The organism is Streptomyces sp. NPDC018019 (assembly GCF_044327805.1).
Lineage (GTDB): Bacteria > Actinomycetota > Actinomycetes > Streptomycetales > Streptomycetaceae > Streptomyces.
Genome location: NZ_JBIRGD010000029.1, coordinates 57,672 through 115,342 on the forward strand (window position 1 = coordinate 57,672; position 57,671 = coordinate 115,342).

The following is a 57,671-nucleotide window of genomic DNA, read 5'->3' on the forward strand; positions in this document are numbered from 1 at the left end:
CTGCGGGTACGGGTCGGCAAGGACGCCTCCGAGTCGGCGATCGCCCGGATCGTGGCGATGGTCGAGGAGGCGGGCCGGACCAAGGCGCGCACCCAGGTCCTCATCGAGAAGGTGGAGCAGCGGTACTCCACCGCGGTGGTGCTGGTGACCCTGGCGCTCGTCATCCTGCCGCCGGTCTTCGGCGCGGACTTCACCACGTCCCTGCTGCGGGCGATGACCTTCATGATCGTGGCGTCGCCGTGCGCGGTCGTCCTGGCCACCATGCCGCCGCTGCTGTCCGCGATCGCCACCGCCGGGCGGCACGGCGTCCTGGTCAAGTCGGCCGTGGCGATGGAACGGCTGGGGGCCGTGACGCGGGTCGCGATGGACAAGACGGGCACCCTCACCGAGGGCGCGCCGCGGGTCGCCGGAGTGCGCGCGCTGGGCGGCGCGGACGAGCGGCAGGCGCTCGCGCTCGCCGCCGCGGCGGAGCTGCCCAGCGAGCATCCCCTCGCCCGCGCCGTGGTCGCCGCCGCGCGGGAGCGTGGTCTGCGGGTGTCCGGCGCGGACGGATTCACGTCTGTGCCGGGCCGGGGCGTACGCGCCGTGGTGGAGGGGAGCGTCGTACAGGTCGGCAGCCCGGTGGCGCTCCTGAGCGCGGAGGCGCCGGGAAGCACCGACGGGCTCGCGGAAGAACTGTGGCGCGAGGCGCGCGCGGGCGCGGAGGAGGTGGCCGCCGCCGGTCACACGGCGGTGGCCGTGCTGGCGGACGCCCGGCCCGTCGCCGTACTGGCCGTGACCGACCGGCTGCGCCCCGGCGCTCCCGCGGCCGTGTCCCGCCTGCACCGCCTGACCGGCACCGGAGTGACCCTGCTGACCGGTGACAACGCGCGCGCCGCCGCCCGTACCGCCGAGGAGTGCGCCATCACGGACGTGCGGGCAGGCCTGCTGCCGCAGGACAAGGTGACCGCGGTACGCGCCTGGCAGGACGGCGGGGAAAAGGTGCTGGTGGTGGGCGACGGTGTGAACGACGCGCCCGCGCTGGCAGCCGCGCACAGCGGCGTCGCCATGGGCCGGGTGGGCTCCGACCTGGCGCTGGAGACGGCCGACGCGGTGGTGGTGCGCGACGAGACCGGGGCAGTGCCCACCGTCGTCGCCCTCTCGCGCCGGGCCCGCCGGCTGGTGGTGCAGAACCTGGTCATCGCCTCCGTGTGCATCGGCGCGCTGGTCACCTGGGACCTGGCCGGGCACCTGCCGCTGCCGCTGGGCGTGCTCGGGCACGAGGGCTCGACCGTCCTGGTCGGACTCAACGGGCTGCGACTGCTGCGCGCCGCGGCCTGGCGCCGGGCCGCGGACGCCTGACGAGTGCTCACGCCCGGCGTACGCCGATTCGTACGCCGGTCCGAAGATCGGTCTGTACGCCGGTCCGTACGCCGGGCGCGCACACCACCGGGCGCGCTGCCGGCCGCCGCGCCATCGGGCACCATGCCGTCGGGGCACCACGCCACCCGGCCACACCGCCCCGCCCGGCCACACCGCCCGCCCCAACCAGCCGCACTGTCCCCGGCGTCCCGGCCCCTCCCGGCCCGCCCGGCGCGCCGGCACGGGAATCAGTTGACCTCAACATTGGTTGAGGTCATAGCTTCTGGCATGTCGCCGGGCACCACGGCCCGCGAACGTTTCCCGTGCCGACCACGCTGCCCCGGAGGACCGCGATGGACATGGAAGTCACCGCCTGGCACTCGCTGCACAGCACCATGAACGCGCAGCAGGACCGGCGCCCGTTCTCCCGTACGACGCTGCGGCGCATCGCCGCCTTCGCACGGCCGCACCGCCGCCCGCTGGCCTGGTTCCTGGTGCTGAGCACGGTGACCGCGGTGCTCGCGGTGGTCACCCCGCTGCTCGCCGGCCGGGTGGTGAACAGCATCGTGGGCGGCGCGGCGGCCGACACCGTCCTCGGGCTCTCCGGGCTGATCGCCGTCATCGCGGTGGCGGAGGCGGGCCTGGGCCTGCTGACCCGCTGGCTGTCCGCGAGCCTCGGCGAGGGGCTGATCCTCGACCTGCGGACCACCGTCTACGACCACGTGCAGCGGATGCCGGTCGCCTTCTTCACCCGTACCCGTACGGGCGCCTTGGTCAGCCGGCTGAACAACGATGTGATCGGCGCCCAGCGGGCGTTCAGCGACACGCTGTCCAGTGTGGTCGGCAACATCGTGACGCTGCTGCTGACGCTCGCGGTGATGATGAGCCTGTCCTGGCAGATCACGCTGGCCGCGCTGGTGCTGCTGCCGGTGTTCGTGCTGCCCGCGCGCCGGGTCGGCCGGCAGCTGGCCGGGCTGCGGCGGGAGGCGGCCGACCACAACGCCGCGATGGGCACGCAGATGACCGAACGGTTCTCCGCCCCGGGCGCCACCCTCATCAAGCTGTTCGGCCGCCCGGCCCACGAGTCGGCGGAGTTCGCCGCGCGGGCCCGGCGGGTGCGAGACATCGGGGTCCGCACCGCCATGGTCCAGACGTACTTCGTCACCGCGCTCACCCTCGTCTCCGCCCTCGCACTGGCCGTCGTCTACGGCCTCGGCGGCTTCCTGGCGCTGCGTGGCCACCTCGAAGCGGGCTCCATCGTCTCGCTGGCCCTGCTGCTGACCCGGCTGTACGCACCGCTGACAGCGCTGTCGGGGGCGCACACCGAGGTGATGAGCGCGCTGGTCAGCTTCGAGCGGGTCTTCGAGGTGCTGGACCTCAAGCCGCTGATCGAGCAGAAGCCGGACGCCCGCGCGGTGCCGGACGGCCCGGTCTCGGTGGAGTTCGACTCCGTGCGCTTCGGCTACCCGTCCGCCGACAAGGTCTCCCTGGCCTCCCTCGAAGAGGTGGCGACCCTGGACACCCGAGGCGGCGCCGAGGTGCTGCACGACGTCTCCTTCCGGGCCGAACCGGGCCAGATGGTCGCCCTGGTCGGCTCCTCGGGCGCCGGCAAGTCGACGATCGCGCAGCTGCTGCCGCGGCTGTACGACGCGGACACCGGCGCGGTACGGATCGGCGGCGTGGACGTACGCGACCTGACGGCCGACTCGATCCGCGACACCCTCGGCATGGTGACCCAGGACGGTCACCTCTTCCACGACACCATCCGCGAGAACCTGCGGCTGGCCCGGCCTGATGCGGGCGAGGACGAACTGTGGGACGCGCTGCGCCGCGCCCGGCTGGACGGCCTGATCGCCGCGCTGCCGGACGGCCTGGACACGGTGGTCGGCGAGCGCGGCTACCGGCTCTCCGGCGGCGAACGGCAGCGGCTGACCATCGCCCGCCTCCTGCTGGCCCGGCCGCGCGTGGTGATCTTGGACGAGGCCACCGCCCACCTGGACAACACCTCCGAGGCGGCGGTGCAGGAGGCCCTGGCCGAGGCCCTGGAGGGCCGTACGTCCGTGGTCATCGCCCACCGGCTGACCACCGTACGGGCCGCCGACCTGATCCTGGTGGTCGAGGACGGCCGGATCGTGGAGCGTGGCACGCACGACGCGCTGCTCGCGGCGGGCGGGCGGTACGAAGAGCTGTACCGCACGCAGTTCGCAGACGCGGAGACCTCCCGAGACCGGGCCCTACACGAGGCGGCGGAGCCGACCTCCGTACGCTGACCCGCCCGCCACGGCCCCGCGCCGCCGCCCCGCGCCCGAAGGTCCCCACCGCCCGGTGGGGGGCCTTCGGGTGTCGCGAGGCCCCCGACCGCCTCCCCCGTTCGGCCCGGCCCGCCCGTACCGCCGACACGCCCCGGCCCTTGGCGCGGGTCCCGGCATGCCGAACACTGAGGCGATGACCCAGCGCGTGGAGCACACCACTGTCATGGACCGCCTCGCCATCGACGATCTGGTCACCGGCTACGCGATCGCCGTGGACGACGGCGACTGGGCCGCCTACCGGGCCCTGTTCGCCCCCGAGGGGCGCGCCGACTACCGCTCGGCGGGCGGCATCGCGGGCGACATCGACGCCGTCGCGGACTGGCTGGCCGAGATGCTGCGGCGGTTCCCCGTACGCCAGCACCTGATCGTCAACCGGCGCATCGGCATCGAGCTGCGCGACGGCGGCGCGCCCGGCGACACGGCCACCGTGCAGGCCGACTACCTCAATCCGATGCACCTCGCGGGCCCGCACGACGCGCCGCCCGGGCAGGCCGCGGGCGCCTCGGCCGCCCCCAACCACACGTGCGCCGGCCGCTACGTCTTCGCCGCCCGCCGCGCCGCCGACGGATGGCGGCTGACCGAGGTCGTCGTCCACGAAAAGTGGCGCCAGCTGGTTCCGGCACAAGCCTGAGGGGGCACCAGCTGACCATGATCGGCCGACGCGCGCACACTGGATGCAGCGATCCCCAGGAGAAGCCCGAGGGAGGAGGCGGCATGCGGGTGCCGGCCGGCCGGTGGGAGGGGTGGCTCGCGTCGCCCTGGACGCGCGGCGCCACCGCGGTCGCGGCCGGCGCGCTGCCCGCGCTCGCGTTCCCGGCGCCCGCCCTGTGGTGGCTGGCCTACGTCGCCCTCGTCCCGTGGATCCTGCTGGCGCGCTCGGCCCGTACGAACCGCAGGGCGGTGCTGGACGGCTGGCTGGGCGGCGCCGGCTTCATGCTGGCGGTGCACCACTGGCTGCTGCCGAGCCTGCACGTGTTCATCCTCGTGCTGGCCGCGCTGCTCGGCCTGTTGTGGGCGCCCTGGGGCCTGCTCGTACGGGCGCTGCTGCACGGCACGCCGCGCGCGGCCCGGTGCGCGGCGTCCCTCGTCCTCGTGCCGTCCGGGTGGCTGATGGTCGAACTGGTCAGGTCCTGGGAGTACTTGGGCGGGCCCTGGGGCCTGCTGGGCGCCAGCCAGTGGCAGGTACCGCCCGCCCTGCGGCTCGCCTCGATCGGCGGAGTGTGGCTGCTGAGCCTGCTCATCGTGGCGGTGAACACCGCGCTCGCCGTGCTCGTGGCGGTGCCGCGGGCCCGTGTCCCGGCCGTGGCGGGCCTCCTCGTGTGCGCGGTCGGCGGCGGCGCGGCGTGGCTGTGGGCGCCGGTGCCGCGAGCGGCGGGCTCGGTACGGATCGGCGTCGTCCAGCCGGGCGAGGTCGCGGGCGCCGACGCGCGGATAGCGCGCGGTGAGACGCTGACCCGTTCGCTGGCCGGGCGCGGCGTCCAGCTCGTGGTCTGGGGCGAGAGCAGCGTCAACCGCGACCTGACCCAAAACCCGGCCATGGCGGCCCGGCTCGCCGCGCTCTCCCGGGACGTGGGCGCCGCTCTCCTGGTGAACGTCGACGGTCGGCACGCCGGACAGCCCGGCATCTACAAGAGCTCCGTCCTGGTCGGCGCGCACGGCGCGACCGGCGACCGCTACGACAAGATGCGCCTGGTCCCGTTCGGCGAGTACATCCCGCTGCGCTCCGTACTGGGCTGGGCGACGCACGTCGGCAAGGCCGCCGACCAGAACCGGATGCGCGGCACCCGGCAGGTGCTGATGCCGGTCGGCTCGGCGGGCGGACTCCGCGTGGGGCCGCTGGTCTGCTTCGAGTCGGCGTTCCCCGACATGAGCCGCCAACTGGTACGCGACGGCGCACAGCTGCTGGTCGCGCAGTCCTCCACCTCGACCTTCCAGGACAGCTGGGCGCCCGCACAGCACGCCTCGCTGGCCGCGCTGCGGGCCGCCGAGACCTGGCGGCCGATGGCACACGCCACGCTGACCGGGGTCAGCGCGGTGTACGGGCCGCGGGGCGAGCCGGTGGGCGGCCGGCTCGGCACCGAGCGGGGGGCCGCGGCCGTGTACGACGTGCCGCTGGCCGAGGGCATGAGCCCATACGTGCGCCTGGGCGACTGGGCCCTGTACGGGGCGATGCTGGCGCTCGGGGCGTACGTGGTGGTGGCGGGGGCGCGGGCGCTGCGGTCCCGGCGGGGGACGCACGGGCCGGGACGGAACCGGCGGAAGTCCTGTGCGTCCTCAGGCGCGTGACGCCACCTGCGCCCCCTCAGGTACGCGACCTCACCCCACCTGCGCCAGCGCCTCGTCGACCACCCGCTCGCACAGCTCATGCGTACGCAGCGCGTCCTCGGCCGAGACGTGGCGGCCCGCCCGCACGTCGTCCAGGAAGGCCAGCACGATCTGCTCGATGCCGCGCTGCCGGGCCACCGGCACCCAGTCGCCGCGCCGCCGCACGCTCGGCTGCCCCTTGTGGTCGATGACCTCGGCGAGGTTGACGACCTGGCGCTTGGTGTCCTGACCGGACACGTCGAGGATCTCTTCCGCGGAACCGCTGAGCCGGTTCATGCTGCCGATGGCGCTGAAACCGTCGCCGGACAGGTGCAGCACCACATGGTGCATCAGTCCGTCCCGGATCTTCGCCCGTACGTCGACGTGCTCGACGGTGCCGGGCGCCAGGAACCGCAGCGTGTCGACCACGTGGATGAAGTCGTCCAGGACCAGCGTCCGGGGGTCCTCCGGCAGGCCGATCCGGTTCTTCTGCATCAGGATCAGGTCGCGGGGGTGCTCCAGGCACTGCGCGTACCCCGGCGCGTACCGGCGGTTGAATCCGACCGCCAGGCTGACGCCGCGCTCCTCGGCGAGCCGTACGACGCGCTCGGTGTCCGCCAGTTCGTACGCGATCGGCTTGTCCACGTAGACCGGCACCCCGGCCTCGACGAGACGGGTGACGATCTCCGGATGCGCGGTGGTGGGCGCGTGCACGAACGCCGCGTCCAGCCCGGCGGCGAGCAGCCCGTCGAGGTCGGTGTGGCACCGGTCGGCGGGCAGGCGGTACACGCCGGCGACCCGCTCCAGGGTGGCCGGCGTACGGGTCTGGAGGTGCAGCTCGACACCGGGCTGCGCGCCGAGCACCGGCAGGTACGCCTTCTGTGCGATGTCGCCGAGTCCGATGCAGCCGACCTTCACGAGTAACTCCCTGGGTTGTGGCGCCGCACCGGACGATCTGCCCGGCCGGCCCGGTGCGCCGACCGTGCCGATGGGGCCGCCGGCTCCGGCGCGTGCCGTCGGCCCTGTGACGCGCCGGTCAGCGCGCCGAGTGCGCCGGTGGTGCGCCGGGCGCCCCGGAAGCATACGCGCCGCCCGGGGGCCGCCAGTCGGCGATGCCGTCGAGCGGGCGCAGCGCGAGGTCCGGCGCGAACCGCGCGGTGCAGGCGACGGCGGCCCCGCGCAGCAGGACGGCGGGCACGGACCGCCAGGTGCTGAGGCGGCCGACGCGCTCCGACCGGCGCACGACGTCCGTCGTCCGCGGCAGCCGCTCCCGCGAGTACGCGTCGAGCGCCGCCGCCAGGCCGTCCCGGTCCGACGCGACGCGATGCGCCAGCACGATCGCGTCCTCGATCGCCTGGCAGCCGCCCTGGCCCAGGTTGGGCGTCATCGGGTGCACGGCGTCACCGAGCAGGGCGACCCGGCCACGGCGGCAGGCGGGCAGCGGCCGGGCCTGCGTGCGGACGTCGTGGCGCAGGATGGCAGCCGGGTCGGCGGCGGCCAGGATCTCGGGCACGGGATGGTGCCAGTCGCCGAACCGGCGCAGCAGCTCGCACCGTTCGTCGTCGGGCGCGCGGCCCCCGGGCGGTACGACCGCGGTGGCGTAGGCGTACACCCGGCCGTCGTGCAGCGGCACACTCCCCCACACTCCGCCGCGCCCCCACGTCTCGTGCGCCGCGAACGGGCGGCGGAGCGCCGGGACGACGAGGCGCCAGCTGGTGAACCCGGCGTAACGGGGCTCGGGGTGACCGGAAAAGAGCACGCGGCGGGTGGCGGAGTGGATGCCGTCGGCGGCCACGACGAGGTCGGCGGTGAGGTGGCGGGGGGTGGGGGTGGGCTCGGTGGCGGCGGATGCGGTATGCGCGGTTCCCGCGGAGCCCGCGGAGGCGGACTCGGCGGGCGCGGATCCGGCGGATGGGGTTTCGGCGGGTGGAAATCCGACGGATGGGGTTTCGGCGGGTGGAAATCCGACGGATGGGGTTTCGGCGGGTGGAAATCCGACGGATGGGGTTTCGGCGGGTGGGGCTTCGGCGGGTGGGGCTTCGGCGGGCGCGAAGTCGGCGGGTGGCAGCAGGCGTACCCGGGCCGGGCGGTCCGGCCGCATGGGGTCGCCCGGGTCGGCCACCTCGGCGGGCGCGCCGGTCCGTACGGCCCCCTCGGGCAGCCGCCCGGCGAGCAGGGCGACCAGCTCCGCACGGTGGGCGATCACGACGGGTCCGCCGAAGCGCCGTACGGCCGCGGCGTTGTCCGTACGGGCCAGCCGACGGCCGCGCGGGTGCGGACCTCGCCCTCGGTCTGCCGGCCGGCCATGGCCCGTACGGCGTCCCCCACGCCGATCGTGTCCAGCGCGCGCTGGGCGTTGGGGGCCAGGGCGATACCGGCCCCGACCGGTTCGAGCGAGGCGGCCCGTTCCAGGACGGTGACCTCCCACCCCTGCCGGTGCAGGGCGACGGCGGCGGTGAGTCCACCGATTCCGCCGCCGATGACGATCGCTGTGCGCTGCTGCATGAGCCCTCCCGTGGCACCGGGCGGTCCAGGGGTACGGCGGCACACCGGACCAGCCGCCCACCACCCTGACTACGCCTGTAGTTCCACGCTACTACACGTCCACTACAGCAGTAGTCGGGGCGGTAGGCTCACCTGCCATGACCAGCCATTCCGCGCCCCGCCACGAACGCGTCGCCGACGCCGCCCTGTCCCTGCTCGCCGAGCGCGGACTGCGCGGACTCACCCACCGGGCCGTCGACGAGGCCGCCGGACTGCCGCAGGGCTCCACCTCGAACCTCGCGCGCACCCGCGCGGCCCTGCTGGAAACGGCGGTACGGCGGCTGGCCGAACGGGAGGCGGCCGTCCTCACGCCCCACGAGTTGCCGGACGCGGCGGACGGCGGACCGGCAGCGCTCGCCGAGACCCTGGCCCTCGCCCTGCACCGTTCACTGACCCGCCACCGGGACCTGGTCGTCGCCCGGTACGAACTGGCCCTGGAGGCCACCCGGCGCCCCGAGCTGCGCGCGTACTACGACCGGGCCGGGCAGCGGTTCCGCGAACCGCTGGTGGCGATGCTGGCGGCAGCCGGGTCCGCCACCCCCGAACGGCACGCCCTGAACGTCATCGCCTGGTGTGACGGCATCCTCTTCTCCTGCATCGCCGGACAGTTCCACGCGACGACGCCGACCCTCACGGAACTCCGCACCGGTTTCGGGGAGTTGCTCGCCGGTCTGCTCGGCCACGACCGATCCGGGTCAACGCCGATCTGATCGTTCACTCCTACGGGGCATTCACAAACGGCGCGGTGATCGGCAGAGTTGGCCAGTGTTCCGTATTTCCGCAGCGGCGGCTCTCGCGGTGACGACGGCCGCGGTCGCCACCGGATGTGTCACCGTCGCCCATCGCCCGGCCCCCGAGAGCCTTCTGCCGCGCCCCGCGCTGCCCGCCCCGTCCGTCGAGCCCAACGGCCCGGAGATCACCCAGTCCCCGCGCCGCGAGGAGCCTAGGACGCTGCCGTCCGGGCCGGGTGCGCGGCGTTCCGCACCGGCCGGGTCCACCTCCCCCGGCGGTCGGCGTGCGGAGCAGCCGCGACCGGAACCGGCCGGGAAGAACCGGGCGAAGAAACCGGGGGCGGGCCCGGAATCCCGGGGCAAGCCGAAGCCCGGAGCGGGGACCGGGTCCGGGTCCCGCCGGTTCGGACCGCCCTGGCAGCGCACCAAGGACCGCCGCCCGGCCGCCCCGGCCCCCGGCCTGTGCGCACTGGCCCGGGAATACGGACGCTGGCAGGGCGACGACCACACCGAAGCCCTCTGCCGCCACGTCTACGGAGACTGACCCCCCACACCATCGACACAGCTGCCGCTACCGCCATCACCGTTGCCCTCGGCACCCTTGCCGACACCGACACCGCCGTTGCCCTCAGCACTGCCACTGCCGACACCGACAACGCCGTTGCCCTCAGCACTGCCACTGCCGACACCGACAACGCCGCCATCAGCACTGCCACTGCCCTAGATACCGCGGTCGCCCTCGATACAGCCGTTGCCCTCGGCCCGCCCTCCACCGACGCCCCGGCCTCCATCGACAGCGTCCCCCGTCACACCAGCACCGTACGCATCACTGGCATCGTCCGTATCCCCGTTGCCCTCGGCGCCATCGTGGCCATCAGCCCGCCCTCCACCGATGGCCCTCCCTCGACCGGCGGCCCGGCCACCACCGTCGGCCCGCGCTAACCGTCGGCTCGCGCTCCACCGTCAGTACCGCCTGTGTCATCAGCCTCGTCTGTGTCATCAACATCGCCTGTGCCGACAGCACTACCCGTGGCGACAGCATCCCCCACCGCACCGGCGCCGCACGGCCCATCGCCGTCCCCCGCGCCGCCGACCCCCCTCGCCCCGTTCGCCTCCTTAGCCTCACTCACCTCCTCGCCCCCACCTACCTTCCCACCCCCGCTCGCCTCCCTCACCCCACCCGTACGGTCCGCCCCGGCGTCTCCCCCGCCTCCGTCGGCCACCCGTCCCCTCAGCCGCTCGATCGCCTGTCGTACGTCCCGGCCGTATGCGTCGTCGCCCAGCACGGTCGCCGTCTCGTGGGCCCGGGCGAGCTGGGCGCGGGCCTCGGCCGGCCGGCCGAGGGCGGCGTAGTCGGCGGCGAGGCTCAGGTGCAGCGACGGCAGCAGCGCCGCCACCGCCGGTACCGAACGGCGCGGCAGGTGCCGCTGCGCCGTTTCGAGCGCCCGGAGGTCCCAGCGCAGTTCGTCGGCCGGGTCGTCCTGCGTATCGGCGAGGTAGTGGGCCAGCGTGCAGCGGTGGAACGGATCGCCGTCCGGCCCGACCTCGGCCCACAGCTGCGCCAGGCGGTTGCGGGCCTCCTCCCGGTCGCCGGCCCGGTGCAGCATGACCGCCTGCCCGATGCGGGTCGGGATGCCGCCGCCGACCGCCTCCTCCGCACGCTGCTCGTCCACGCCGCACACTCCCGCGCTCGCCCGCCGCCCCGCACGGCCTGCCTTCCCCCGACGCTAACCGGCGACGGGCGGTGCCGCGCGGCGTGCGCGGCGCTCCGCGGCCTCCCGGATCAGCCCAGGTCGGGAATGCGCCAGTCGATCGGGGTGTGGCCCTGCGCGGCGACCGCCTCGTTTATCCGGGTGAAGGGCCGCGACCCGAAGAACTTCTTCGCCGACAGCGGTGACGGGTGCGCGCCCTCCACCACCGCGTGCCGCTCCGTGTCGATCAGCGGCAGCTTCTTCTTCGCGTAGTTGCCCCAGAGCACGAACACCGCCGGGTCCGGCCGGGAGGCCACGGCCTTTATCACCGCGTCGGTGAACTTCTCCCAGCCCTTGCCCTTGTGGGAGTTGGCCTCGCCCGCCCGCACCGTCAGCACCGCGTTCAGCAGCAGCACGCCCTGCCGGGCCCAGGGCATCAAGTAGCCGTTGTCCGGGACCGGGTGACCCAGTTCCTCCTTCATCTCCTTGTAGATGTTGCGCAGCGACGGCGGCGTCCGGACGCCGGGCCGCACGGAGAAGCACAGCCCGTGCCCCTGGCCCTCGCCGTGGTACGGGTCCTGCCCCAGGATCAGCACCTTCACCTGGTCGTACGGGGTGGCGTCGAGGGCCGCGAAGACCTCCTCGCGGGGCGGGTAGACCGGCCCCTTGGCCCGCTCCTGCTCGACGAACTCGGTGAGCTCCTTGAAGTAGGGCTTCTCCAGCTCCTCTCCGAGGACGCCGCGCCAGGACTCGGGCAGCATGTCGGTCATCACTGAACAACCTCCGGTGTGCGATCCGTTCTCGACAACGAACTTACCGGCGACCACTGACAACGCCCGCACGCCCGCCCACCGCCCGCCCCGCACCCGCTCACACCGTGTCGAGCCGCGCCCGCTGCACCGCGTCCAGTTGCAGGTCCAGCGCCGCCAGGCACTCGTCCAGCTGTGTCACCGAACTCACACCGAGGACGGGGACGACCGGCACCCGGCCTCCCATCAGCCAGGTCAGCACCACCTGGTTCACGGTGGCCCTGGCCTCCGCCGCGACCTCCCGGACGACGCGCAGCCGTGGCACCGACCCGGGGTGGTCGTACCGGTCCGGCAGCGGCTGCTCCGGCCGCGCGTACGCGCCGTGCATCAGCGTCGAGTACCCGAGCAGCGTCAGGTCCTCGTGCGCCTCGGCGTAATCGAGCAGTTCCTCGTCGGTCTCCCGCTGGAGCCCGGAGTCGGCGCCGTACCTCGGCCGCAGGTAGGTGTGCCGCTGCTGGACGGCGCGGTAACCGGGCAGGCCCTGCGCCTCAGCGATGCGGCGGGCCTCGGCGAGCCGCCACGTGGCATGGTTGCTGGCTCCGAGCAGGCCCACCGAGCCGTCCTGCACCAGGCCCGCCAGCGCCCCGACGGTCTCCTCCAGCGGTACGCCCCGGTCCTCGACGTGCGCGTAGTACAGGTCCACCCGGTCCGTGCCGAGCCGGCGCAGACTGCCGTCGATCCCGGCGCGTACGGCCTTCTCCCCCAGGCCCTCCAGGTTGGCGGGCCACTCGGGTCCGCGGGACGGGTCGGGACGCGCGCCGACCTTGGTCGCCAGTACCGTATGGTCCCTGGCGCCCCGGCTTTGCAGCCAGCGCCCGATCAGCAGCTCGCTCTCGTCGCCGGTCGCGCCCGGCACCCAGCAGGCGTAGTTGTTGGCGGTGTCCAGGAAGGTGCCGCCCGCCTCGGCGAAGCGGTCGAGGATGGCGTACGACGTCTTCTCGTCGACGGTGGTGCCGAACGGCAGGGCGCCCAGGCACACGGCGCTGACCGTGGGCCCCCGGCCGCCGTCGAGTGTGCGGTACCGCATGGCGGTCTCCTTCGCGGCGTCGCGTCACGGGTTCCGTACCGGCCCGTGACAGGTGTGGCGCCGGCCCTGTCCGGACCGGCACCACAGACCCTGCCTCTTGGAGTACGCGCGAACGCAAGCCGTCGAGCGATCCCGTACGCGGCGCGCACCACGCCCACGCGGGGCGCGCGCCACCCACCACGCGCTGCCCGCGTACGCGGTTCCGTCCTCAGACGCCCGCGTTGAGGAACAGCCCGCCGTCCACCTGGAGCGTCTGTCCCGTGATCCAGCCGGCCGCGTCGGACAGCAGGAACGCCGCGGCGCCTCCGATGTCCTCCGGGACACCGAGGCGCCCCATCGGGTAACGTGCGGCGGCCTCCTCCTCGCGGTTCTCGTACAGCGCGGCCGCGAACTTGGTCTTGACGACCGCCGGAGCGATGGAGTTGACCCGTACCCCCGGCGCGAACTCGTGCGCGAGCTGGAGCGTCAGGTTGATCATCGCGGCCTTGCTCATGCCGTACGCGCCGATGAAGGGCGAGGCGGAGACGCCCGCGATGGAGGCGATGTTGACGATCGCGCCGCCGTTGTCCTTCTGCCACGCGTGCCAGGTGCGCTGCGCGAAGCCCAGCGCGGAGACGACGTTGGTCTCGAACACCTTGCGGGCGACGTTCAGGTCGAGGTCCGCGACCGGGCCGAAGACCGGGTTCGTACCGGCGTTGTTGACCAGGTAGTCGACACGGCCGAACGCCTCCATGGCCCGCTCGACGGCGACACCCTGGTGGGCCTCGTCGTGGGCCTTGCCCGCGACGCCGATGACACGGTCGGCGCCCAGCGTCTCGACGGCCTCCTTGAGGGCGTCCTCGTTGCGGCCGGTGATGCAGACCTTGTCGCCGCGGGCCACCAGCGCCTTGGCGATGCCGTACCCGATGCCCCGGCTGGCGCCGGTGACCAGCGCCGCCTTGCCGGAGAACGCGGGCAGCGGCTTGTCCTGTGCGGTCATGTCCGTAACCTCCGGCGTCAGTTGAGCGGGCCGCCGGCCACGTACAGGACCTGACCGGAGACAAAACCGGCCGCCTCGCCCGTGAAGAAGGCGATGGCGTTGGCGATGTCCTCGGGCTTGCCGACGCGCTGCACCGGGATCTGGGTGGCGGCAGCGGCCTGGAAGTCCTCGAAGCCCATGCCGACGCGCTCGGCGGTGGCGGCGGTCATGTCCGTGACGATGAACCCGGGCGCGACGGCGTTGGCGGTGACGCCGAACTTGCCGAGTTCGATGGCGAGGGTCTTGGTGAAGCCCTGGAGGCCGGCCTTGGCGGCCGAGTAGTTGACCTGCCCGCGGTTGCCGAGCGCCGAGCTGGAGGAGAGGTTGACGATCCGGCCGAACTTGGCGTCCACCATGTGCTTCTGACAGGCGCGCGACATCAGGAACGCGCCCCGCAGATGCACGTTCATGACCGTGTCCCAGTCGCTGTCGCTCATCTTGAACAGCAGGTTGTCCCGGAGGACGCCCGCGTTGTTGACGAGAACGGTCGGCGCGCCCAGCTCCGCCGCGACCCGCGCGACCGCCGCCTCCACCTGCTCCGCGTCCGAGACGTCACAGCCGACGGCCAGCGCCCGGCCGCCCGCCGACGTGATCTTCTCGACGGTGTCCTTGCAGGCCGCCTCGTCGAGGTCGAGAACGGCCACGGCACGGCCCTCGGCGGCCAGGCGTACCGCGGTGGCCGCGCCGATGCCGCGGGCCGCGCCCGTCACGATGGCTACGCGCTGCTCGGTGGTGGACATGCAGGGTTCTCCTCACCCTCGAAACCTCGATGAGCGGTCCGCCGCACCGCAACCACGGGTGAGCAACCGCTTAGTAGCTTCAGCAGGGCTGACGCTAGAAGCCCGGCCACCCCCTGTCAACGCCTCCCCGGCACTCCGCCGCACTTCAGGACGGCCGCCGCCCCGTTCGCGCCGACGGCCCGCGGCGACCGGACCACCGTTCGGGGCCGCCGCCCCCGTACGGACCGACGGCCGCTCCACTCACCTCACCAGCAGGTCGAGCAGCCGTTCCGCCTCGATCGTCGGGTCGGCGGTCAGCCCGGTGTGCACCGGGCCGGGCTGGACGACGGTGCTGCGCGGCGCGATCAGCCACCGGAAGCGCCGCCCGGCATCGTCGCCCGCAGCCTGCCCGGCACGCTCGCCGCCCACACAGATCCCCTCGACGGCACGCAGCGCCGCCTTGACCCCTTCGACGTCGGCCGTCGCGTCGAGCGCCCGCAGCCGGCCCTCGTCCAGATACGTACGCGCCTCGACGAAGCGCCGGGCGCGGCAGTACACGACCACACCCGCGTTGATCATCTCCCCGCGTTCGACCCGTGGCACGACCTTGAGCAGGGCGTACTCGAACACGTCACGTCCGTTGTGCAGGCCGCTCACTTCACTGCCCTCCGCGGCAACTCGGTCGCCAGCCAGCCCGGTACCCGGGAGGGCCCGTCCTTCGTACGTTCCCCGACGGTGATCCGGTCACCGATCACCGCGGCACGGCCCAGCAGCGCCCGTACGTAGGCGCGGCGCAGCTCGTCCGGCGAGTCGAAGCCGGGCTCGTCCACCAGCCACTCGTCCGGTACGGCGGCGGCGACCTCGGTCAGCAGCTCCTCGGTGACCAGCGGCGCGAACTCGGCCGCCGCAGCCGCCAGATCCGGCCCGAAGGTCGCCAGTACGTGGTCGGAGGCGTCGTACGGCTTGGCCGCGGACTTCTCGGCGGTGGGCCAGTTGTGGTGCCAGATCATCGTGGCACCGTGGTCGATCAGCCACAGCTGGCCGTGCCAGACCAGCAGGTTCGGGTTGCGCCACGAGCGGTCCACGTTGTTGATCAGCGCGTCGAACCACACGACCCGCCCCGCCTCACGCGCCGACACCTCGAAGGCCAGCGGATCGAACCCGAGCGACCCCGGCAGATAGTCCATCCCCAGGTTCAGGCCCCCGCTGGCCTTCAGCAGCTCCTGCACCTCCTGGTCGGGCTCACTCAGCCCGATCACCGGATCGAGCTGCATCCGCACCAACTCCGGCACCCGCAACCCGAGCCGCCGCCCCAACTCCCCGCAAATAACCTCGGCTACCAGAGTCTTACGCCCCTGTCCCGCCCCGGTGAACTTCATGACATACGTACCGAGATCGTCGGCCTCGACGATCCCCGGAAGCGACCCGCCCTCACGCAAGGGCGTGACATAGCGGGTCGCGATGACTTCGGACAACATGCGGATCAGGCTACTTCCTGGGCTTCGTCGCAGGTCAGCGGCGGATGGATGATTCAGCGGGCCAGTATCGATGCAACTATATCGATACAATCGCATCATCCTCCACCGAGCGTGATCACCGAGCGCTAGCGGCCCGGCCACCTGGCCAGGGTCACCGCCGAACTCGCCGTCCTCAGGGCCACTGACGCGTACGAATGCCTCAGCATGCAAGCCGCCCCGGCGCTTCCACACACAAGTGGTGTACGTGTTCACCGCGACGGCATGCCGAGCCTGGTCGCGAGCAGCAGCAGAACCGTCTTCGGGCAACCCCTCTCGCTCAGCGCTCGCAGGTGGGCGCTTGGCCGATGCGCCGGTCTCCGGCAGCGCGGGCCACGCCTCAGAATGCGCGGTGGTATTGCCTGGGCCATGAACGGCGCGGCTCCGCGTCGAGTGCGCGCAGTGCCCAGTAAGGGTCGCGCAGCATCGCCCTGCCGACGAGGACGGCGTCCACGAGCTCCGGGACCGCTTCGTCGAGATGGCGGGCTTCGGTGATCAGGCCGGAGGTCGCGGTGAGAATTCCCGTCTTGCGAAACTGCGGGCCGTACTGGGCGTTGTACAGGGGTTCGTTGATGCGGAGGGCATCCGGAGACAACGCACCGGAGCTGATGTCGATCATGTCGACGCCTTCCTCGCGCATCCGGGTTGCGAGGAGGATCGCCTCATCCGTCGTGAGGCCGCCCGCCAGCAGGTCCGTGGCAGGCATACGGACGATGACCGGCTTGTCCTCCGGCCATCCCGCGCGAACGGCCTTCACCATTTCGAGGGGGAACCGCATCCGCCGCTCCAGGTCACCACCCCATTCGTCGGTGCGGTGGTTGGCCAGGGGCGAGAGGAACTCGTGGAACAGGTACCCGTTCGCCCCGTGCAGTTCGACGGCCTCGTAGCCTGCGCGGTGGGCGTTGCGGGAGGCCCGCTCGATGTCCTCCAGTACCCGGGTTCCGTCCTTCGTGGTCATCTCGGTGGGGACGGCCAGGCCGGCGAAAGGAATCGGTGAGGGGGCGAGCGGCTGCCATCCGCCGTCGTGCGGTCCTATGTAATGGCGGGTCCCGGTGTTGTCCCACGGCACACCGTGGGAGCTCTTGCGGCCCGCGGCCCCGAGCTGGATCGCCGGCACCGATCCGATGGACTTGATGGCCGCGGCCAGTCGCCGGTGGCCTTTCACCTGCCGCTCGGTCCAGAGTCCGAGATCGCGCTTCGTGGTGCGCATATCGGGGGCGACGCCGGTGCATTCGACCATCACCATGCCCACGCCGCCCGCCGCCCTGGCCCCGTAATGGGCGATGTGCCAGTCGGTCGGGGCGCCGAACTCGTCGGCGGAGAATTGACCCATCGGCGAGAGCCATACCCGGTTGGGCAACGACAGCTCCCTGAGGCGGAGTGGCGTCCAGGCCGTGGATACCGTGCTCATGGGCTGCACCTTCCTGCCAGCGCCTGCGCATCCGCTCTCCGCGGCATGGCGACCCTGGCGGTGGAAACGATGCTGCGCGATCCCGCGCAGCGGGTCACTCGCCAACGTACATCGAAGTTCATCGAACTTCGAAATGGCGGTATGCTGTCCCCATGCCGCGGCAGCCCGAACACCCTGACCTGCAAGACATCCAGTTGGCGCGATTGTTCTCCGCGCTGGGCGATCCCGCCCGGTTGCGCATCATGGCCGTACTCGCCGACCGTGCCGAGCATCAGCGCGAGGACTTCACCGTGGATGTGGCGCCCTCCACCCTCAGCCACCACATGAAGATCCTTCGGGAGGCCGGGCTGACCCGGCACCGGTTCGAGGGCACCCGCTGTTTCGTCTCCCTGCGCGCCGACACCCTCGACCGCTTCTCCACCGTCTTGAACAGCACCTTGGAGTTCGTCGCGACCGGCGAGGAAGAGTCCGCGGCGCCCCCGCCACATCGACGACTGGCCCGCGACTGAGCCGGGCGCCGGCACTGGTCAGATATGCGGGCCCATCCACCACGAGGATGCGCACGGGAACTGGCTCGACCGGATGGCGCTCCCTACCGAGTCGCACAGCGCTCCCGGGCCCTGGCCATGCCCCCGGCCGCGAAGGCTGACGCCTCCCCCCGAACCTGCCCCGATCGGCGGCCGGCTCCTCGCCGATGCGTTCGACGGTGAGCAGTTGCTCGACCAGCGTGGTGCGTTCGCGCTGTCGATAACCGGCTTCCGCCCCACGCCTTGTAACTGGTCATACCAGTTACGTGGTCTCCTTCGCGGCCAAGGGGCTGACGCTGCACTCCCACACCGGCGCCGCCTACCGGTTCGATCCCGGCGCGCTGGGCCTGAAACTACCGACCACTCTCCGAAGCCGAAGTGGCCGACGCACGCAGACTGCGCGACGCACGCAGACTGCGCGACGCGCTGTTCCGCGAGGTCATCGCCCATACACGCGCCGACCGGGAAACGGCAGCGGGCCGCAGCCTCCAAGGGCACATACCTGGTGGCCACCGTCGCCCGGGACGCCGTTGAACTGCTCACCCCCCCCCATCGCTCACCGCATCCGCACCTGCGCCGCCGAGGACTGCCACCTCATCCACGTCGACACCTGGGCGCTCATCGTCAGCCCCGCCACCTGCTGGACAACCGGCCCCGGAAGCAGACGGCCCACCCCGGTACGATCAAGGCGATGCCGCGGGCGGCGATCAGCGATTCCAGGAGAATCGGCAGAAGCAGCGACAGCAGAAGCGAGTTTTCCGATACAATGACCGTTTTGCGGGCAGCGGGCAGCGGGCAGCGGGCAGCGGGCAGCGGGCAGCGGGCAGCGGGCAGCGGGCAGCGGGCAGCGGGCAGCGGGCAGCGGGCAGCGCACTGTGCTCGTTGCCGTGCGGTCGGCCGGGGCGCTGCACCGGCTCCTCGATGTGCTGCCGGTGTTCGACGGTGACGAGCGCATCAGCGTCCGGTTCACCCTCGTGCCCGGGTCGGACTTCGACCTGGACGCCCTCGCGGCCCTGGAACACTCCGGCGCCCGTACTCTCACCTGGGAAGCGGCCCGCGACGGCCGGCACGATCTGATCCTGACCGCGAGCCCGAAGGGCGCCCTTCGCGTGCTGACCGGGCCCCTGGCCCTGCTGCCGCACGGAGCCGGTTTCAACAAGACCATCGCCGATGACGGGTCGCCGTGCCTGCCTTCCGGCCTCGATCCGCACTACCTGCTCACGAGCGGTGAGCCTTGGGCGGATCTGTACGCCCTTGCCCACGACGACCAGTTGGCCCGCCTCGACCGGTACTGCCCGCCGGCCGCCGCCCGGGCGACCGTGGTGGGCGATCCGACCCTGGACCGTCTGCTCGCCTCCGCCGGCCGCCGGGAGAGTTACCGAGAGGCTCTGGGGACGGGCATACGCAAGCTCATCGCCCTCACGTCCACCTGGGGGCCGGAGTCCCTGCTGGCCCGACGGCCCGGCCTCCCCGGCGAACTCGCGGGCCGACTCCCCCACGACGCCTACCAGCTCGCCCTGATCCTGCACCCGAACGAACACAGCCGCACCGGCTCCTTCGATCTGTCCCGGCACCTGGCCCCCGCGCTGGACGCAGGGCTGATCCTCGCCGCCCCTTTCGAGGAGTGGGCCGCCGTTCTGGTCGCAGCCGACGCCGTCGTCACCGACCACGGCTCCACCGCCCTGTACGCCGCCGCGCTGGGCCGCCCCGTCATCGGCGCCTACGACGGCGGAGACGAACTGCTCCCGGACAGCCCCATGGCACGGCTGCTTCAACAGGTGCCGGCTCTGTCCGCATCCGACACTCTGGAAAGGGCTCTGTCGGCCGCCGAGTCGGTGGACACGGTCGGCCTCGCGCATGCCGCGTTCGCCCGGCAGCGGGAGTCCCTCGTCCAGTTGCGGCACGAGTTCTACCGGCTGCTCGGTCTGCGCCCGCGCCCCGTCGAGGTCACCGCTTCCTGTCTCCCCTGCCCCACCACCACGCCTCGCCGGCCCGCGGCCTTCGCCGTACGGGCTTCGGTGTCCGGGCAGCGGATCAGCGTCGCGCGCTTCGCCACCCACACCTGCGAACCTGTGCACCATCTCGCGGCCGAGCAGCCGGTGGCGGATCAGCGTCAGGCGGAGGGCGCCGCCGTGCTGTGGCGTCGGGCCTCGCGCAACGCCCCCGCCCTGCCCGGCGGTACGTGGACGGCGGAAGGCTGGACGGCTCGTATCCTGGACGACTATCCCGTCTGCCGGACCGCTGCCGCGATTCTCACTCCGACGCGCTGCCTCGTCCGGCATCGTACGGCCGGTCCGCTCAGCATCCGCATCGAACCGCACGAAACCGGTGGGCACGTTCTGCGTCCCGATCCCGCCGCCGTGGTCTCTGCCGTCCACGCCTGGCTGGGCAGCACCGCACAACCGGAACCGCCGGTGTCGCTCGTGTGCGATACCGGCCTGCTCACGGTCCGGGTACACCTCGCGAAAGCGGACGCCTCCGACCTCGGCTACGAGCTCTGACCGTCCTCGGGCAGGCCACCGGCCCGTACGGTCAGCTGCCGCGCCGCGGTGCGGTACTGCTCGGCCTCACCGGTGTCGCCCCGCTCTTCGGCCAACGCCGCCAGTTCGCCCAGGACCCGGACTTCGTCGGTCTCGGAGCCGCGCTTGCGGGCGCTCACCAAGGCAGCGCGCACCAGTTCTTCCGCCTCCGCCGATCGGCCGGCGCGTCGCAGCGCGCGGCCGAACTCGAAACCGGTCCGCGCCGTCATCCTTTCCCGCTGCTGTTCCCGGGCCATCCGGTGCGCCTTGTCCAGCAGGCGGACCGCCTGCTCCACATCGCCCTGGCTCAGGATCGTGCGCCCCAGCAGGTAGGTCTGGAGCATTTCGCCATACGCATTGCCGATCCTCACGTGAATCGCCCGCGCGGCTTCAAAATCGGCGGCTGCCCCGGCCCAGTCGCCGCGCGCCGACTTCAGCAACCCGTGGAACTCCACCGTCGACGCCTTCAGCTTCTGTTCCTTCTCGGAGCCGCCCAGGGAACGGGAAGCGCTGAGTGCGTGCCGCAGGTGTTCCTCCGCCTCGTCGTAACGCTCCTGTTCCCACAGCGGCCTGGCCAGCTGGCAGCGCATCCGCACTATTGCTGGCAGGTACTCCGTGCGGTCGGCGGCCGCCACGCCCGTGCGGAAGGCTTCCGTGACGTCCACGTAGTGAGGGTGGTCGAGAAAGTGGGTCCACAGTGACTCGCAGAGGGCCCAGGCGTCCTCGTAGTACCCGGCATCGAACGCGAGCCGGACACAGCCGTACAGGGCGAGCCGCTCCGCTTGCAGCCATCTGAGCGCCCCGGCCTTGTCAGCGAACTCGACGTCGGTCATGTCCGAGCCGGTACCTTCGGGCCGCTCGGCGAAGGTCATCCTGGGCCCGGCTGCCAGCAGGTCCGCACGCGCAGCCTGCCGCCGGTACCACCGCACCAGCCGCCGCCGTGCTCCGGCGCGGTCCGCCCCTTCCGGGTCCGTCTTCCGTGCGCAGCGCTCGGCATGGCCCCGCAGCAGACCGTGCATCCGGAACCCTTCGGGCCGCTCCTCCAGCAGCCCTGCCGACTCCAGTTCCTCCATCGCGTCCGCCGCCTCCTCCGGCCCGCCCCCGAGCAGCACGGCCGCCACCGGTGCCGTGACGATGGGAGCCGGATGCTGCGGCAGCAGGCGATAGAGACGCTGAGCCTCCTGCCCGAGCCCTGCGTACGCGGCGTCCCAGACCGCCTCGACCATGGGGATGCCCTTCTCCCGCAGCTCGCCGCTCAGTTCGGCGACCAGCCGGGACAGGCTGCGCCTTCGGTACCTGCGGACCCAGTGGCCGGCCACCTGGAGCGCGGCCGGCAGGCCCCCGCAGTTGCGGGCGAGTTCGCTCACGGCCTCCGGCTCGGCGGCGAAGCGCGTGTCGTCCACGATGTTCCGCAGCAGCCGCACGGCATCGTCCGCCGACAGCGGGTTCACCGCCACCTCGACGGCCGACATGCTGTCGAGGTCGTACAGAGATCCCTGGCTGGTGACGATCGCCATGCTGCCCGCGGACGCCGGAAGCAGCGGTACGACCTCGCTGCCGTACCGGGCGTTGTCGATGACCACGATGAGTCTCTTGTCGCGGGTTTTCGTCCAGTACCGCTTCGACCGGCCCGCGAAGGTCCTCTCCAGCCACTCCGGTACGACACCGAGGCCGGACAGCAGTTCACCGACCGCGTCCGCGACCGCGACCGCCCCGTCCCGGCGCAGATCGTCGAGGTCGACGTACAGGACACCGTCCGGGAAGCGGTCACTGAGCCGACGGGCCATGTGGAAGCCCAGCGCCGTCTTGCCGATCCCGCCGATGCCGGTCAGTGCGACGACGAGTGGCCCGGACCGATCCGCGTGGCCGTCGAGTGCCCGCGTGATGCGTTCCTGTTCGGTGTGGCGGTTCTCGAAACGCGAGAGGGCCGGCGGCAGCTGGAAGGGGATCGGCTGGGCCGGTGGTGGAGCTCCGTACAGATGCTGATGCAGTTCTCCGATGCGTCCGGCTTGGACCACCACTTCTGCTTGCCCGTCCAGGCTGTTATGCGTCTCGTCGGCCATGCCCCAACATTATTGCTTCGCCGGTGGCATGACAGGTCGGCAGCCTTACGGCCGGCGGCAGGGCCCGGTGCCGTGCAAACGCCCCGTAGACATGCCACGGCGCTGGGCATACGTGCTGCCCACGACGCCGAGTTCAGGACGCTCCTGGAAACGTGGTGGCAGTACGCGCAGACCAGCCCGGGCGACGAGGTGCACAACCACATCACCGGCGGAACGCAGAACGGGCCGGTTCTCCAAGGCAGGGATTTCTCCAGCATAACGTTCACCACCGGCCAGGCCAGGCATACGGCCGGTCAGGACTGGGGTTGTTGGGGCGGAGCCGACCGCAGCCACCGAAGTGCGGCGACGAAAACCGTCCTACTCAATTGGCTCCGGCAGCCTTAGTGGTGTGCCTCCGGGCCGGATGGCGGGTAACGGTTTCCTGGTGCGGTACGCGCGGCTCGGGATCGATCAGTACGAGCGCGATGTCGTCGTGTGTTTCGCCACCGGTGTGGTCCGTGAGCGCGGACAGCACCGTTTCGACGGCGTCTTCCAAACGGGGTGTGGCGCACAGACCCGCCACACGGGCGAGGTCGGGCATGACCCCGTGCGCGTTCCGTGCCTCGGCCAGGCCGTCGGTATAGAACAGCAGCCGGTCCCCCGGCGCCAGCTTCACCTCGTGCACGTTGGCGTCGGCGCCCAGGCCCAGGGGGGTAGCCGACCGGGCGGGTTCCAGCAGGGCCGGCTCACCGTTTCCGGGTACGTGCAGGGGCGGGTGGTGACCGCAGTTGGCCAGCCGGACCCGGCCGGGGAAGACTTCGGCGACCACTGCGGTGATGAAGTCCTCCGCTCCCAGGTCACCGGCCAGGCGCGCCTCCATTTCCGCCACGACCTCCGCCAGGCCCGGGCGGGTGCAGGCGGCGTCGCGGAAGTGGCCGATGGCGGCAGCGGCCAGCCGCACCGCCTCCAGGCCCTTGCCGCGCACGTCTCCGATCACCAGCCGCAGCCCGCCCGGGACATGCACGAACGCATACAGGTCCCCACCGATCACGGCCGGCGGCGCCGCCGATCGGTACCGGGCACACACCGACACCCCCTCGGCCATGAAGCACGTCGGCCGCAGGATGGCCCGCTGCGCCACTACCGCGACCTGCTCCAGCTGCGCCTCATGACGCACATGACGCCGCGCGGCCCAGACCGCGTACACCGACGCCGCGGCCAGCCCGAGCAATCGCACCGCGGTGTCCGGGAAATGGAGTGTGTCTTCGGCAGCCGCCAGGGCCACCGCCGCGATCAGCGTGCCGGCCGAGACCCCGGCCGTAGCCGCGCCGCCCAGCCGTGTACAAGCCAGCAGCGGGCAGGCCATCAACAGGCCTATCAGGCATGTGTCCCTTCCCAGCGCGGCATCGGCGGTCACGACCGCCGTTCCGACGAGAGCGATGCACCACAACCACGCGGCAGGCCGAACAGCACGCATACACCCTCTCCTTCTGTGGGACAACAGCGAGCCTGCCCGTCTTGTCACGGTGTCCCGCGACACCGGCGGCAACTGTCCGCAACCGACCGAAGACGACCGTCCTGCCTCTTACCCCGACCGCCCATTGCACCCGGGGCCTGGCCGGCCGACCGCCGGCGATCGAAATCGACGGCCCGTCGGGTTCTCCGCGTCCTCGTCCGTCGGCCCGACAGCGCCGTTCGGGTGCCTTGGCACGGTGTGTCCGGGCGCGGTGCGTGCGTCTCGGTGGCGATCACTGCCTAGCTGGGGTGATGGCACTCCATCAGGTAATCCGACAGTCCATGGTCACGCTCTTCGCCTGCGCCGCCCTGTCGCCGGCCGGCACCTCGTACGCGGCCGCGGTCGCCGACGCCCGAACGGCAGCCCCCGATCATTCGCCTCCTGAGCTGCGCGGACAGGGGGCCGGGACGGCCGCGCAGCCCGCTTCCGGCCGCTGTGCGCCGGGCCGGGACGTCTGGTCGTGCATCGCGGACTGCGAGAGCAGCGGCCGTTGGGACACCAACACGGCCAACGGCTTCTACGGCGGCCTGCAGTTCCGCCAGTCGACGTGGGAGGAGTACGGCGGCCTGGCGTACGCGCCACGGGCCGACCTCGCGAGCTCCGGGGCGCAGATCGCGGTCGCCGAGAAGGTACAGGCCGCACAGGGCTGGGGCGCCTGGCCGCACTGTGCCCGGGACATGCGGAGCGTGTACGCCGACACGTACGAGTCCCGCCACGACCCCGGCCGCGCGACCCGGGCCCGCAAGATCGTTCAGACCCATACCGTGCGGCCCGGCGAGACCCTGTCGGGCATCGCCCTGCACTACGGGGTACGCGGCGGCTGGCCCGAGCTGTACCAGGCCAACAGCGACGCGGTCGGTGAGGACCCCGACGTGGTCGACGTCGGCACGCAGTTGCGCATCCCGTAACGCGGGCTTCAGGGCGCCGCCCGGTAGAGGGGTGCGTCCTCCTACCGGGCGGCCCGGCACCGACGAAATCACAGAGGGTGAACACGGCGCCCGCCTTGTGGCAGGCGTGGGCCGCCCGGCGTACGGCCACAGGGCGGCCGGCCTGCCGCCTGCCCGGATCGCACCGGTACGCCGGGCCGTGGCCGGGCGCTTCCCTCCCTACGGCCTCGACGGTCGGTCAGCCGGTGCCGGCCCATGTCCTCCCCCGAACGGCGTACCTGCCGCCACGGCGGCCCATCCAGGTCTCCGAGCCCTCGAACGACGCGCGACCGGTCCCGGTCCGGAACTTTTTCGACCCGATCGGTGAACGAGGCGGCCGTTCACCGGGTCCAGTGCGGAGGACACCTCGTCCAGCAGCACGATGGGCGCGTCCTTCAGCTGCGCCCGCGCGTACGGCGCCCGCGTCCACGTCGTAGAACCGGGCGAGCGACTGCGGCAGGGTGCTCTTGCCCGCACCCGACGGTCCGACGACGGCGCGCCGAACCGCTGCCCCTGCGGCACGGACAACGACACGTCGTCGATCACCGTGCGGTCGCCGTGCCGGAAGGCGACGGACTCGAACTCCAGGTCATGGCCCACCGGCCGGGCCGGTTCGGCAGGCTCCGGGAGCGGCTCGGTGCGCCATACCGCGTCGAGGTTCGCCAGCACGGATCGGGCGCCGCGAAGCTTGCCCCCGATGTCCGTCAGGGACAGCAGCGGATCCGCGCTGCGGGCGGCCAGCACCAGTGCCGTCAGGGCCTCCGCCACACCGATGCCCCGCCGAGGGCGAGGTAGGCGCCCAAGGCCAGCAGTACGGTGAAGATCGCCTGCACCGGCAGCGTCAGGCCCAGTGCGCCGGGCAGCGCCGACAGTGTGGAGCGGCGGGAGGCACGCTGGACGCCCCGGAGCGGTTCGTCGAGCAACCGGAAGCGTTCGGTGGTCCGGCCGCCGGCGCGCAGCACCGGCTGGGCCCGGAGGTATTCGATGACCCGCCCGGCGGCCTCGTGATCGCGTGCGTCGCGCTCGGCGTCGCCGGCGGCCGTCGCGCGTCCCGTCCAGACCTGGATCGCCGCCACGACCGGTACGGCGGCCAACGCGGCCAGTCCCATGCGCCAATCGGCGGCGAGCAGAAAACGGCGACGATCGTCAGCGGAGTCACGCAGGCGGAGATGAGCGGCACCAGAAGGTGCGCGATCACGCTCATCGCTTGCAGGACGCCGCGGCTGGCCAGGACCGAGACCTCCCCGACACGGTCGGCGCCGTACCAGCCGAGGGGCAGTCGGGACAGGTGGTCGCCGAGCCGGTGGTACGTGCCGCGCAGCAGTGCCGTTCCGACGTGGAATCCGGACAGGTCGCTGACGTAACGCAGTACGGCGTAGGCCGCGACCGCGGCTCCGAACGCGGTCAGCCAGGGCCAGGCGTCGGCGGGCGTGCCGCCGAACAGGGTCCGCAGCATGGGAACCAGCAGTGCGTAGGACAGTCCCTCGACGATCGCTGTCGTCGTCATCAGGGCGACGGTGCGGCGTGTGGGCCGGGCGTACTCGTGGCCGAGGACACGCAGCAGCATGCGGATCATCGGGGTTCGTCTCCTTGCGGTACGCCATCGGGAATGGCCACGGCGATGTGGTCACTGAGGTCGTGGGGGTGCGTCACCCTGCTCTTCGCGGCGGTGGGAAGCGGCACCGTCCCCTCCTCCGGTCCGGAGACAGACCGGTGGTATCTGTCTCCGGGATCGCTCAGTCCTTGCGTTGTCACGAGCGCTCCTCCCGGTCCGGACCGGCCTCGTCGATACCCGCCGTCTGGTGGGTCCGCCAGAATCCGGCGAACGCGCCGTCCTGTGCCAGAAGTTCGGCGGGCCTGCCGCGCTCGGTGATCGATCCGTTGTCCAGCATCACGACGGTGTCGGCGTCCGCGACCGTCTCCAGGCGGTGGGCGATGACCAGAATGGTCCGATCGCCCTCCAGGGTCGCCAGGGCCCGGCGCACCGCCTGTTCGGTCTGCGGGTCGGCGAAGGCGGTCGCCTCGTCCAGTACCAGAACGGGGGCGTCGGCGGGCAGGACGCGGGCGAGCGAGATCCGCTGTTCCTCACCGCCCGACAGTCCGGCGTCCTCGCCGATCACCGACTCGTATCCGCGCGGCAGTTCGAGGACCCGGTCGTGGATGTTGGCCGGCCGGGCGGCGCGGACCACGTCGCCGCGGTCGGCACGCGGTACCGCCAGCGCGATGTTGTCCGCGACCGATGCCCGCAACAGCCGTACGTCCTGGAAGACGAAGGAAATCCTCTGGTACAGCTCCCGGCTGCCGATTTCGCGCAGGTCGGCCCCGCCCAGGGTGACCGAACCGTGCGTCGGGCCGAAGAACCGCGGCAACAGCTGGGCCGGTGTGGACTTCCCGCTGCCCGACGGCCCGACGATCGCGGTGACCGTCCCGGGCTCGAGCACCAGGTCGATTCCGCGCAGTACCTCGTGACCGGCTTCGTAACCGAATCGGACCTGACGCAGTTCCACGCGGTGCCCCTGGGGTGCGACCGGGTTCGCGGGCTCCGGCAGCGAGGGCACCGCGAGCACGTCCCGGATCCGGCCGATCGCCCGCCGGGCGGACTGCAGGTCGTCGAAGCCGTGGCCGAGGGCCGCCACCGGGGCGGTCAGGCCCAGCCCGAGCAGCAGGAAGGGCAGCAGGTCGGCCGGGGCCAGAGCACCGTTCGTGATCAGGGCCGCGCCGCCGATCAGCACGACCAGCAGCACGAACGGCGGCGACAGGACGAGCTGCATCCCCGCGGCGATCCTGGAGATGCCCCGCTCCCACCGGTGAAAGGTGCCGACGAAGGTGTCCGCGGCCGTGCGGAACCTGCGGTGGGCCCGCCCGGCTCCGCCGAACGCCTTGACCACCGAGATGCCCTGCAGAATTCCACGGCGGAACTCGCGATCCGTTCCATGGCCGCGTCGAACTCCTCCTGTTCGCGCAGCCGGGCCGGGGTCATCATCAACGGGACCAGTGCCACGGCCAGCGCCACGGGTATCAGCGTGATCAGGGTGAGCCGCCAGTCGATGGTGAACAGGTAGACCAGCGACACCAGCGGTACGACGAACGCGGCGACCAGTTCGCCGGGGGCGTGGGCGATGAACGGGTGCACGGCGCTGACGTCCTCCCCCCCCAACCTTGGCCGGCTCGCCGGTCCGGCGTCGGGACAGCCAGCCGATCGGTACGCGCCCCAGCCGTGCGGCCAGTTGCCGGCGGTACGTCAGCTGCAACCGGGCGTCGAGGACATGCCCGACTCCGGATGACGCGGCCGTGAACCGCAGCCGGAAGAACATGCCGCCCGCACCCGCGAGCACGGTGATCCGGACACGGTCGGGATCGACCGGGCCGGGCGACAACAGGGGGCGGCCCAACTCGACCACCGCCAGCAGCGGCGCCAGCCCCGCGACGGCGCCGAGCACCTGGAGGACGACGGCAATGGCGAAACTCCGCCCGTAAGGGCGCAGCAGCTCCGTCAAACTCGGTCCCGCCGCCGCATCGGCGTCCGGTGGTGGTGCGTACTGCTCCCTCGCCCCGGCAAGGTTCGTGGTGGTCATCGCGCTCCCGTCTTCGTCCGGCTCTTCACGACCAGGCCCGTGGTCGAGTCGTCGGCCATGTCCCCGGGGCGGCCCGCCGACGGTGTGGACCGGCGCGTGGCCGCTCGGCACCGTCGGCGGGAGTCCCGCTACGGCCTCACGAGGCCAGGGCACGGCGCAGAGCCGCACCGAGTGCGGCGAGCTGCCGCTGCGAGACGTCGGCGGACTGGATCGACATCGATCCGTGGAAGGTGCCGGGCCACTGGCGCAGTTCGACCGACACGCCCGCCTGCAACAGGCGCAGCGCGTAGTCGATGCCTTCGTCGCGGTTCGGATCGAACTCCGCGGTGGCGACGTAGGCCGGCGGGAGGCCGGACAGGTCGTCGGCCCGCGCGGGGGCGGCGTACGGTGTGGCGGGCCGGGAGCCCAGGTAGTACCCCAACGTCGCGGCGCGTACGGCGCGTGTGTTCCAGGGCGTATCGGTGAAGTTGCGTGCCGACCACGTCTGCTGCCGGTCGTCGAGAATGGCCTCGTTGAGCAGTTGGAAGCGGATCGGCGGCCCCTGCTCGTCGCGTGACCGCAGGGACACCGCCGCGGCGAGGTTGGCGCCGGCGCTGTGCCCGCCGACCGCGATCCGGTCCGGGTCGATGCCCAGCTCGGCCGCGTGTTCGTGTGCCCAGGCCAGTACGGACCAGACGTCGTCCAGAGCGGCCGGGAACGGGTTCTCGGGAGCCAGCCGGTAGGCCACCGAGATCACCGTCACGCCGGAGGCGGCCGCGATCGGGGCGGCCCAGTGGTGCTCGGTGTCCAGGGTGCCGACGATCCATCCGCCGCCGTGCATCCAGATGACGGCGCCCTGTGCCTGGTCCGGACGGTAGATCCGGACCGCGACGTCCGGAGCGCCGGGCACCGGCACCATGCGGTCCTGGACTTCCAGGCCCGTGGTGTCGGGTGCCGGCCGCGTGGCGGCCACCTCGGTGTAGGTCTTGCGGCAGGCGTCCAGGCCGGCCGGATCGGACAGATCTGCCTGCGGGAGCAGCGGGACGAATACTTCGAGTTCGGGATCCATGCCGGTCATCCTCACCGGGGCCGCCCCCGGGATCATCCGCCACCCGTCGGGTATCGGGCTCCGTCCGCGCGCCGGTCGTCGCCCGTCCGCCTTCCGCGCGGGGCTCTATCCTCCTGGCATGGAGGCACTGGCCGTACGGCTGTCCGGATTCGATTCGCACGTCGAAGGCGCGATCCGCGTCGTCATGTTCTACGACACCCTGATGCGCCGACGGGTGGACCTCCCGGCCCTCGCCCGGGCTTCGGCAGGTCTGGCCGAGTGCGTGGCCGGGATCCGGCTGCACGGCACAGGGCGTACGATCCGCTTCTCGCCCGACGGCAAGGAGGCGACCGCCCCGCCGCCCGACGCGTCCGCCACGGCACCGGTCACCCTCGACGAGGAGGAGATCGGCACCGTGTGGCTGGAACGCACCGGCCCGCCCGACCCCCTCGACGAAGCGCTCCTCGACCGGCTCGCCATCGCCGTCGCGGCGGTCGCCGAGCGCTACGGCCCGGCCCGCACCACCATGGCCGACCCCGCCCTCGTCGAGCTGGTGATCGGCTCCGACAGCGACGAGGTGGCCCGAGCCCGCGCGCTGCGGCTCCTGGGGTTCGCCGCCGACCTGCCGGTCCACGTCGTCGCCGTACGCTCGCAGCTCCCGCTCGACCGGATCGGCGGCCTGGTATGCCCGGCCCGCCCGGTGAAGGCGGCGCTCCTCGCCGACGTGGGCGTCATCCTGGCCACCACCCTGGACCCGGCCCGGTTCCCGGCAGGCGTACGCGCGGGCATCGGCACCACCGAGAGCCCCGGCCGGTCCTGGCAGCAGGCCCGCACCGCCCTGCGCTTCACCACCGCGCGCCGGCCCGTCGTCCACTACCCCGACCTGGGGGCGTTGGCGCTGCTCGCGCACGTACCACCGGACTCCGCGCGGGACAACCCCGACGTCGCCGCCATCGCCCGGATCGCCGCCGGCCCGGAAGACCTGGAGACCCTGGACGCCTACTGCGCCACCGGCGCCTTACGCCGGGCCGCCGACCTTCTCCACCTGCACCACAGCAGCGTCGCCCGCCGACTCGAACAGATCGGCAGAGCCCTGGGCCTCGAACTCACCGAGCCCACCGGGCTCTTGCGGGCGCGACTCGCCCTCACCGCATGGAGGCTGCTCGACGACTGACCGCAAAACCTTGCGGGGCAAGCATATTTGCGTGGCGCGCAATTTTCGCAACTGTTGTGCCATGGGACTGCGAGAACGGAAGAAGGCCGAGACGCGCGCCGCGCTCAGCTGGGCAGCACTACGGCTGACCGTCGAACGCGGGCTCGACAACGTCAAGGTCGAGGACATCGCCGAGGCCGTCGGCGTCTCACCCCGCACGTTCGACAACTACTTCTCCAGCAAGGGCGAGGCGATCGTCACCCGCCACCTCGACCGCTGTCTGCGGATCGCGGAAGCGCTGCGCGAGCACCCGGCGGAGCCCCTGTGGGACGCGATCACCCGCGCCGCTCGTCGGCCGGTGGTCACCGGACCTGCCGGGCCTGCGCGAACTGGCCCGCACCGGCCGCCCGCTCCTCCTGGGCCCCACCGGCACCCTGGACACGGGCAGGGCACCACGGGCGATGGCTTGGCCGAAGCGCTGGGGACCTGGTTCAGGGCAGGCCGTCCCGCTTCTGCTTGATGTCTCGCGCTACGTAGGCCGGGCGTCGCTCAGGGGCCGGAAGCCGCGGTGGCCCTCGGGCCGTTCGGCAGTCACGGTGCATCTGGTCACTTCGGTGGCGCCCGGGCCGCCGGCTGCCCGGCGCACCAGGCGTGTGACCGTGGCCGGTGAACCCTCGAAGACGGCTTCCACCTCGCCGTTGTGCAGGTTGCGGCTCCATCCGGTCATGCCTGATTCTCCGGATTCTCCGGCCGGTTGACGGCAGGTGTCGCGGTAGTACACGCCCTGCACGAGGCCGCGTACGTGAAGGTGTCGCCGGATCAGCATGAGGGCTCTCGGGACAGGTGAACGTCACAGGCCGCTGGTCAGTCGTTCGATGGTGCGGGCCACGGGTTCGGTCCTGGCCTGGCGGAAGCCGGTCCCTGCCCACAGATGGATCAGGCTCGTGTCACCGGCCGCGGTGGCCGCCTTGCGGAGTTGGCTGGTGAGGTGGTGCACGGCCGGATAGCCGACCGGGGCGTGGGCGGAGTAGCGGTCGGTGAAGTGGTTGCGCAGGGCGCGGGCCGGACGTCCTGTGAAAGCGCGCGTGATGACGGTGGTGTCGAAGGCCGGGTCGGCCAGGGCCGCCTTGTGGGGCGCGGAGGCGCCGCTCTCGTCGGTGCGCAGCAGCACGGTGCCGACCATGGCGGCTTGCGCGCCGGCTTGGAGAACGGCTGCCACGTCGGCAGGGGTGGCGATGCCGCCGGTGGCGATGACCGGCAGGGTGACGGTGTGACGTACCGCACCGACCAGGTCGGGCAGAGTGGCGGGGGCGAGCGGTCGTTCGGGGGTCAGCGTGGCCGAGTGCCCGCCGGCGGCGGGCGCCTGCACGATCAGCGCGTCGACACCGGCATCGGCCGCTCGGTGAGCCTCGTCGGGGGTGGTGACGCATTGCAGGACGGTGGACCCGGCCCGGCGCAGCCTCGTGACGGCCTCGGGGTCGGGGATGCCGAAGGTGAAGGACACCCAGGGGACGGGGTGGGCGGTCAGCAGCGCGATCTTGTCCGCCCAGTGGTCGTCGTCGTCCAGCGGTTCGGTGCCGGACAGCGTCAGCCCGTAGCGGTCGGCCTCATCCCGCAACAAGCGTGCGTAGGTCCGATACGCCTCGGCGGAGACGGGGACGGGGTTGCGCGCGAAGAGATTGACGCCGAACGGAACGCCCTCGGCTTCGACGGTGTGGATCTGCCCGGCGAGTGCCTGCGCGCTCTTGTAGCCGCCGGCCAGGAAACCCAGTCCGCCCGTGTGTGCCGTCGCGGTGACCAGAGCGGGCGTACTCGCTCCGCCCGCCATGGGCGCGGCGAGGATCGGACGGTCGATACCGAGGTCGGTCAGCAGAGTGCTCATGACAGATCCTTGAGGGGTGAGGTCAACGGGCCGGGTGCCGCTTCCCGTACCCGTGGCGAGCGTTGCTGTTCCCCGGACGGTGTCCGGCCGCGGGATGGCGTGCGGGGGCGGGATGGCGTGCGGGGGCGGTGCGGGGCTGATGCGTGCACGGCTTCGGTGTCCTTCCTGGTGGTGTTCAGCAGCCACCTTCGACGCTAGGCAGCCCGTGTCCGCCTGGGAAATGCCCGTTAGTCTGCTGCTATGCACGACGCGCATGGACGCCGGTGAAAGCCGTGACGGGCACGGGCATCGAACTGCGGCACCTGCGGGCGTTCACGTCCGTGGCCCGCCACCGTTCCTTCTCCCGGGCCGCCGAGGAACTGCTGGTCACCCAGCCGGCGCTGAGCCGTACGATCGCGCAGTTGGAGAACAGGCTGAACGTCCTGCTCCTCGACCGGTCCTCCCGGCACATGGAACTGACCGACACCGGTGCGCAGTTCCTGGAGCACGCCGAGCGGGTCCTCGCCGCCCTCGACGCGGCCCTGGCCGCCGTCCGCCCCCGGGTCACCCTCCGGCTCGGCTTCGGCTGGCTGCTGCCCGACCCCTGGGCGCAGCGGACCGTCAGCCGCTTCGAGGAGGACACCGGCGCCTCGGTCGCCCTGACCCGCACCGACGACCCGGTCCAGGCGCTGCGCCGGCGCACCGTCGACATCGCCCTGATCCGGGGGGACATCGACGTGCCGGCGGACATGCGGGCCGTACGGCTGTATGACGAGCCGCGGGTCGCCGTCTGTTCGGAGCGCAGCGAGCTGTCCCGCTTCACGCATCTGGACTGGGCCGACGTCCGGTACTGGCCGCTGGTCGTGAACACGGTCAGCGGAACCACCGGCCCCTGGTCGTGGCCCGCCGGCCAACGCCCGGACCAGATCATCGAGACGGCCAACTACGACGAGTGGCTGGAGACGGTGGTCGCCAACCGGGGTATCGGCATCGTTCCCGGGGTCGCCCGGCGCCGTGCCCAGCACCCCGCCCTCCGCTTCGTCCCCCTCATCGACGCGCCCCCCAGCCCGGTCGGTCTCGTCCACCTGCCCGACACGCAGCGGACGCTGATCCGCCGCTTCCTGGACGCCGCCCTCGCGTGCGCAGCCGCCGACGCGACTCCGCCCTCCCTGTAGTGCTATTACCGGCGGCCTGCTGACGGGGAGCCGATGCTTTGGCCCGGGCGCCCTCGCGGACATGCGCCCGGGGGATGGTGTATGTGACCGTCAACTGCTTCGGGGTGGCGGGCGCGATGCCGACGTACGCGGACGGTGGGACACCGTACTTCCGCCAAGTCGACGCCGTGCTCGCTCATCGCCGGTTCCGGAACGAAGCGATACGGCCACCGGAGGGCCCGTCCCCTCTCGCGGCAAGCGATCCGGCCCGGCGGACGTTCGACGGGAATCGTGCCGACCGGCCGGGCCTTCCACCGCGCTCACCAGCCCACTTGGGGAGGGCCGCCTAAACGTGAGATAGAACATATTGCCGTCTCTTTACCAGTTCATTGCCTTTCGTGTTTCGATGATGCGGTCCCCGTCCTCCGATCACCCCGGCCCCATCCGACGGCAGTCCGCCGGCGTCCCGCCGGCAAGACCGATGAGGATGCTCGCTCTCATGCCCGAAGTCCGTCCTGAACTGCCCCTTTCCGATGCACAACTCGGAGTCTGGCTTGCGGAGCACGCCGGCCTGAGCCGTCCCGGCGCTTACCAGTGGGCCGAGTACCTCGTTCTGGACGGCGCCGCCGACACCGGTCTCCTGGCCGCCGCGGTCCGCAGAGCGGCGGCCGACTGCGAGGCGGTCAACGTCCGTATCACCGGGGCGGCGGGGGCCACGCCGGTGCAGCAGCTGCTCCGGGACCGGGAACACTCCGTGGAGGTGGTCGATCTCCGGGGAGCATCCGACCCGGACGTCGCCGCGCTGGCGTGGATGCGGGCCGCCATGGCCGAAGCCGGAGGCAGCGACGCCGGGCCGTTGTTCCTGGGGGCCGTGCTGCGGGTCGCAGACGACCGTTCGCTGGTGTTCCACCGGGTGCACCACATCGCTCTCGACGGCGCGGGCATGGCCCAGTTCGCCGAACGCGTCGCCGAGGTCTACAGCTGTCTGTACGACGGGCGCGCCGTCCCCGGGAGCGGCTGGACCGGGCTGCGCCCCTTGTTACGTGCCGAGGCCGCTTACCGAGAAGCCGCCGAACGCGCCGCGGACCGGGACTGGTGGCTGGAACGGCTGGCCGGGCGGCCGGGCTTCCTGAGCCTCGGCACCCGACCGATGGCGGCCACGGCTGGTTCGCGGCGGTTGACCAGGGTGCTGTCGGCGGCGGAGTTCGCCGGGCTCCGGGCCGCCGCGCAGCGGCTCGGGCACCGCTGGACCCGGCTGCTCACCGCGGCGACGGCGGTCCATCTGCACGCGATGACCGGTAGCCGTGATGTCGTACTGAGTCTGCCGGTCGCCGGCCGTCCCCCTGAACTCGCCCGCGCCACGCCCGCGATGTCGGCCAACGTCCTCCCCTTGCGGCTGCGGGTCGATCCGGCGGCCGGCATCGGCGCGCTGCTCGACCAGGCCGCCGACGAGCTGCGGCTGGTGCGCCGGCACCAGCGTTACCGGGGTGAACACCTGCGGCGGGAGCTGGACTGTCCCGAGGACGGGCGGAAGTTCTTCGGCCCGGTGCTCAACATCCAGCGTTTCGACCGCCCGCTACGGTTCGGCGCGGTGACCGCGACCGTACACAACCTCCAGGCGCCACCGTCCGAGGACCTGTCGATCGTGGCCTACGACCGTGGCGACGGCGTGCTGCGCTTCGACTTCGACGCCAATCCCGCCAACCATGGCGAGGAGTTGCTGCGGGACATCGCCGACCGTTTTCTGCACGTGCTGTGGCAGGTGGCGGAGGCCGGCCGGGACACGCCGTCGGCGCGGGTGGCGGCGACCACCGTGCAGGAGCGCCGGCGCAGCGCCGTCCTGGGCACAGGCGCCCGCACATCCGCCGCGTCCCACGGCACCGCCGTCGGCCGGTTCGCCGAGCAGGTCGGCCGCACGCCCGGCGCGTTCGCGGTGCGCTCGGCCGAGACCGGTGAGCGGCTGACCTACCGCGAACTGGACGCGCGCAGTTCGGCGCTGGCCGCCGGGCTGGCCGCGCTCGGCGCGGGCCCGGAGCGGACGGTCGCGCTGCTGCTCGGCCGGTCGGTGGAGCTCGTCGTCGCGGCGCTCGCGGTGGTCAAGGCGGGCGCGGCCTACGTGCCCCTGCAACGGGACGACGCGGTCCCACGGCAGGAAGCGGTGCTGTCCGACGCGGGCGTACAGGTGCTGCTCACCGACCGGGACACCGAAGGGGACCGGATCGTCGCACAGGCCCGTGCCCAGGGGGTGCGGCAGCTGGACGTACGGGCGAGGGGAACCGGCAGCCCGGAGGTACGGGCCAGGCCGGAGGCGTTGGCGTGCGTGATGTTCACCTCCGGCTCCACGGGACGGCCCAAGGGCGTCGCGATCGCCCAGGGCGACCTGGCCGGCCTCGCCGCCGACCGGTGGTGGGCCGAAGGCGGCGCGGAACGGGTGCTGTTGCACTCGCCGCACGCCTTCGACGCGTTCAACCTGGAACTGTGGGTGCCCTTGCTGACCGGTGGCGAGGTGGTCGTCGCCGCGCCGGGGCGGCTCGACCCGGCCGGGCTGCCCCGGATCACGGCCGCCACGGGGCTCACCGGACTGTGGCTGACCGCCGGTCTGTTCGACGCGATCGCTGCGGACGACCCCGCGTGCCTGGCCGGGCTGCGTCAGGTCTGGACCGGCGGCGACGTGGTGTCTCCCGCGGCGGTGCGCGCCGTTCGGTCCGCGCTGCCGGACCTCACCGTCGTCAACGGGTACGGGCCCACCGAGACCACGGTCTTCGCGACCAGGTTCGCCGTCCAGGAGGCGCCCGAGGACACCGGACCGGTCCCCATCGGGGCACCGCTGGACGGCAAGCGGGTGCTGGTGCTCGATGACGCGCTGCGGCCGGTACCGCCCGGCGTGGTGGGCGAGCTGTACGTCGGGGGCGTGGGAGTCGCGCGCGGCTACCTCGGGCGGGCGGCCGCGACCGCCGAACGCTTCCTCGCCGACCCCTCCGGCCCGCCCGGCGCCCGCGTCTACCGCACCGGCGACCTGGCGCGCTGGAACCACGACGGACGGCTGGAGTTCGCCGGCCGGGCCGATGGGCAGGTCAAGCTCCGCGGCTACCGGATCGAACCGGGCGAGATCGACGCCGCGTTGCTGGCCGAGCCCGGCGTACGGCAGGCCGCGACCGTCCTGCGCGAGGACCGGCCCGGAGTGCGGCGACTGGTCTCCTACGTGGCCGCCTCGGGCGATACGGCGGCGCTGCGCGGGGCCCTGGCGGACCGGCTGCCCCCGTACATGGTGCCGTCGGCCGTGGTGGCGGTGGAACGGCTGCCGCTGACCCGCAACGGCAAGCTCGACCGGGCCGCGCTGCCCGCTCCGGACGCCGGTGACGCGGCCCCGTCCAGGGCCCCTCGTACCGCCGTGGAACGCCGGCTGGCCGAGCTGTTCGGTGACGTCCTCGGCCTGCCGGACGTCCCGCTCGACCGGGACTTCTTCCAGCTCGGCGGCGACAGCATCAAGGCGATCCAGCTCGCCGGTGCGGCTCAGCGGGCCGGTCTGGCCGTCACCACCCCGGACGTGTTCCGTACGCCCACCGTCTCCGGCCTGGCCGGCGCCGCCGAGGCGGGGCGGCCGGAGCCGCGGCACCGGGTCACGCTGGGCGACGCGGACGACCCCACGGTCCCGCTGACACCCATCATGCACTGGCTGCGCGAACGCGGCGGACCCATCGACGGCTTCGTCCAGTCGCTGACCGTACGCACTCCGGCGGGCATCACCGGAGCGCAGGTGCGCGCGGTGGTGCAGGCGCTGGTCGACCGGCACGGCATGCTGCGGCTGTCACTGACCACGGTGGACGGGCTGTGGGCCCTGGACGTGCTGCCCAGTGCCACCGTGGAGCTGAACCGGCCCGACACCGTGCTCCACCCCGGGCACGGGCAGGTGGTGCATGCGAGGTGGCGGGATGCCGGGCCGGCGGAACGGGGCGAGCTGACCCTCACCGTCCACCATCTCAGCGTCGACGGGGTCTCCTGGCGCATCATCCAGGAAGATCTCCGGACCGCGTGGGAGGCCGTCCGGCACGGGCGCCCACCCCGCCTGCCACCGGCGGGAACCTCCTTCCCCCAGTGGGCGAAGGCCCTGGTCCAGTACGCGCACCACCCGTCCGTGCTGGCGGAATTCTCCCGATGGCGGAAGACACCCGAGGACCCGCCGGTCGCCGGCCGCGCCCTGGACGGCGCGGTGGACACCGAGGCCACCCGGCGCCGGCATACGGCCACCCTGCCCGGCGCACTCGCCGCGCGTCTGGTGTCCGACGCGACCGCGGCCTTCGACTGCTCGGTGCACGAACTGCTGCTGACCGCGTTCGCCCTGGCCGCCGCCGACTGGCGGCAGGGGCCGGACGCACTGCTGGTCGACCTCGAAGGCCATGGGCGCGAGGAGTTCGCCGCCGATCTGGACCTGTCCCGCACGGTCGGCTGGTTCACCACGCTGTTCCCCGTAGTGCTCGATCCGGGATGTTCCTGGGCGCAGGCCCGCACCGATCCGGCAGCGCTGGACAGCGCGGTGGCCATGGTCCGGTCCTGCGTACGGGACGCCGCGCGCACCGGGCTGGCTTACGGTCTGCTGCGCCACCTCAATCCGCAGAGCGGACCGGTGCTGGCCGCCCGGCCGGCACCGCAGTTCGCCTTCAACTACCTGGGCCGGTTCGACGTCGGCGGTGACGGCGACTGGGCAGTGGCGGCCGGAACCGCGGTGCTCGGCGCGCCGGCCGGCGGCGGATTGGCGATGAGCCACGCCGTGGAACTCGACGCGGTGCTCGCCGACCACCCGGACGGTCCCCGGCTGGTGGCGAACTGGTCCTGGCCGGACGGGCTGCTCGCCGAAGAGCGGGTCGCCGAGCTGGGGCGACGGTGGTTCGACGTGCTGGCGGCCCTGGTGCACCGGGCCCGCGCGCGGGCGACGGGTGAACTGCCGTTGCCGCCGCTGGCGCAGGGGCTGCTGTTCCATTCGCTCTACGACCATGACGGTGCGGACCCGTACCTCGTCCAGTTCGTCTTCGAACTCCGCGGGGCGCTGGATTCCGCCGCGCTGCGCGACGCGCTCCACCGCCTGCTGCTGCGCCATCCCCAACTCGCCGCGGGCGTCCGGCACGGCCCGTCGGGACGCCCCACGCTGGTGGCCGCCCCGGACTTCACCGTGGAGTGGCAGGAAGTACCGGCGCACGAGGACCTCGAACGTTTCCTGGACGCCGACCGCAGGCGGCGCTTCGACCTGACCAGTCCCCCGCTGGTCCGCGCGGCCCTGCTGCACCGAGCCGACGACCGGCACACCTTCGTACTGACCACACACCACCTCCTGCTGGACGGCTGGTCCATGCCGATCCTGATCAGGGAGCTGTTCTCGCTCTACGCCGGCCGCGCGCTGCCGCCCGCGGCGCCGTACCGCGACTTCCTCGACTGGCTGGCGACGAGGGACTCCCGCGCGGACGAGGCCGCCTGGCGCGCGCTGCTCTCCTCCGTGGACGGCCCGACGCTGGTCGGCGGAGCGGGACGGCGCGGATCGGCCGCGGCCCGCCACACACTGACGGCGGAGCTGGACGGCACCACAAGCGCGCGTATCGACGCCGTGGCGCGGCAGCACGGGCTGACCTCCAACGTCGTCGTACAGCTGGCGTGGGCCGTCCTGCTCGGCACGCTGACCGGCCGTGACGACGTGGTCTTCGGCGCGACGGTCTCCGGCAGGCCAGCGGAGCTGCCCGGCTCGGAGCACATCGTCGGCCTGTTGATCAACACCATCCCGGTGCGGGTCCGCCTCGACCCGCACCGGCCGGTCGCCGAATCCCTCGCCGGACTGCGCGCCCAGCAGCTGTCCATGCTGGACCACCAGCACGCCGACCTGACGCGATTGCAGTCGATCGCCGGACATGCCGAACTCTTCGACACGGTCCTGGTCTTCGAGAACTACCCGGTCGACGGGAACGCACTGCGCGGTGCCGTGCCCGGCCTGGAAATCCATGACATCCAAGGGCGGGACGGCACGCACTATCCGCTGACGCTCATCGCCATGCCGGGCGACGGATGCCTGCGGCTCCGCCTCGACCACAGCACCGACCTGTTCGGCGAGGAGGAGGCCCGCCGTCTGCTCGACCGCCTCAGCGCGCTGCTCCACCAGATCACCGCGCGGCCGGAGGCGCGGCTGGGGCAGCTCGACCTGCTGCTGCCGGACGAACGCGATGACCAGAAGGAACCGGCCGATGCCGAGGCGGAGCCCGTCCCGACCACCCTGGCCGGGCTGTTCGAGGAACAAGTACGCCGTCGGCCGACGGCCCCGGCCCTCACCTGCGGGGACACCACTCTGTCGTACGGGCAGCTCAACGCGCGGGCCAACCGCCTTGCGCGGCTCCTCGTCGCGCGCGGGGCCGGACCCGGACGCCTGGTTGCCCTGCGGCTCGGACGTTCCGCGGACCTCGTGGTCACGGTACTGGCCGTACTGAAGTCGGGAGCCGGCTATCTGCCGCTGGACCCCGCCCACCCCGAGGAGCGGGTACGGCAGGTGCTGGCCGACGCCGCTCCCGTGCTTCTCGTGACCGGCGAGCCGGTCGCGGTCCCCCACGCGCAGATCGTGCTCGACGGCAGCGATCCGGCCGCCCGCTACCCGGCGGAAGACCTGGACCTGCCCGTGCACCCCGACAGCGTCGCCTACGTGATCTACACCTCGGGGTCCACCGGGGCGCCCAAGGGCGTCGTGGTGTCGCACCGGAATGTCGCCCGGCTGCTCACGGTGACCGACACCCGGTTCGGCTTCGGTGACGACGACGTGCACACGCTGTTCCACTCCTACGCCTTCGACGTCTCGGTCTGGGAGCTGTGGACGGCGCTGGGCCGCGGGGGGCGTCTGGTGGTGGTGCCGGACGACGTCGTCAAGTCGCCACGGGAATTCCTGGAACTGCTCGCCCGGGAACGGGTCTCCGTACTCAGCCAGACGCCCTCGGCGTTCTACCAGCTCATGCGGGCCGAAGCGGAGGCGGGGCCGCGGCTGCCCGCGCTGCGGGCCGTCGTGTTCGCCGGTGAGGCGCTGGACCTCGCACGCGTTCGCTCCTGGCACGGACCCGGCCGGCCGAAGCTCGTCAACATGTACGGGATCACCGAGACCACCGTGCACGCGACCCACATCGAGCTGACCGACCCCGACGAGGCCGCCGGCGTCATCGGCACCGCGCTGCCCGACCTGCGCCTGCACCTGCTGGACCACGCGCTGCGGCCGGTCCCGCCGGACTGTCCCGGTGAGATCTACGTGGCGGGCCCCGGGGTGACGCGGGGCTACCTGGGGCGGCCGGGGCTCACCGCCAGCCGGTTCGTCGCCGATCCCTTCGGCGCGCCCGGTACCCGGATGTACCGCTCCGGGGACCTGGCGCGACGCCGGGCCGACGGCACGCTGGAGTATCTGGGCCGGGTGGACCAGCAGGTGAAGATCCGCGGTTATCGGATCGAACCCGCGGAGATCGAGCACGTTCTCGAACAGCACCCCGCCGTGGACCGCGCCGTGGTGCTCGCCGACGCGGACGCCGACGGCGGCAGGCTGCTCTGCTACGCCGTGACGAAGGGCGAGCCGTCCCCCGCCGAGCTGCGCGCATACGCCCGGACGGTGCTGCCGGCGCACATGGTGCCCGCGTTCGTCCTGCCGGTCGACGAGATTCCGCTGACCGGCAACGGCAAGCTGGACCGCAGGGCCCTGCCGAGGCCGGAGGCGGCGCTCCGGGTGTCCCGCCCGCCCGAGAACGCGGCGGAACGGCTGCTGTGCAGGCTGTTCGCGGAAACGCTGGGAATGCGCGAAGTCGGCGCGGAGGACAGCTTCTTCGACCTGGGCGGGCATTCGCTGCTGGCCACCCGCCTGATCAACAGGGTGCGTGCGGAGACCGGCCGCGAGCTGAGCATCCGTACCCTGTTCGACGCACCGGTCGTCGCCGACCTGGCGCAGCGCTTGCCGGAGCCGGCCGGCACAGCGCGTGCCGGGCTCGCCACGGCCGCGCGCCCGGAGCGGATTCCGCTCTCCCCCGCGCAGCGCCGGCTGTGGTTCTTCCACCGGTTCGCCGGGCCCAACCCGGTGTACAACATGTCCTTCGCGGTCCGGCTGAGCGGCCCTCTGGCGGCGGACCACCTGCACGCGGCGCTCGACGACGTACTCGCCCGGCACGAGAGCCTGCGCACCACCGTCACCGAGTTCGACGGCGAGCCCTACCAGCGCATCGGCACGGGTACGGAACTGTCGTTCCGGACGGTGTCCACCTCGGAGGCCGAGCTTCCCGGCCTCCTCGCCGACGCGGCCGCCCACGCCTTCGACCTGGCCGCCGAACTCCCGGTCCGGGCCCTCCTCCTCGAAACCGCGCCCGAACGGCACGTACTGCTGATCCTGCTGCACCACATCGCCGCCGACGGCTGGTCGCTGGCCCCGCTGGCCCGCGACCTCTCCACCGCCTACCGGGCACGCGCCACGGGCAGGGCCCCACAGTGGGCGAGCCCGCCCGTACAGTACGCGGACTACACCCTCTGGCAGCGCGGTCTCGACCTCCGCGCCGGCATCGCGTACTGGACGGAGGCGCTGCGCGGCGCTCCGGAGGTACTGCCCCTGCCGCTCGACCACCCCAGGCCGCCGGTGTCCGCGCACCGCGGGGAGACCGTCGGTTTCACGCTGGACGCCGGCCTGCACGCGCGGCTCGTCCGGCTCGCGCGGTCGGCCGGGACCAGCTTGTTCATGGTGATGCACGCCGCGATCGCGGTGCTGTTGTCACGGCTCGGCAGTGGGGAGGACATCCCCATCGGCACCCCCGTGGCCGGGCGCCACGATGACGCGCTGCACGAGACCGTCGGCTGCTTCGTCAATACGGTGGTGCTGCGTACGGACCTCAGCGGCATGCCGACGTTCGCCGAGGTGCTGGAGCGGGTCCGGACCACCGACCTCGACGCCTTCGCCCATCAGGAAGTGCCCTTCGAGCAGGTGGTGGAGGCGGTCAACCCGCCACGCTCGCTGTCCGCCCACCCCGTCTTCCAGGTGATGCTGGCCTTCCAGGACACGCCGCCCGCCGCGTTCGACATGCCGGGGCTGCGCGTCGAGCCGGTCGCTGCGCACGGCGGTGCCTCCCGTCTGGACCTGCTGTGGAGTCTGCGTCAGCACCACGGCGCCGACGGCACGGAAGCCGGTGTCGAAGGGGAGCTGGAGTACGACACCGAACTGTTCACCCCGGCCTCCGCACGGCGGCTGCTCGCGCGGCTGGAGGGGCTGCTGAGCGCGGTGGTGGCCGAGCCGCACCACCGGATCGCCGACCTCCCGGTCCTTGTCGCCGGTGAGCGGGAGCGGCTGACCGAGCGCTGGAACGCCACCGACCACGACGTGCCCACCACCACCGTGGCCGAACTGTTCGCGGCGCAGGTGCTCCGTACGCCCGGCGCACCGGCCGTACGGCACGGGGACACCGTGCTCACCTACCGGGAGCTGTCCGAGCGCGCGGCTCGCATCGCGGCACAGCTCAAGGCCCGCGGGGCCGGTCCGGGCAGTCTGGTCGCGCTGCTGCTGCGGCGTGACCCCGACCTTCCCGCCGCCCTGCTCGCGGTCCAGTCGACCGGCGCCGCCTATCTGCCCCTCGACCCCACGCTGCCGCCGCGGCGGATCGCAGCGCTGCTGGCGGACGCCCGCCCCCTGCTGGTGGTGCGCCACGACGACGGGCTCACCGTGACCGCAGGCGTCGGGGAACCGGCGCCGGTGCCGGAGAACACGGCGTACGTGACCTACACCTCGGGCTCCACCGGGCAGCCGAAGGGGGTCGTCATACCCCACAGTGCGCTGGTGAACCTGCTGTTCGCCCTGCGCGAGCACCTGGCGGTCGGCGCCGCGGACCGCGTACTGGCGGCCTCGCCCGCGGGCTTCGACATGTCCAAGCCCGAGCTGTACCTCCCGCTGATCACCGGCGCCGCGATGGTCCTCGCCGACCAGGCCGCGCTGCGGGACCCCGACGAGCTGTCCGCCCTGCTCGACCGGCACCAGGTCACCGTCATGCAGGCGACCCCGTCGCTGTGGCACGTCCTCGTGACCCGGCGCCCGGACCGGCTGCGCCACATCCGCGCGGTCATCGGCGGCGAAGCGGTCCCCACCGAACTGGCCCGGACGCTGTCCGGCCACACGGCGTCGCTGCTGGCCTGCTACGGCCCGACGGAGACCACCGTCTGGTCCACCACCCACCCGGCCGGCAGCGTGGCGACCGGATGGGAGCCGCTCGGGCGTCCCCTGTGGAACACCCGGTGCCATGTGCTCGACGCCCGGCTGCGGCCGGTCCCGCCGGGGGTGACCGGTGAGCTGTACGTGGCCGGCGCGGGCGTGGCGACGGGCTACCTGCACCGGCCGGGACCGACCGCGACCCGGTTCGTCGCGGACCCCTTCGGCCCGGACGGGCACCGGATGTACCGCACCGGTGATCTCGCGTCGTGGACCGCCGACGGGGTGCTGCGCTTCCACGGCCGGACCGACGACCAGGTGAAGATCCGCGGCCATCGCGTCGAACTCGGTGAGATCGAGGCGGTACTGACCCGCCACGAAGACGTCGGCGCCGCCGCGGTGGCCGTGCACGACCGGCATGCCGACGACCGCCGTCTGGTCGGGTACGTCACCCCCGCCGACGCCGACCTGCGGTCGGTGCGGGCGCACCTGGCCCGGCACCTTCCGGACTACATGACACCCGCCCGTCTGGTCGCGCTGGACCGGCTTCCCCTCAGCGCCAACGGAAAGCTGCTGCGCGACCGGCTGCCCGAACCGGACTGGGCCGGCGCGGGCGACTCGCCACCCCCGGAGACCCTGCGCGAGCAGCTGATGTGCGAACTCTTCGCCGACGTACTGGACCTGCCCCGTGTCGGCCCCGGCGACAACTTCTTCGAGCTGGGCGGGCACTCGCTCCTGGCGGCCCGGCTGACCGACCGGGTGCGGACCGTGCTCGGACTGGAACCGACGGTCCGCAACGTCTTCGAGGCGGCCACTCCCGCCGTCTTGAGCCGTCTCCTGGAGGACGCACCACCGGAGGGCCCGCCGGCGCACCTCGTGCCGTTTCGCGCGAGCGGGACGGCGGCGCCGGTGTTCTGCGTCCACTCGCTCAGCGGCATCAGCTGGCTGTACTCGGGACTGCTGCGGCACATCGACCGCGACCACCCGGTGTACGGCATCCAGGCCGAGGGGCCCGGCGGGCTGGGCGATCTGCCCGGCACGGTCGAAGCAATGGCCGAGCGGTACGTCGCCCTGCTGCGTTCCGTACGCCCCAGCGGGCCGTACCACCTGGTCGGCTGGTCCTTCGGCGGGCTGGTCGCCCACGCGATGGCGGTCCGGCTGCACGAACTCGGCGAGCCCGCCGGAGCCCTGTTCCTGGTGGACGCGATCGCCGCCACCGCGGCCGGACCGGAAGAACCCATCGACGACCGGCGCGTCTTCCAGGTGCTGCTGACGGCCGCGGGCCTGGACGACGACCGCTGCGCCGCCGCGGGCCTCGACTTCGCCACCGTCTCGTTGCTGCTGCGCCGGGAAGGCAGCGTCTTCGCCCGGTTCACCGAGGACGACATCGGCCGCGTCATCGCGGTCTCGCGCCACAACGACAAGCTCGCACGGGCCTACCGGCCGCCGTTCTACCCGGGTGACACCACCTTCATCGAGGCGGTGGCGCACGCGCCGAGCCCTGTCGCGAACCACGAACTGTGGCGGCCCCACGTCGGCGGCGAACTGACCGTCGGCCACGTCAACGCACGCCACCACCGGGCGATGCAGCCGCAGCACGTGGACGAAGTCGGAGTCCAGCTCGGTGACCTGCTGAGGAGGCGGCGTTGACCCGTACCGGTACCGGAATCCTCGCCGAACTGCCCGCAGGTACGCGGGTGGTGATCCGGCTGCCCAACGGGCGAGACCTGGCGGACGTACTGCTCACCTGCTTCGACCTGCGTCTCGTCGCGGTCCCCCTGCCCCCGCGCACCACCGACCGGGCGGTCGCGGGCATCACCGAGCGTGTGTCCGCGGCGGTCGTGGTGGACGTCCGCGGAACGCGTCGAACCGGCCTGCCCGACGTCCACCCGGCCCCGTACGGCCTCGCCTGCATCATGTTCACCTCGGGCTCCACCGGCCCGCAGAAAGGCGTGATGCTCGGCCGGGATGCCGTGCTGGGGAACGCGGCCAAGACCGCGGCGCTGCACGGGCTGGCACCGGACCGCCCCCACGGCACCTGCCTCCCGCTGTACCACTGCAACGCGCTGGTCATGTCGCTGATCGGCACCCACCTGACCGGCACACCGCTGATCCTGCGGTCCGCCTCCGACCCGGCCGGCTACTTCGCCGCGCTCCACGCCGCCGGGGCCAGGACCGCGTCCATCGTGCCCGCGCTGCTGGCGGACCTGCTGGAGGACGGCCCCGCCTGGCCGGACGGCCTGGAGTACCTGATCACCGCGGCGGCCCCGCTGACCACCGACCTCGCCCGCCGTTTCCACCGCCGCTACGGCCCGCGCCTGCGGCAGGGCTACGGCCTGACCGAGGCGGTCAACTTCAGCTTCACCATGCCCCGGCTCGACGGCCCGGAATTCCGCCACCACTACCTGGAGCAGGTTCCCCCGGTGGGTACACCGCTGCCGGACACCGAACTGCGCCTGGAGTCCGGCGAGGTGTGGATCAGAACGCCGGACCTGATGACGGGTTACTGGCAGGACAGCCGCGCCACCGCGGCCACGGTCACCGACGACGGCTGGCTGCGCACCGGCGACCTGGGCGAACTGCGCGACGGGCTGCTGGTCCTGCGTGGCCGCGCCGGCGAGCGGATCAACCGGGGCGGGGCGAAGCACCACCCACTCGACCTTGAGCACGGCTGGCGCGGGGCCGGCCTGACCGGCCGGTTCGCGGCGGTCGCGGTGGACGAGCCCGCACTGGGCCAGGACATCGGCCTGGTCGCCACGGACCAGCCCGTCTCCGCCGTACGCGCCCTGTACGAACGGGCGCCGCTGCGGCCGTCGGCGATCCAGTTCGGCGGGTTCCTGGCGACTTCCACCGGCAAACCCCGGCGCAAGGCGATGAGCCGGGTCCTCGCCGCGCGCCGGCTGGCTCCCGCGCGCTACGAACGCCTGCTGCGCTACGCCGCGGCCACCGCACACGACCTGCTGCGCTCGGGAGCCGAGCACCCCGGCCTGCGCGCGCTGGCCGCGCAGGGCGGAACCCGCCCGCACCCGGCCGACGAGGCCGTCTACGGCGCCTTCGACTTCCTGCGCGAGCACTGGCACACCGCTGACGACGCGGAACTGTCCCAGGCCAAGGCACGGTGGCGTACGGTGCTGCTCGCCGAGTGGCCCCTGGCCGTACACGCGGAACTCGCCGCGGAAGTGGCGGCGCGCCACGGGTTCGAGGGGCCACCCGTGCCGCTGGGCACCGAGGCCCGCCTCGGTGACGGAGCGCTGCGCGTACTCCCGCACGGGCCCGCGGCCGACGGCCCGGTGTGGCCACTGAGCCCGCTGCTGACCTTTGTGGACGGTCCCACCGGGGGCGGTGGGACGGACCGCTGGGCCCAGCTGATCCGGCTGCGCGAGGGCGGGTTCCTCACCACGGGCTGCTCGGTGCTGCGCGCCGGGCGGCACGACCTGGGCGGCGTGCTGTGGGCACGGCAGCCGGATTCCGGACCGAACGAGCACACGGGAGCGACTGGATGACCCGAGGCACCGAAACGACCGGCCGGATGAAACGCTCCCCCGACGACGAGGACGAGATCCTCGACGTCCGGCGGCACCGGGACCCCGACCGGAACCGGCTCACCCCGGTGGTGCGACTGCCCCCGCAGGCCGCCCTGAGCGTGGTCGAGGCCCTTGCGGAGCTGGTCCGGGCGGCGCACCGCGGGGAGGAGGCGAACCCGCCCCCGGCCGGCGCGCTCAAACAGGCGCAGGAATTCGAGGAAGGCGACGTCTTCATGCTGGAGCCGCCCTTCGAGGGCTTCTTCGCCGACCGCTACCTGATGGACTTCTACGACACCGCCGAGCGCGACATCTGCTCGCGCATGCACCTGCACACCGGACTGCGGTTCGTCCGCATGATGACGGGCCCGGGGACCACGATCCGGGTCTCCAGCCTGTCCCCGATCACCGTACGGCCCACGGCGGCGGGCTGGTCCGGCCCGCTGAGCACGTTCACCGACGCGCTCCCCGGAACGCCCGCCGGGGAGCGCCGGGACCGGCACAACGTGATCGTGCCGCCGAATTCCTGGGTGGACATGCAGATCCCGCGCGGGGTGTCCCACCAGTTCAACGCGGTGGGCCCGCACGCGGTGATCGACTCGGTGCATCCGGAGGAGTCCATCGAGACGCTGCGCGAGGGAATGTCGGGGTACCGGATGATGGCGCAGACCATCTTCCTCGCCGAGGACAGGAGCCCTGCCGCCACCTGCGCCGACATCAGTGGGCCGAACGGCGGCGAGCACCGGTGACCTTGCCCGGCGGTCCTGTCCGGGCGGTCACGGACGCGGGACGGCGGGGTGCGGGCTCCGACGCCCCGCGCCCTGTGTCATGGTGGCCGATGAGATCGCTGGGACCGCCGCCGGACCGCTGTACCGGGAAATGCCATGGGTGCCGTCACACGGAAGACCGTGCACGCCGCTGACGGCGAACAACTGAGTCTCTACACCGTGAGGCCGCAGCACGAGCGCGTCGGAGCCCACGGCGTCGTCATCATGCATGGTGCCGGCACCGGCGGCAAAGAGCGGAACCTGCCGTTCGCCGAGGACTTCGCCGCGTACGGGCATCCTGCCGCAGCGCTGGACTTCTCGGGACACGGGGAGAGCACCGGGGAGCTGCGGGCCCTCAGCCTCAGGCGGCGGCGCGACCAGGCCGCCGCCGTGATCGACGAGTTCTTCGACGCCGCCCGCCCGCTGATTCTGGTCGGCTTCAGCATGAGCGGCCAGACCGTCGCCGACCTGGTGGACCTGTACGGCGGCCGGGTGACCGCCATCCTCCTCTGCGCCCCGGGGATCTATGCGCAGGACGCCTGGGACGTGCCCTTCGGCGCCGGCTTCACCGAGCTGATCCGGCGACCGGAGAGCTGGCGTGCCAGTCAGGCCCTGGACACCTACGCGCGCTTCGACGGCCGCGCGCTCCTCGTCGTACCGGAACAGGACGCGGTCATCCCCCACGGTGTGACCGAACTCCTCCGCAGCGCGCTGGCCACCCGCGCGGACTTCGCCACCCTGCGGCTCGTGGGGGCCGGCCACCAGCTCGGAAGCTGGCTGGCCGGCCGTCCGGAAGCCCGCAGGAACGTCATCAGCACGTTGCTGCGGCCACAGTCGTACGGTCGCGCCCCACGGGCAGGGGCGCGACCGGCTGAGGGCCCTGTGGAACTGACGTCCTCCTGAGCCCCGAAGCGTCGGACGTCTACGCGCGTGTCGCGAGGTCCACGATGCGCTGGGCCAGCTCGGGATAGCTCAAGCCGGCCCCGGCCGCTGCGAGCGGCAGCAGACTCGTCGCCGTCAGGCCCGGCAGCGCGTTGACTTCCAGGCACATCGGCGCGCCGTCCGCGTCACTGCGGAAGTCGGCGCGTGAGTACGTGCCGGGGCCGAAACCCAGGGCCCGGTGGGCGCGTACGGCCAGTTCCCGCAACCGGGACGCGAGGCCGTCCGGGATCTTCGCCGGGCACACCTCGCCGACCGCCGCGGGCTGGTACTTGGCCGCGTAGTCGAACACCGGCGTCGTCAGCTCGATCTCCACGACCGGGAGGGCCTGGTCGCCCAGCACGCCCACGGTGAACTCCCGTCCCGGGAGAAACGGTTCCACCAGCAGGTCGGCCTCGGCGTCGGCGGCGCGTACCTCGGCCGCGACCCGGACCAGTTGCGGCAGCGAGTCGACCCGGTGGACCGACACGCTCGAACCGTCCGCGACCGGCTTGGCCACCACCGGCCCGGCCGCCACCAGCCGTCGTACGCCCTGCGGCACATCGTCCGCCGCGGGCCGCCACAGCACCCGCTCGGCCACCGGCACCCCTGCCGCGCCCAGCACCGCCTGTGCCCGCCCCTTGTGCCAGGCCGCCGCGCACACCGCGCTGCCCGCGCCGGTGAACCGGACGCCGGCCATCTCCAGGAGCGCCTGCACATGCCCGTCCTCGCCCCAGCCGCCGTGCAGCGCCACGAACACCAGCTCCGCGTCGCGCAGCAGGTCCAGGACCGGGCCGCCGGTCAGCGAGGCGTGCATACGGCGCCTCAGGTGCCGCCGCTCCGAGAGGGACGGCGGCTCTTTCCCGACCGCCACCGCGTCGATCGCGTCACCGGGCCGCAGCGGCCCGGCCAGGACCGGCGACACCGCGGCCGGGTCGACCAGCACCACCTCGTGTCCCCGCTCCAGCAGGGCGCGGGCCACCGACCGGCCCGAGGCCAGGGAGACATCGCGTTCCGTGCTCTCTCCACCGCACAAGATCACCATTCGCATGCCGGGATTCTGCCGTACTGCCCCGACTTGTGCACATACCGTCGGCCCAGGCGCCCCGTCCGCCAGGGTGGAGTGCGGGGTCTCCACTGCGGAGAAGGGGCTCATCGCCGCGCCCCGCGGAGACGGGCCGCCAGTTCGCTGTCGCCCTCCACCTGGATGCGGCCGGATTTCACGCCCTCTTCGAACGCGAGCTTTCCGTCCAGGAGGGCGTCACAGGCCGCGGACGGCAATACGATCCGGGCCTCGGCCCGCTCGGCCGGTCCGTCGCCGTACACCGGGAAACCGCCGGAATCGCCGGACTCCCCGGAACCGCCGCCGATGCGCAGATGGAAGGTGCCGGTGTCCAGCACCACGTCGAGGACACCGGTGAGGCCACCCGCCGCTTCGGTCAGCGGCTTGAGGAGCGGGAGGGCGTGCCAGTGCGCCCGTACGGCGTCGGTGGGCCGCCGCTCCGGCAGCGCCGGTGCGCCCCACTCCGCGAGCGCGGTCAGGACGGGCTGCAACCGCCGGCCGCGCGGTGTGAGTTCGTACACGAAGGAGGCGGCGGGCGGCGGGAGGCGGTGCCGCGTGGCCAGGTCCTCGCGCTCCATGTCCTTGAGGCGGGAGGCGAGGACATCGGTGCTGATGCCGGGCAGGTCGGCGTGCAGATCGGTGTAACGGCGGGGCCCGGCGAGAAGTTCCCGGACGATCAGGAGGGTCCACCGGTCGCCGACGGCGTCCAGGGCCCGGGCGGCGGCGCAGTACTGGTCATAGCTTCGGCGGCGAGGCATGGACAGCAGTTTAGAGAAGACATTGGACTTGCCAAGCTTCCACTTGGTAAAACCAAGTAAGCAACGAAGCCTGGGGAGGCCACCGCATGGAATTCCGGCAGTCGAGCAAGCTGAGCGACGTCTGTTACGAGATCCGCGGGCCGGTGATCGAGCACGCCAACGCCCTGGAGGAGGCGGGGCACAGCGTGCTGCGCCTGAACACCGGCAACCCCGCCCTGTTCGGGTTCGAGGCGCCGGAAGAGATCGTCCAGGACATGGTCCGGATGCTGCCGCGGGCCCACGGCTACACCGACTCGCGCGGCATCCTCTCCGCCCGGCGCGCGGTCGCCCAGCGCTGCCGGGCCCAGGGCCTGCCCGATGTCGACGTGGACGACGTCTTCCTGGGCAACGGCGTCTCCGAACTGGTCAGCATGGCCGTGCAGGCGCTGCTGGAGGACGGTGACGAGGTCCTCGTGCCCGCCCCGGACTTCCCGCTGTGGACGGCGGTGACCACGCTGGCCGGCGGGCGCGCCGTGCACTACCTGTGTGACGAGTCCGCCGACTGGTACCCGGACCTCGACGACCTGGCCTCGAAGATCACCGACCGCACCAAGGCCCTCGTCATCATCAATCCCAACAACCCGACGGGCGCGGTGTACCCGCGCGAGGTCATCGAGGGCATGCTCGACCTCGCCCGCCGGCACCACCTGATGGTCTTCGCCGACGAGATCTACGACCAGATCGTCTACGACGACGCCGTGCACCTCCCCGCGGCCTCCCTGGCCCCGGATCTGGTCGTGCTGACCTTCGGCGGGCTGTCCAAGACGTACCGGGTGGCGGGGTTCCGGTCGGGGTGGCTCGTGGTCACCGGCCCGCGGCAGCAGGCGCGGAACTACCTTGAGGGGCTGACCATGCTGGCCTCCATGCGGCTGTGCCCCAACGCGCCCGCGCAGTACGCCATTCAGGCCGCGCTCGGCAGCCCGCACTCCATCCGCGATCTGACCGCCCCCGGCGGCAGGCTGTACGAGCAGCGCGACCGGGCCTGGCAGAAGCTCAACGAGATCCCGGGCGTCAGCTGCGTCAAACCGCAGGGGGCGCTGTACGCCTTCCCGCGCATCGACCCCGCCGTACACAAGATCCACGACGACGAGCGGTTCGTCCTGGACCTGCTGCTGCGCGAGAAGATCCAGGTCGTCCAGGGCACCGGCTTCAACTGGCCCGCACCCGACCACTTCCGCATCCTCACCCTGCCGCACGCCGATGAGCTGGAATCGGCGATCGGCAGGATCGGCCGCTTCCTGGCCGGCTACCGGCAGTCCTGACCCGGCGGCCCCTCGACCACGGAGACCACCCCATGAGTACGCTCCGGCGCGCGAGTACGCGCCCGTGCCCGTGCCCGAGTATGCGCCTGCCCGCCTGCCTGGCGATCCCCTCGCTCGTCTCGACATCGACGTACTGGAGCGCAACATCGCCCGGATGGCCGCTGCCGCCCGCAGCGGCGGATTCGCCCTGCGGCCCCACGCCAAGACCCACAAGTGCCCGCAGATCGCCGCGCGGCAGCTGGCCATGGGAGCCTCGGGGCTGACGGTCGCCACCATCAGGGAAGCCGAGGCGTTCGCCGACGCCGGTGTCACCGACCTCTTCATCGCCTGCCCCTTGTGGCCCGACGCGGACAAGGCCCGCCGCCTACGGCGCCTGGCCGAGGTCACCGCCCTCCGCGTGGGCGTCGAGTCCGCGGGGGGCGCCCGGCACCTGGGCCGCTCACTGCGCGGCGCGGCCCGGCCAGTCGAGGTGCTCGTCGAGATCGACAGCGGACACCATCGCACCGGGGCCGGGCTCGATGTCGTCGGCGTGTTCACGTTTCCCGGCCACGGTTACGGCCACGACGCCCACGCACGCGAACGCGCCGCCCGGGACGAGGAGAGCGCGCTCGCCCAGGCCGCTTCGTCCTGGACGCCGGCAGCAAGATCCTCGCCTCCGACATCTCGCCCTGGGTGACCGGACGCGGCTACCTGCCCGACTACCCGGAAGCGACGGTCAGTCCGGTCTCCGAGCATCACGCCATCGTCACCCTCCCCGCCGGAACCGCGTCTCCGGCACCGGGCTCCGTGCTCGCCGTCGTTCCCAACCACGCGTGCACGGCCGTCAAGCTCGTCGATCACCTGGCCATCGCCAAGGACGGCGCGGCTGTAAACCGCTGGCCCGTCGCGGCGCGCGGAGCCCATGCGTGATCGCGTCGGGATGGCCGGGGACGGCGTTCCTGCCTGCGTTCGCACTCTGTGAGGCCGGTAAGTGCTGTAAGCACCGCAAGACCCTTAAGTCCTGCATGTCCCACAGAAGAGGAGCGTCGCACCCGATGGGACACAACACTTGAATACATGTACACTTGTCATCACGAAGCCCCGCGGTTCCCCCGTCCGCGGGGCTTCGTCATGCCGTCGGCCGCCCGCCGCGCCCGGCCGGCCGGGGGTCACGGAGCAAGATCGGCAGGTGTCGGGAAAATCCTGGAAGCCGAGGCGGACGGATGTCAGAGTCCGGTCATGACACCTGATGATGACTTCCCGCCCGGCCGTGCCGCTTCCGCCGCCTTTCCCCGGCAGTTCGCGCGTACCCAGCGCTTCTCCCTCGGCGTACCCCGCCAGTTCGGCGTTTCCCCGGACGGGCACCGGGTGCTGTTCGTCCGTACGGGCGGCGGCAGCGATCCCGTGGGCCGGTTGTGGCTGTACGAGGACGGCGCGGAGCGGGTGATCGTCGATCCGGCGCTCCTGGACGGGGACGCGGGTTCCGAAGGGCAGCTGCCCGAGGCCGAACGGCTCCGCCGGGAGCGGGCACGAGAGCACTCCACCGGTGTGGTGGCGTACGCGACCGACGCGGCGGCGCGCGTGGTCGCGTGTGCGCTCTCCGGCGCTCTGTGGGGCGTCCGTACCGACGAAGGCGCCCCCTTCCGCGTGCCGGCCGCCGGGCCGGTCGTCGATCCCCGGCCCTCCCCGGACGGGCGGTTCATCGCCTACGTGACCGGCGGCGCGCTGCACGTGGTCGGCCTGGAGGACGGTACGGACCGGCAACTGGCCGCCCCGGAGGGCCCGGACGTCACCTACGGGCTCCCCGAGTACGTGGCGGCCGAGTCGATGGGCCGGACGCGCGGCTTCTGGTGGGCGCCCGACAGCAGCCGCCTCCTGGTGGCCAGGTCGGACACCTCCGGCGTGGAGCGGCGTCACCTCAGCGATCCGGCGCACCCCGAGCAGCCGCCGCGCGCGATCCCGTACCCCTCGGCCGGGACGGCCAACGCGAACGTGTCACTCCACATCCTGCGGGTGGGCGCCCCCGAGGGGCCGCGTGTCGAGGTGGACTGGGACCGGGCCGCGTACGAGTACCTGGTCAGCGCAGGCTGGGACGGGCACGGGCCGCTCATCGGCGTACAGAGCCGTGACCAGCGGACGCTGCGCACACTGGCGGTCGACGCGGCCACCGGCGCGACCGAGATCCTGCACGAGCGGACCGATCCCGCCTGGGTCGAGATCGTGCCCGGCACACCGGCCCGTACCGCTTCGGCCGCCCTGGTCCTCCCCGAGGACACGCCCGGCACCCGTCATCTGAGTGTGGGCGGCACCACCGTCACGCCACCCGGGCTCCAGATACGCGAGGTCGTCGCCGTGGTGGGCGAAGAGGTGTGGTTCACCGCCAATGAGGAGCCGACGACGGTCCATGTGTGGCGGTGGAGTCCGGAGGGCGGCCTGAGCAGGCTGAGCGGGCGGCCCGGGGTCCACACGGCCGCGGTCGGGGGCGGCACCGTGGTGGTGAGCGGGCTCACGCCGGACGGACCGGTGGCCGAGGTATACGGACAGGGGCAGGACACGCCCCTCGGAAGCATCGCCTCGCACGGCGAGGAACCGCTCGTCACTCCGCGCCCGGACCATCTCCTCCTCGGGGAGCGGGAGCTGCGCGGCGCGCTGTACCTGCCGTCCTGGTACGAGCCGGGCGCCGGCGCCGGACTGCCCGTGCTGCTCGCGCCGTACGGAGGACCGGGCATCCAGCTCGCGGTGCGGGCGCGCACGTGGTTCAGCTGTGTGGCCCAGTGGTTCGCCGAGGAGGGCTTCGCCGTACTGATCACGGACGGGCGCGGCACCCCCGGCCGCGGCCCGGCCTGGGAGAAGACCATCCATGGCGACCAGCTCACGCCCGTACTGGAGGACCAGGCCGACGCGCTGCACGCCGCCGCCGCGTACTGCCCGGGCCTCGATCTGACGCGGGTGGCGATCCGCGGCTGGTCGTTCGGCGGCTTCCTGGCCGCTGCCGCCGTCCTGCACCGCCCCGACGTCTTCCACGCGGCGGTCGCCGGCGCGGCGCCCACGGACCAGCGGCTGTACGACACCCACTGGAAGGAGCGTTACCTCGGCCATCCTGAGGAGACGCCGGAGCATTACGCGCGCTCCTCCCTGGTGGGCCAAGGTCACCTGCTGCGCCGCCCGCTGCTGTTCGTACAGGGGCTGGCGGACGACAACGTGGCACCCGCGCACACCCTGCGCTTCTCCGCGGAGCTGCTGGCCGCCGGCAAGCCGCACACCGTGCTGCCGCTGCCGGGCGCCGGTCACTCGGTGGGCGACCCGGCGATCGGGGAGAACCTGCTCAGGTTCGAACGCGATTTCCTGCGCACCGCACTCGGCGGAAACTGAACGACCGCGCCTCCGCCTCCGTATGAAACTTCCACAACGCCCAGGGGACGCACGGACCACGTGGCGCGCACCGCTCACGGGACGGCGCGGCCCACGGGCCTGGTAGGCACCGGAAGCCGGAGGCACATCATGACCCAGCAGGCAGCAACGGGACGGACGGGCGCGGGAACGGCACGCCGTACGGTCGTCACGGCGGCCGGCGCGGCGGGGCTGGCCGCCGCGCTCGCGGCGTGCGGCAACGGCTCGGACGGGTACGGCGACAGCGCGTCGTCCGCACCGTCCGGGGCGTCGGCCTCCGGGAGCGCCGATACGGACACGGGTGGGACGGGAGGCACGGGAGGCGCGGCCGGGGACGTACTGGCGAGGACGGCGGACATCCCCCAGGGCGGCGGCAAGGTCTTCAAGGACCGCAAGATCGTGGTGACGCAGCCCGCCGAGGGCGAGTTCAAGGCGTTCTCGGCGGTCTGCCGGCACCAGGGGTGCCTGGTGAACGAGGTGGCGGACGGCACGATCAACTGCCCGTGCCACGGCAGCAGGTACGCCCTCGACGACGGCAGCGTGCGCAACGGCCCCGCCACCCAGGGGCTCACGGCGGCCGAGGTGAGCGTGGAGGACGGGTCGATCAAGCTGGGGTGAGGGGAGACGGCCACGGCGGGACCGCCTGTGGTCGGCCGTGACGGGCCGGTGGGGAACGGTGGGGACGGTAGTGGGCCGGGGGTTGCGTGTCGGTCGGTGGCGGCAGTGGGCCGGGCCGGACTGTTACCCGGTGGCGGCCCGGCGCGGGCGTCTCCAGCAGGAGAGCAGTTCGTCGGTGGTCGTGACGGTCGCGACGAGCGTGAGGGTGTGCCGGACCATCGCCGCGGTGTAGTCGGCCGGTACGCCGGCGATGGCGTCGGCGGGTACCACCGCCGTGTAACCGAGGTTGACCGCGTCGAAGACGGCGTTGGGGATCGCCACGTTCGCCGACACCCCGGCGATCACGAGCGTCCGGCAGCCGAGGTTGCGCAGCAGCGGGTCCACGTCCGTACCGGCGATCGGTGACAGCCCGTGCAGCCTGCGGACGATCAGGTCGTCCCCGGAGACCGGGACCGGGTCGGCGATCCGGACCGCGTCCGTGCCGGTGAGCTGTTGCACGGGCAGGCGCTCGGCGGCGGAGAACAGGCGCGCGTTGCGGTTGGCGCCCCGGCCGTCGGGGCGGCGCTCGGCGACGGCGTGCAGGACCTGTACGCCCGCGTCGTGCGCGGCGGCGGCCAGCCGGGCCACCCGGGCCAGCGCCCCTGTTGTGCGGGCCGCGTCGGCGAGTTCCGGCAGCGCGCTGTCCGGTCCGACGACGCCGCGCTGGCACTCGACGGTGAGCAGCGCCGTCGTCGCCGGATCGGTCAGCTCGAAGAGGCGCGTGCCCGATGCCATCGTTTCGTCCCCCTCGGTGGGTGGTCGACGCAGGTCACGGCCGGGACGCGTGGGGCGCCCCGCCGGTGTGCCGCTGGGCCGGGCCCCGGCACGCCACCGGGACGCTCTTCCCGCCGTACCGCGGTGCGAAGCAGTGAGACGCGACACGTCGCAATGAGCCCCGACACGTCGCGATGAGCCGCGTGAGCGTAACCGCCATTGCGTCCGTACGGAAGAGCCCGCATGCTTCCTGACACTCGGTCAGGCCGGTGCGGACCGCGCCCGGCTGCCGTACAGCGGAGGTGGTCGACGGATGACCGGCACACAGCGGCGCGGACGCCGCGTCATGATGACGCCGCGGGAACTGGACACCTTCCTGGCGGAGCAGCGCACCTGCCGGGTGGCCACGGTGGGCGCGGACGGCGCGCCGCACGTCGGCCCCCTGTGGTTCGTCTGGGACGGCACGGCGCTCTGGCTGTACTCGATCACCAGGAGCAAGCGGTGGGCCCAGCTGCGCAAGGACCCACGGGTCGCGGTGGCCGTCGACGACGGGCACGACTACGGGGAACTGCGCGGGGCGGAGCTGAGCGGCAGCGTGGACATCGTCGGCGAGGTGCCGCGGACCGGTGACGCGTGCCCGGAACTGGACCTGCCGGAACGATTGTTCGCCACCAAGTACTTCGGACTGGACCGGATGCCGCACGA

The 57,671-nt window shown here is 72.6% G+C and carries 42 protein-coding genes and 2 pseudogenes (2 of these 44 cut by a window edge); 22 read left to right on the forward strand and 22 right to left on the reverse strand.

The window, feature by feature from the left end:
* From ACH4FX_RS34815 to lnt, 4 genes are all read left to right on the forward strand, one after another.
* Positions 1 to 1,341, forward strand: the 3' portion of a protein-coding gene (locus ACH4FX_RS34815) for a heavy metal translocating P-type ATPase (protein ID WP_398485456.1). 699 nt of this gene lie to the left of the window's left edge; 1,341 of the gene's 2,040 nt are visible here — the last part of the coding sequence; the start codon falls outside the window, past its left edge; its stop codon occupies positions 1,339 to 1,341.
* 353 nt (positions 1,342 to 1,694) lie between these two features.
* Positions 1,695 to 3,611 carry an ABC transporter ATP-binding protein gene (locus ACH4FX_RS34820; RefSeq protein ID WP_398485457.1) on the forward strand — a complete coding sequence of 639 codons (1,917 nt, stop codon included), beginning with the start codon at positions 1,695 to 1,697 and terminating at the stop codon, positions 3,609 to 3,611.
* Positions 3,612 to 3,786: 175 nt separating this feature from the next.
* Entirely contained in the window at positions 3,787 to 4,284 is a 498-nt protein-coding gene (locus tag ACH4FX_RS34825) for a nuclear transport factor 2 family protein (protein ID WP_398485458.1), read from the forward strand.
* Between the two features lie 83 nt (positions 4,285 to 4,367).
* Entirely contained in the window at positions 4,368 to 5,939 is a 1,572-nt protein-coding gene (lnt, locus tag ACH4FX_RS34830) for an apolipoprotein N-acyltransferase (protein ID WP_398485459.1), read from the forward strand.
* Positions 5,940 to 5,969: 30 nt separating this feature from the next.
* On the opposite strand, the gene ACH4FX_RS34835 is transcribed toward lnt, so the two are convergent.
* From ACH4FX_RS34835 to ACH4FX_RS34845, 3 genes are all read right to left on the reverse strand, one after another.
* Complete coding sequence (locus ACH4FX_RS34835) at positions 5,970 to 6,875, reverse strand: Gfo/Idh/MocA family protein (protein WP_398485460.1); 906 nt, start codon at positions 6,873 to 6,875, stop codon at positions 5,970 to 5,972.
* Positions 6,876 to 6,993: 118 nt separating this feature from the next.
* Complete coding sequence (locus ACH4FX_RS34840) at positions 6,994 to 8,163, reverse strand: FAD-dependent monooxygenase (RefSeq protein ID WP_398485461.1); 1,170 nt, start codon at positions 8,161 to 8,163, stop codon at positions 6,994 to 6,996.
* Positions 8,160 to 8,462 (reverse strand): FAD-dependent oxidoreductase, encoded by a 303-nt coding sequence (locus ACH4FX_RS34845; RefSeq protein ID WP_398485462.1) that lies wholly within the window; start codon positions 8,460 to 8,462, stop codon positions 8,160 to 8,162. Before ACH4FX_RS34845 ends, ACH4FX_RS34840 begins: the two co-directional genes overlap by 4 nt.
* 137 nt (positions 8,463 to 8,599) lie before the next feature.
* Between ACH4FX_RS34845 and ACH4FX_RS34850 the strand changes: the two genes are divergently transcribed.
* A complete protein-coding gene (locus tag ACH4FX_RS34850; RefSeq protein WP_398485463.1) occupies positions 8,600 to 9,211 on the forward strand; it encodes a TetR/AcrR family transcriptional regulator in 612 nt (203 codons plus the stop codon).
* 55 nt (positions 9,212 to 9,266) lie between these two features.
* Entirely contained in the window at positions 9,267 to 9,776 is a 510-nt protein-coding gene (locus ACH4FX_RS34855; protein ID WP_398485464.1) for a hypothetical protein, read from the forward strand.
* Between the two features lie 394 nt (positions 9,777 to 10,170).
* Here ACH4FX_RS34855 and ACH4FX_RS34860 read toward each other — a convergent pair whose 3' ends face one another.
* The 8 genes from ACH4FX_RS34860 to ACH4FX_RS34895 all read right to left on the reverse strand — a co-directional run bounded on the left by ACH4FX_RS34860 (position 10,171) and on the right by ACH4FX_RS34895 (position 17,421).
* On the reverse strand, positions 10,171 to 10,905 hold the full coding sequence (locus tag ACH4FX_RS34860; RefSeq protein ID WP_398485465.1) for a hypothetical protein: 735 nt from the start codon (positions 10,903 to 10,905) through the stop codon (positions 10,171 to 10,173).
* A gap of 110 nt (positions 10,906 to 11,015) precedes the next feature.
* Positions 11,016 to 11,693 (reverse strand): uracil-DNA glycosylase, encoded by a 678-nt coding sequence (locus ACH4FX_RS34865; RefSeq protein ID WP_398485466.1) that lies wholly within the window; start codon positions 11,691 to 11,693, stop codon positions 11,016 to 11,018.
* Between the two features lie 100 nt (positions 11,694 to 11,793).
* On the reverse strand, positions 11,794 to 12,759 hold the full coding sequence (locus tag ACH4FX_RS34870) for an aldo/keto reductase (protein WP_398485467.1): 966 nt from the start codon (positions 12,757 to 12,759) through the stop codon (positions 11,794 to 11,796).
* Positions 12,760 to 12,967: 208 nt separating this feature from the next.
* Positions 12,968 to 13,738 carry an SDR family oxidoreductase gene (locus tag ACH4FX_RS34875; RefSeq protein ID WP_398485468.1) on the reverse strand — a complete coding sequence of 257 codons (771 nt, stop codon included), beginning with the start codon at positions 13,736 to 13,738 and terminating at the stop codon, positions 12,968 to 12,970.
* 17 nt (positions 13,739 to 13,755) lie between these two features.
* Complete coding sequence (gene fabG / locus ACH4FX_RS34880) at positions 13,756 to 14,517, reverse strand: 3-oxoacyl-ACP reductase FabG (RefSeq protein ID WP_398485469.1); 762 nt, start codon at positions 14,515 to 14,517, stop codon at positions 13,756 to 13,758.
* 240 nt (positions 14,518 to 14,757) lie between these two features.
* Positions 14,758 to 15,153 (reverse strand): DUF3037 domain-containing protein, encoded by a 396-nt coding sequence (locus ACH4FX_RS34885; RefSeq protein WP_398485470.1) that lies wholly within the window; start codon positions 15,151 to 15,153, stop codon positions 14,758 to 14,760.
* The gene (locus ACH4FX_RS34890) at positions 15,150 to 15,974 is read right to left on the reverse strand and encodes a HipA family kinase (protein ID WP_398485471.1); all 825 of its coding nucleotides are present in this window, start codon (positions 15,972 to 15,974) and stop codon (positions 15,150 to 15,152) included. Before ACH4FX_RS34890 ends, ACH4FX_RS34885 begins: the two co-directional genes overlap by 4 nt.
* A 376-nt stretch (positions 15,975 to 16,350) precedes the next feature.
* The gene (locus ACH4FX_RS34895) at positions 16,351 to 17,421 is read right to left on the reverse strand and encodes an NADH:flavin oxidoreductase/NADH oxidase (protein ID WP_398485499.1); all 1,071 of its coding nucleotides are present in this window, start codon (positions 17,419 to 17,421) and stop codon (positions 16,351 to 16,353) included.
* A 152-nt stretch (positions 17,422 to 17,573) separates the two neighbouring features.
* Here ACH4FX_RS34895 and ACH4FX_RS34900 point away from each other — a divergent pair, with 152 nt between their 5' ends.
* Together ACH4FX_RS34900 and ACH4FX_RS34905 are read left to right on the forward strand one after the other, a co-directional pair.
* Positions 17,574 to 17,930 (forward strand): ArsR/SmtB family transcription factor, encoded by a 357-nt coding sequence (locus ACH4FX_RS34900; protein ID WP_398485472.1) that lies wholly within the window; start codon positions 17,574 to 17,576, stop codon positions 17,928 to 17,930.
* An 893-nt stretch (positions 17,931 to 18,823) separates the two neighbouring features.
* Positions 18,824 to 20,449, forward strand: coding sequence for a translation initiation factor 2 (locus tag ACH4FX_RS34905; RefSeq protein WP_398485473.1), 1,626 nt, complete (start codon positions 18,824 to 18,826; stop codon positions 20,447 to 20,449).
* On the opposite strand, the gene ACH4FX_RS34910 is transcribed toward ACH4FX_RS34905, so the two are convergent.
* Positions 20,437 to 22,530: an NB-ARC domain-containing protein gene (locus tag ACH4FX_RS34910; RefSeq protein ID WP_398485474.1), complete on the reverse strand. Its 2,094-nt coding sequence runs from the start codon at positions 22,528 to 22,530 to the stop codon at positions 20,437 to 20,439. The two genes, ACH4FX_RS34905 and ACH4FX_RS34910, sit on opposite strands and share 13 nt — an antisense overlap.
* 361 nt (positions 22,531 to 22,891) lie before the next feature.
* The gene (locus ACH4FX_RS34915) at positions 22,892 to 23,986 is read right to left on the reverse strand and encodes a PP2C family protein-serine/threonine phosphatase (RefSeq protein WP_398485475.1); all 1,095 of its coding nucleotides are present in this window, start codon (positions 23,984 to 23,986) and stop codon (positions 22,892 to 22,894) included.
* A 320-nt stretch (positions 23,987 to 24,306) separates the two neighbouring features.
* Here ACH4FX_RS34915 and ACH4FX_RS34920 point away from each other — a divergent pair, with 320 nt between their 5' ends.
* Positions 24,307 to 24,933: a transglycosylase family protein gene (locus ACH4FX_RS34920; RefSeq protein WP_398485476.1), complete on the forward strand. Its 627-nt coding sequence runs from the start codon at positions 24,307 to 24,309 to the stop codon at positions 24,931 to 24,933.
* A gap of 217 nt (positions 24,934 to 25,150) precedes the next feature.
* Here ACH4FX_RS34920 and ACH4FX_RS34925 read toward each other — a convergent pair.
* The 4 genes and pseudogenes from ACH4FX_RS34925 to ACH4FX_RS34940 all read right to left on the reverse strand — a co-directional run.
* Positions 25,151 to 25,438: pseudogene (locus ACH4FX_RS34925) on the reverse strand (hypothetical protein); the annotation flags it as partial.
* 265 nt (positions 25,439 to 25,703) lie between these two features.
* Positions 25,704 to 26,060, reverse strand: a complete 357-nt coding sequence (locus ACH4FX_RS34930) for a hypothetical protein (protein ID WP_398485477.1) — start codon at positions 26,058 to 26,060, stop codon at positions 25,704 to 25,706.
* Positions 26,061 to 26,702: 642 nt separating this feature from the next.
* A complete protein-coding gene (locus ACH4FX_RS34935) occupies positions 26,703 to 27,839 on the reverse strand; it encodes an ABC transporter ATP-binding protein (protein ID WP_398485478.1) in 1,137 nt (378 codons plus the stop codon).
* An 823-nt stretch (positions 27,840 to 28,662) separates the two neighbouring features.
* Complete coding sequence (locus tag ACH4FX_RS34940) at positions 28,663 to 29,574, reverse strand: alpha/beta hydrolase (protein WP_398485479.1); 912 nt, start codon at positions 29,572 to 29,574, stop codon at positions 28,663 to 28,665.
* A gap of 118 nt (positions 29,575 to 29,692) precedes the next feature.
* On the opposite strand from ACH4FX_RS34940, the gene ACH4FX_RS34945 reads away from it, so the two are divergent.
* Complete coding sequence (locus ACH4FX_RS34945) at positions 29,693 to 30,727, forward strand: PucR family transcriptional regulator (protein WP_398485480.1); 1,035 nt, start codon at positions 29,693 to 29,695, stop codon at positions 30,725 to 30,727.
* Between the two features lie 61 nt (positions 30,728 to 30,788).
* Positions 30,789 to 31,046, forward strand: a pseudogene (locus tag ACH4FX_RS34950) (TetR/AcrR family transcriptional regulator); the annotation flags it as partial.
* 189 nt (positions 31,047 to 31,235) lie between these two features.
* On the opposite strand, the gene ACH4FX_RS34955 reads toward ACH4FX_RS34950, so the two are convergent.
* A complete protein-coding gene (locus ACH4FX_RS34955) occupies positions 31,236 to 31,532 on the reverse strand; it encodes an acylphosphatase (RefSeq protein ID WP_398485481.1) in 297 nt (98 codons plus the stop codon).
* A gap of 24 nt (positions 31,533 to 31,556) precedes the next feature.
* Positions 31,557 to 32,588 (reverse strand): NAD(P)H-dependent flavin oxidoreductase, encoded by a 1,032-nt coding sequence (locus ACH4FX_RS34960; RefSeq protein WP_398485482.1) that lies wholly within the window; start codon positions 32,586 to 32,588, stop codon positions 31,557 to 31,559.
* Between the two features lie 272 nt (positions 32,589 to 32,860).
* Here ACH4FX_RS34960 and ACH4FX_RS34965 point away from each other — a divergent pair, with 272 nt between their 5' ends.
* The 5 genes from ACH4FX_RS34965 (at position 32,861) to ACH4FX_RS34985 (ending at position 49,089) form a co-directional block, all read left to right on the forward strand.
* Entirely contained in the window at positions 32,861 to 33,742 is an 882-nt protein-coding gene (locus ACH4FX_RS34965; RefSeq protein ID WP_398485483.1) for a LysR family transcriptional regulator, read from the forward strand.
* A 478-nt stretch (positions 33,743 to 34,220) separates the two neighbouring features.
* Complete coding sequence (locus tag ACH4FX_RS34970) at positions 34,221 to 45,548, forward strand: amino acid adenylation domain-containing protein (protein WP_398485484.1); 11,328 nt, start codon at positions 34,221 to 34,223, stop codon at positions 45,546 to 45,548.
* Entirely contained in the window at positions 45,545 to 47,401 is a 1,857-nt protein-coding gene (locus tag ACH4FX_RS34975) for a class I adenylate-forming enzyme family protein (RefSeq protein ID WP_398485485.1), read from the forward strand. The genes ACH4FX_RS34970 and ACH4FX_RS34975 overlap by 4 nt, the downstream gene beginning before the upstream one ends.
* On the forward strand, positions 47,398 to 48,168 hold the full coding sequence (locus ACH4FX_RS34980) for a hypothetical protein (protein ID WP_398485486.1): 771 nt from the start codon (positions 47,398 to 47,400) through the stop codon (positions 48,166 to 48,168). The genes ACH4FX_RS34975 and ACH4FX_RS34980 overlap by 4 nt, the downstream gene beginning before the upstream one ends.
* Before the next feature lie 135 nt (positions 48,169 to 48,303).
* A complete protein-coding gene (locus ACH4FX_RS34985; protein ID WP_398485487.1) occupies positions 48,304 to 49,089 on the forward strand; it encodes an alpha/beta hydrolase in 786 nt (261 codons plus the stop codon).
* Between the two features lie 19 nt (positions 49,090 to 49,108).
* Here ACH4FX_RS34985 and ACH4FX_RS34990 read toward each other — a convergent pair whose 3' ends face one another.
* Together ACH4FX_RS34990 and ACH4FX_RS34995 are read right to left on the reverse strand one after the other, a co-directional pair.
* Complete coding sequence (locus tag ACH4FX_RS34990) at positions 49,109 to 50,155, reverse strand: D-alanine--D-alanine ligase (RefSeq protein ID WP_398485488.1); 1,047 nt, start codon at positions 50,153 to 50,155, stop codon at positions 49,109 to 49,111.
* A gap of 101 nt (positions 50,156 to 50,256) precedes the next feature.
* Complete coding sequence (locus ACH4FX_RS34995) at positions 50,257 to 50,925, reverse strand: winged helix-turn-helix transcriptional regulator (protein ID WP_398485489.1); 669 nt, start codon at positions 50,923 to 50,925, stop codon at positions 50,257 to 50,259.
* Positions 50,926 to 51,011: 86 nt separating this feature from the next.
* On the opposite strand from ACH4FX_RS34995, the gene ACH4FX_RS35000 reads away from it, so the two are divergent.
* The 5 genes from ACH4FX_RS35000 to ACH4FX_RS35020 all read left to right on the forward strand — a co-directional run bounded on the left by ACH4FX_RS35000 (position 51,012) and on the right by ACH4FX_RS35020 (position 56,213).
* Positions 51,012 to 52,226: a pyridoxal phosphate-dependent aminotransferase gene (locus ACH4FX_RS35000; protein ID WP_398485490.1), complete on the forward strand. Its 1,215-nt coding sequence runs from the start codon at positions 51,012 to 51,014 to the stop codon at positions 52,224 to 52,226.
* A 64-nt stretch (positions 52,227 to 52,290) separates the two neighbouring features.
* Positions 52,291 to 52,902, forward strand: a complete 612-nt coding sequence (locus ACH4FX_RS35005) for an alanine racemase (protein ID WP_398485491.1) — start codon at positions 52,291 to 52,293, stop codon at positions 52,900 to 52,902.
* A complete protein-coding gene (locus ACH4FX_RS35010) occupies positions 52,887 to 53,135 on the forward strand; it encodes a hypothetical protein (protein WP_398485500.1) in 249 nt (82 codons plus the stop codon). The genes ACH4FX_RS35005 and ACH4FX_RS35010 overlap by 16 nt, the downstream gene beginning before the upstream one ends.
* A gap of 309 nt (positions 53,136 to 53,444) precedes the next feature.
* A complete protein-coding gene (locus ACH4FX_RS35015; RefSeq protein ID WP_398485492.1) occupies positions 53,445 to 55,577 on the forward strand; it encodes a prolyl oligopeptidase family serine peptidase in 2,133 nt (710 codons plus the stop codon).
* A gap of 129 nt (positions 55,578 to 55,706) precedes the next feature.
* A complete protein-coding gene (locus ACH4FX_RS35020) occupies positions 55,707 to 56,213 on the forward strand; it encodes a Rieske (2Fe-2S) protein (RefSeq protein ID WP_398485493.1) in 507 nt (168 codons plus the stop codon).
* Between the two features lie 123 nt (positions 56,214 to 56,336).
* Here the strand turns inward: ACH4FX_RS35020 and ACH4FX_RS35025 are convergent, their stop codons facing one another.
* Complete coding sequence (locus tag ACH4FX_RS35025; protein WP_398485494.1) at positions 56,337 to 56,987, reverse strand: cysteine hydrolase family protein; 651 nt, start codon at positions 56,985 to 56,987, stop codon at positions 56,337 to 56,339.
* A gap of 292 nt (positions 56,988 to 57,279) precedes the next feature.
* Here ACH4FX_RS35025 and ACH4FX_RS35030 point away from each other — a divergent pair, with 292 nt between their 5' ends.
* On the forward strand, positions 57,280 to 57,671 hold the 5' portion of the coding sequence (locus ACH4FX_RS35030) for a pyridoxamine 5'-phosphate oxidase family protein (RefSeq protein ID WP_398485495.1). The gene runs 76 nt beyond the window's last position; the window shows 392 of its 468 coding nt (coding positions 1-392); it begins with the start codon at positions 57,280 to 57,282; the stop codon falls past the right edge of the window.

What these genes read in the sequence shown, in the direction of transcription:
- ACH4FX_RS34820 (WP_398485457.1), top strand. Translation starts at nt 1,695, where the DNA reads ATGGACATGGAAGTCACCGCCTGGCACTCGCTGCACAGCACCATGAAC.
- ACH4FX_RS34825 (WP_398485458.1), top strand. Translation starts at nt 3,787, where the DNA reads ATGACCCAGCGCGTGGAGCACACCACTGTCATGGACCGCCTCGCCATC.
- lnt (WP_398485459.1), top strand. Translation starts at nt 4,368, where the DNA reads ATGCGGGTGCCGGCCGGCCGGTGGGAGGGGTGGCTCGCGTCGCCCTGG.
- ACH4FX_RS34845 (WP_398485462.1), bottom strand. Translation starts at nt 8,462, where the DNA reads ATGCAGCAGCGCACAGCGATCGTCATCGGCGGCGGAATCGGTGGACTC.
- ACH4FX_RS34850 (WP_398485463.1), top strand. Translation starts at nt 8,600, where the DNA reads ATGACCAGCCATTCCGCGCCCCGCCACGAACGCGTCGCCGACGCCGCC.
- ACH4FX_RS34865 (WP_398485466.1), bottom strand. Translation starts at nt 11,693, where the DNA reads ATGACCGACATGCTGCCCGAGTCCTGGCGCGGCGTCCTCGGAGAGGAG.
- ACH4FX_RS34870 (WP_398485467.1), bottom strand. Translation starts at nt 12,759, where the DNA reads ATGCGGTACCGCACACTCGACGGCGGCCGGGGGCCCACGGTCAGCGCC.
- ACH4FX_RS34875 (WP_398485468.1), bottom strand. Translation starts at nt 13,738, where the DNA reads ATGACCGCACAGGACAAGCCGCTGCCCGCGTTCTCCGGCAAGGCGGCG.
- fabG (WP_398485469.1), bottom strand. Translation starts at nt 14,517, where the DNA reads ATGTCCACCACCGAGCAGCGCGTAGCCATCGTGACGGGCGCGGCCCGC.
- ACH4FX_RS34890 (WP_398485471.1), bottom strand. Translation starts at nt 15,974, where the DNA reads ATGTTGTCCGAAGTCATCGCGACCCGCTATGTCACGCCCTTGCGTGAG.
- ACH4FX_RS34895 (WP_398485499.1), bottom strand. Translation starts at nt 17,421, where the DNA reads ATGAGCACGGTATCCACGGCCTGGACGCCACTCCGCCTCAGGGAGCTG.
- ACH4FX_RS34900 (WP_398485472.1), top strand. Translation starts at nt 17,574, where the DNA reads ATGCCGCGGCAGCCCGAACACCCTGACCTGCAAGACATCCAGTTGGCG.
- ACH4FX_RS34910 (WP_398485474.1), bottom strand. Translation starts at nt 22,530, where the DNA reads ATGGCCGACGAGACGCATAACAGCCTGGACGGGCAAGCAGAAGTGGTG.
- ACH4FX_RS34915 (WP_398485475.1), bottom strand. Translation starts at nt 23,986, where the DNA reads ATGCGTGCTGTTCGGCCTGCCGCGTGGTTGTGGTGCATCGCTCTCGTC.
- ACH4FX_RS34920 (WP_398485476.1), top strand. Translation starts at nt 24,307, where the DNA reads ATGGTCACGCTCTTCGCCTGCGCCGCCCTGTCGCCGGCCGGCACCTCG.
- ACH4FX_RS34930 (WP_398485477.1), bottom strand. Translation starts at nt 26,060, where the DNA reads ATGGGACTGGCCGCGTTGGCCGCCGTACCGGTCGTGGCGGCGATCCAG.
- ACH4FX_RS34940 (WP_398485479.1), bottom strand. Translation starts at nt 29,574, where the DNA reads ATGGATCCCGAACTCGAAGTATTCGTCCCGCTGCTCCCGCAGGCAGAT.
- ACH4FX_RS34945 (WP_398485480.1), top strand. Translation starts at nt 29,693, where the DNA reads ATGGAGGCACTGGCCGTACGGCTGTCCGGATTCGATTCGCACGTCGAA.
- ACH4FX_RS34955 (WP_398485481.1), bottom strand. Translation starts at nt 31,532, where the DNA reads ATGCTGATCCGGCGACACCTTCACGTACGCGGCCTCGTGCAGGGCGTG.
- ACH4FX_RS34960 (WP_398485482.1), bottom strand. Translation starts at nt 32,588, where the DNA reads ATGAGCACTCTGCTGACCGACCTCGGTATCGACCGTCCGATCCTCGCC.
- ACH4FX_RS34970 (WP_398485484.1), top strand. Translation starts at nt 34,221, where the DNA reads ATGCCCGAAGTCCGTCCTGAACTGCCCCTTTCCGATGCACAACTCGGA.
- ACH4FX_RS34980 (WP_398485486.1), top strand. Translation starts at nt 47,398, where the DNA reads ATGACCCGAGGCACCGAAACGACCGGCCGGATGAAACGCTCCCCCGAC.
- ACH4FX_RS34985 (WP_398485487.1), top strand. Translation starts at nt 48,304, where the DNA reads ATGGGTGCCGTCACACGGAAGACCGTGCACGCCGCTGACGGCGAACAA.
- ACH4FX_RS34990 (WP_398485488.1), bottom strand. Translation starts at nt 50,155, where the DNA reads ATGCGAATGGTGATCTTGTGCGGTGGAGAGAGCACGGAACGCGATGTC.
- ACH4FX_RS34995 (WP_398485489.1), bottom strand. Translation starts at nt 50,925, where the DNA reads ATGCCTCGCCGCCGAAGCTATGACCAGTACTGCGCCGCCGCCCGGGCC.
- ACH4FX_RS35000 (WP_398485490.1), top strand. Translation starts at nt 51,012, where the DNA reads ATGGAATTCCGGCAGTCGAGCAAGCTGAGCGACGTCTGTTACGAGATC.
- ACH4FX_RS35015 (WP_398485492.1), top strand. Translation starts at nt 53,445, where the DNA reads ATGACACCTGATGATGACTTCCCGCCCGGCCGTGCCGCTTCCGCCGCC.
- ACH4FX_RS35020 (WP_398485493.1), top strand. Translation starts at nt 55,707, where the DNA reads ATGACCCAGCAGGCAGCAACGGGACGGACGGGCGCGGGAACGGCACGC.
- ACH4FX_RS35025 (WP_398485494.1), bottom strand. Translation starts at nt 56,987, where the DNA reads ATGGCATCGGGCACGCGCCTCTTCGAGCTGACCGATCCGGCGACGACG.